The sequence below is a fragment of the Nocardia sp. NPDC057440 genome (genome assembly GCF_042802915.1).
Lineage (GTDB): Bacteria > Actinomycetota > Actinomycetes > Mycobacteriales > Mycobacteriaceae > Nocardia.
Genome location: NZ_JBHVDF010000002.1, coordinates 222,355 through 278,660, shown reverse-complemented (window position 1 = coordinate 278,660; position 56,306 = coordinate 222,355). Strand labels below are relative to the sequence as shown.

At 66.2% G+C, this 56,306-nt stretch carries 56 protein-coding genes and 1 tRNA gene (2 of these 57 only partly in view); 29 read left to right on the top strand and 28 right to left on the bottom strand.

The features are described 5' to 3' along the window. Nucleotides 1-2,116: the 3' portion of a (Fe-S)-binding protein gene (locus tag ACFU4Z_RS04350; RefSeq protein ID WP_379059648.1), read on the top strand. The gene continues 956 nt to the left of window position 1, outside the view; 2,116 of the gene's 3,072 nt are visible here — the last part of the coding sequence; its start codon lies off the left edge, out of view; it ends in the stop codon at nt 2,114-2,116. 223 nt (nt 2,117-2,339) lie between these two features. Here ACFU4Z_RS04350 and ACFU4Z_RS04345 read toward each other — a convergent pair whose 3' ends face one another. The 5 genes from ACFU4Z_RS04345 to ACFU4Z_RS04325 all read right to left on the bottom strand — a co-directional run bounded on the left by ACFU4Z_RS04345 (nt 2,340) and on the right by ACFU4Z_RS04325 (nt 6,976). Further along, nucleotides 2,340-3,164 (bottom strand): enoyl-CoA hydratase-related protein, encoded by an 825-nt coding sequence (locus tag ACFU4Z_RS04345; RefSeq protein ID WP_379059647.1) that lies wholly within the window; start codon nt 3,162-3,164, stop codon nt 2,340-2,342. A gap of 50 nt (nt 3,165-3,214) precedes the next feature. Beyond that, entirely contained in the window at nt 3,215-3,817 is a 603-nt protein-coding gene (locus ACFU4Z_RS04340; RefSeq protein WP_379059646.1) for a QsdR family transcriptional regulator, read from the bottom strand. Nucleotides 3,818-3,843: 26 nt separating this feature from the next. After that, nucleotides 3,844-4,992 carry an acyl-CoA dehydrogenase family protein gene (locus ACFU4Z_RS04335; RefSeq protein ID WP_379059645.1) on the bottom strand — a complete coding sequence of 383 codons (1,149 nt, stop codon included), beginning with the start codon at nt 4,990-4,992 and terminating at the stop codon, nt 3,844-3,846. Then, entirely contained in the window at nt 4,992-6,221 is a 1,230-nt protein-coding gene (locus ACFU4Z_RS04330) for an acyl-CoA dehydrogenase family protein (protein ID WP_379060334.1), read from the bottom strand. Before ACFU4Z_RS04330 ends, ACFU4Z_RS04335 begins: the two co-directional genes overlap by 1 nt. Nucleotides 6,222-6,439: 218 nt before the next feature. Further along, the gene (locus tag ACFU4Z_RS04325; RefSeq protein ID WP_379059644.1) at nt 6,440-6,976 is read right to left on the bottom strand and encodes a YdcF family protein; all 537 of its coding nucleotides are present in this window, start codon (nt 6,974-6,976) and stop codon (nt 6,440-6,442) included. Between the two features lie 150 nt (nt 6,977-7,126). Here ACFU4Z_RS04325 and ACFU4Z_RS04320 point away from each other — a divergent pair, with 150 nt between their 5' ends. Further along, on the top strand, nt 7,127-8,449 hold the full coding sequence (locus tag ACFU4Z_RS04320) for a UDP-glucose dehydrogenase family protein (RefSeq protein ID WP_379059643.1): 1,323 nt from the start codon (nt 7,127-7,129) through the stop codon (nt 8,447-8,449). 152 nt (nt 8,450-8,601) lie between these two features. Further along, entirely contained in the window at nt 8,602-9,924 is a 1,323-nt protein-coding gene (locus ACFU4Z_RS04315; RefSeq protein WP_379059642.1) for an Hsp70 family protein, read from the top strand. A 15-nt stretch (nt 9,925-9,939) separates the two neighbouring features. On the opposite strand, the gene ACFU4Z_RS04310 is transcribed toward ACFU4Z_RS04315, so the two are convergent. The 3 genes from ACFU4Z_RS04310 to ACFU4Z_RS04300 all read right to left on the bottom strand — a co-directional run bounded on the left by ACFU4Z_RS04310 (nt 9,940) and on the right by ACFU4Z_RS04300 (nt 14,032). Beyond that, on the bottom strand, nt 9,940-11,220 hold the full coding sequence (locus ACFU4Z_RS04310) for a YibE/F family protein (RefSeq protein WP_379059640.1): 1,281 nt from the start codon (nt 11,218-11,220) through the stop codon (nt 9,940-9,942). Nucleotides 11,221-11,656: 436 nt separating this feature from the next. Beyond that, entirely contained in the window at nt 11,657-12,913 is a 1,257-nt protein-coding gene (locus ACFU4Z_RS04305) for a pyridoxal phosphate-dependent aminotransferase (RefSeq protein WP_379059639.1), read from the bottom strand. A gap of 108 nt (nt 12,914-13,021) precedes the next feature. Next, the gene (locus ACFU4Z_RS04300) at nt 13,022-14,032 is read right to left on the bottom strand and encodes an XRE family transcriptional regulator (protein WP_379059637.1); all 1,011 of its coding nucleotides are present in this window, start codon (nt 14,030-14,032) and stop codon (nt 13,022-13,024) included. 114 nt (nt 14,033-14,146) lie between these two features. On the opposite strand from ACFU4Z_RS04300, the gene ACFU4Z_RS04295 reads away from it, so the two are divergent. Further along, nucleotides 14,147-14,401, top strand: coding sequence for a hypothetical protein (locus ACFU4Z_RS04295; protein WP_379059635.1), 255 nt, complete (start codon nt 14,147-14,149; stop codon nt 14,399-14,401). 229 nt (nt 14,402-14,630) lie between these two features. Continuing rightward, entirely contained in the window at nt 14,631-15,080 is a 450-nt protein-coding gene (locus ACFU4Z_RS04290; protein WP_379059633.1) for a hypothetical protein, read from the top strand. A 213-nt stretch (nt 15,081-15,293) separates the two neighbouring features. Here ACFU4Z_RS04290 and dcd read toward each other — a convergent pair whose 3' ends face one another. The 3 genes from dcd to ACFU4Z_RS04275 form a co-directional block, all read right to left on the bottom strand. Further along, on the bottom strand, nt 15,294-15,866 hold the full coding sequence (gene dcd / locus ACFU4Z_RS04285; RefSeq protein ID WP_379059631.1) for a dCTP deaminase: 573 nt from the start codon (nt 15,864-15,866) through the stop codon (nt 15,294-15,296). Between the two features lie 65 nt (nt 15,867-15,931). Then, nucleotides 15,932-16,072: a hypothetical protein gene (locus tag ACFU4Z_RS04280; protein ID WP_379059629.1), complete on the bottom strand. Its 141-nt coding sequence runs from the start codon at nt 16,070-16,072 to the stop codon at nt 15,932-15,934. A gap of 157 nt (nt 16,073-16,229) precedes the next feature. Then, nucleotides 16,230-17,792 (bottom strand): glycoside hydrolase family 172 protein, encoded by a 1,563-nt coding sequence (locus tag ACFU4Z_RS04275; protein ID WP_379059628.1) that lies wholly within the window; start codon nt 17,790-17,792, stop codon nt 16,230-16,232. A 269-nt stretch (nt 17,793-18,061) separates the two neighbouring features. On the opposite strand from ACFU4Z_RS04275, the gene ACFU4Z_RS04270 reads away from it, so the two are divergent. Together ACFU4Z_RS04270 and ACFU4Z_RS04265 are read left to right on the top strand one after the other, a co-directional pair. Next, nucleotides 18,062-18,135 (top strand) — tRNA-Gly (locus tag ACFU4Z_RS04270). Nucleotides 18,136-18,218: 83 nt separating this feature from the next. After that, nucleotides 18,219-18,566 carry a putative quinol monooxygenase gene (locus ACFU4Z_RS04265; RefSeq protein ID WP_379059626.1) on the top strand — a complete coding sequence of 116 codons (348 nt, stop codon included), beginning with the start codon at nt 18,219-18,221 and terminating at the stop codon, nt 18,564-18,566. Here the strand turns inward: ACFU4Z_RS04265 and ACFU4Z_RS04260 are convergent, their stop codons facing one another. Then, complete coding sequence (locus ACFU4Z_RS04260; RefSeq protein WP_379059625.1) at nt 18,567-19,775, bottom strand: helix-turn-helix domain-containing protein; 1,209 nt, start codon at nt 19,773-19,775, stop codon at nt 18,567-18,569. 293 nt (nt 19,776-20,068) lie between these two features. Here ACFU4Z_RS04260 and ACFU4Z_RS04255 point away from each other — a divergent pair, with 293 nt between their 5' ends. The 7 genes from ACFU4Z_RS04255 to ACFU4Z_RS04225 all read left to right on the top strand — a co-directional run bounded on the left by ACFU4Z_RS04255 (nt 20,069) and on the right by ACFU4Z_RS04225 (nt 23,813). After that, nucleotides 20,069-20,269 carry a hypothetical protein gene (locus tag ACFU4Z_RS04255; protein WP_379059623.1) on the top strand — a complete coding sequence of 67 codons (201 nt, stop codon included), beginning with the start codon at nt 20,069-20,071 and terminating at the stop codon, nt 20,267-20,269. A gap of 14 nt (nt 20,270-20,283) precedes the next feature. Then, the gene (locus ACFU4Z_RS04250) at nt 20,284-20,580 is read left to right on the top strand and encodes a hypothetical protein (RefSeq protein ID WP_379059622.1); all 297 of its coding nucleotides are present in this window, start codon (nt 20,284-20,286) and stop codon (nt 20,578-20,580) included. Continuing rightward, on the top strand, nt 20,577-20,840 hold the full coding sequence (locus ACFU4Z_RS04245) for a hypothetical protein (protein ID WP_379059621.1): 264 nt from the start codon (nt 20,577-20,579) through the stop codon (nt 20,838-20,840). Before ACFU4Z_RS04250 ends, ACFU4Z_RS04245 begins: the two co-directional genes overlap by 4 nt. A gap of 38 nt (nt 20,841-20,878) precedes the next feature. Further along, complete coding sequence (locus ACFU4Z_RS04240) at nt 20,879-21,181, top strand: hypothetical protein (protein ID WP_379059619.1); 303 nt, start codon at nt 20,879-20,881, stop codon at nt 21,179-21,181. Nucleotides 21,182-21,311: 130 nt separating this feature from the next. Beyond that, nucleotides 21,312-22,691, top strand: a complete 1,380-nt coding sequence (gene murF / locus ACFU4Z_RS04235; RefSeq protein WP_379059617.1) for a UDP-N-acetylmuramoyl-tripeptide--D-alanyl-D-alanine ligase — start codon at nt 21,312-21,314, stop codon at nt 22,689-22,691. Nucleotides 22,692-22,707: 16 nt separating this feature from the next. Beyond that, nucleotides 22,708-23,571: a phosphotransferase enzyme family protein gene (locus ACFU4Z_RS04230; protein ID WP_379059615.1), complete on the top strand. Its 864-nt coding sequence runs from the start codon at nt 22,708-22,710 to the stop codon at nt 23,569-23,571. 110 nt (nt 23,572-23,681) lie between these two features. Beyond that, nucleotides 23,682-23,813 carry a hypothetical protein gene (locus tag ACFU4Z_RS04225; protein ID WP_379059614.1) on the top strand — a complete coding sequence of 44 codons (132 nt, stop codon included), beginning with the start codon at nt 23,682-23,684 and terminating at the stop codon, nt 23,811-23,813. Nucleotides 23,814-23,905: 92 nt separating this feature from the next. On the opposite strand, the gene ACFU4Z_RS04220 is transcribed toward ACFU4Z_RS04225, so the two are convergent. Continuing rightward, a complete protein-coding gene (locus ACFU4Z_RS04220; RefSeq protein WP_379059613.1) occupies nt 23,906-24,529 on the bottom strand; it encodes a hypothetical protein in 624 nt (207 codons plus the stop codon). Nucleotides 24,530-24,945: 416 nt separating this feature from the next. Here ACFU4Z_RS04220 and ACFU4Z_RS04215 point away from each other — a divergent pair, with 416 nt between their 5' ends. From ACFU4Z_RS04215 to ACFU4Z_RS04205, 3 genes are all read left to right on the top strand, one after another. After that, nucleotides 24,946-26,358: an alpha/beta hydrolase gene (locus ACFU4Z_RS04215; RefSeq protein ID WP_379059612.1), complete on the top strand. Its 1,413-nt coding sequence runs from the start codon at nt 24,946-24,948 to the stop codon at nt 26,356-26,358. Nucleotides 26,359-26,812: 454 nt separating this feature from the next. Beyond that, nucleotides 26,813-27,733 (top strand): YncE family protein, encoded by a 921-nt coding sequence (locus tag ACFU4Z_RS04210; RefSeq protein ID WP_379059611.1) that lies wholly within the window; start codon nt 26,813-26,815, stop codon nt 27,731-27,733. A 257-nt stretch (nt 27,734-27,990) separates the two neighbouring features. Then, entirely contained in the window at nt 27,991-28,293 is a 303-nt protein-coding gene (locus ACFU4Z_RS04205) for a DUF1905 domain-containing protein (protein WP_379059609.1), read from the top strand. A 29-nt stretch (nt 28,294-28,322) separates the two neighbouring features. Here ACFU4Z_RS04205 and ACFU4Z_RS04200 read toward each other — a convergent pair whose 3' ends face one another. The 3 genes from ACFU4Z_RS04200 to ACFU4Z_RS04190 all read right to left on the bottom strand — a co-directional run bounded on the left by ACFU4Z_RS04200 (nt 28,323) and on the right by ACFU4Z_RS04190 (nt 29,284). Next, complete coding sequence (locus ACFU4Z_RS04200) at nt 28,323-28,655, bottom strand: hypothetical protein (RefSeq protein ID WP_379059608.1); 333 nt, start codon at nt 28,653-28,655, stop codon at nt 28,323-28,325. A gap of 118 nt (nt 28,656-28,773) precedes the next feature. Next, nucleotides 28,774-29,073 (bottom strand): hypothetical protein, encoded by a 300-nt coding sequence (locus ACFU4Z_RS04195; protein ID WP_379059607.1) that lies wholly within the window; start codon nt 29,071-29,073, stop codon nt 28,774-28,776. Then, nucleotides 29,060-29,284, bottom strand: coding sequence for a hypothetical protein (locus tag ACFU4Z_RS04190; protein WP_379059606.1), 225 nt, complete (start codon nt 29,282-29,284; stop codon nt 29,060-29,062). The genes ACFU4Z_RS04195 and ACFU4Z_RS04190 overlap by 14 nt, the downstream gene beginning before the upstream one ends. A gap of 421 nt (nt 29,285-29,705) precedes the next feature. Here ACFU4Z_RS04190 and ACFU4Z_RS04185 point away from each other — a divergent pair, with 421 nt between their 5' ends. Continuing rightward, nucleotides 29,706-30,494: an alpha/beta fold hydrolase gene (locus ACFU4Z_RS04185; RefSeq protein WP_379059605.1), complete on the top strand. Its 789-nt coding sequence runs from the start codon at nt 29,706-29,708 to the stop codon at nt 30,492-30,494. Between the two features lie 4 nt (nt 30,495-30,498). Here the strand turns inward: ACFU4Z_RS04185 and ACFU4Z_RS04180 are convergent, their stop codons facing one another. The 3 genes from ACFU4Z_RS04180 to ACFU4Z_RS04170 are packed head-to-tail and all read right to left on the bottom strand — an operon-like array spanning nt 30,499 to nt 33,441. After that, a complete protein-coding gene (locus tag ACFU4Z_RS04180) occupies nt 30,499-31,143 on the bottom strand; it encodes a TetR/AcrR family transcriptional regulator (protein WP_379059604.1) in 645 nt (214 codons plus the stop codon). A gap of 4 nt (nt 31,144-31,147) precedes the next feature. Continuing rightward, nucleotides 31,148-31,912, bottom strand: coding sequence for a crotonase/enoyl-CoA hydratase family protein (locus ACFU4Z_RS04175; protein WP_379059603.1), 765 nt, complete (start codon nt 31,910-31,912; stop codon nt 31,148-31,150). After that, nucleotides 31,909-33,441, bottom strand: coding sequence for an acetyl-CoA acetyltransferase (locus tag ACFU4Z_RS04170; RefSeq protein WP_379059601.1), 1,533 nt, complete (start codon nt 33,439-33,441; stop codon nt 31,909-31,911). Before ACFU4Z_RS04170 ends, ACFU4Z_RS04175 begins: the two co-directional genes overlap by 4 nt. A 138-nt stretch (nt 33,442-33,579) precedes the next feature. On the opposite strand from ACFU4Z_RS04170, the gene ACFU4Z_RS04165 reads away from it, so the two are divergent. The 3 genes from ACFU4Z_RS04165 to ACFU4Z_RS04155 all read left to right on the top strand — a co-directional run bounded on the left by ACFU4Z_RS04165 (nt 33,580) and on the right by ACFU4Z_RS04155 (nt 36,404). Beyond that, nucleotides 33,580-34,329 (top strand): crotonase/enoyl-CoA hydratase family protein, encoded by a 750-nt coding sequence (locus ACFU4Z_RS04165; protein ID WP_379060332.1) that lies wholly within the window; start codon nt 33,580-33,582, stop codon nt 34,327-34,329. 162 nt (nt 34,330-34,491) lie between these two features. Beyond that, complete coding sequence (locus tag ACFU4Z_RS04160) at nt 34,492-35,598, top strand: DUF4185 domain-containing protein (protein WP_379059600.1); 1,107 nt, start codon at nt 34,492-34,494, stop codon at nt 35,596-35,598. Nucleotides 35,599-35,696: 98 nt separating this feature from the next. After that, complete coding sequence (locus tag ACFU4Z_RS04155; RefSeq protein WP_379059599.1) at nt 35,697-36,404, top strand: class I SAM-dependent methyltransferase; 708 nt, start codon at nt 35,697-35,699, stop codon at nt 36,402-36,404. Nucleotides 36,405-36,582: 178 nt separating this feature from the next. Here ACFU4Z_RS04155 and ACFU4Z_RS04150 read toward each other — a convergent pair whose 3' ends face one another. After that, nucleotides 36,583-37,191: an alpha/beta family hydrolase gene (locus tag ACFU4Z_RS04150; protein WP_379059597.1), complete on the bottom strand. Its 609-nt coding sequence runs from the start codon at nt 37,189-37,191 to the stop codon at nt 36,583-36,585. A 301-nt stretch (nt 37,192-37,492) separates the two neighbouring features. On the opposite strand from ACFU4Z_RS04150, the gene ACFU4Z_RS04145 reads away from it, so the two are divergent. Continuing rightward, complete coding sequence (locus ACFU4Z_RS04145; RefSeq protein WP_379059595.1) at nt 37,493-39,328, top strand: acyl-CoA dehydrogenase; 1,836 nt, start codon at nt 37,493-37,495, stop codon at nt 39,326-39,328. Nucleotides 39,329-39,412: 84 nt separating this feature from the next. Here ACFU4Z_RS04145 and ACFU4Z_RS04140 read toward each other — a convergent pair whose 3' ends face one another. Further along, on the bottom strand, nt 39,413-39,607 hold the full coding sequence (locus tag ACFU4Z_RS04140) for a winged helix-turn-helix transcriptional regulator (RefSeq protein WP_379059594.1): 195 nt from the start codon (nt 39,605-39,607) through the stop codon (nt 39,413-39,415). A gap of 92 nt (nt 39,608-39,699) precedes the next feature. On the opposite strand from ACFU4Z_RS04140, the gene ACFU4Z_RS04135 reads away from it, so the two are divergent. Next, the gene (locus ACFU4Z_RS04135; protein WP_379059593.1) at nt 39,700-40,788 is read left to right on the top strand and encodes a DUF4185 domain-containing protein; all 1,089 of its coding nucleotides are present in this window, start codon (nt 39,700-39,702) and stop codon (nt 40,786-40,788) included. Nucleotides 40,789-40,861: 73 nt separating this feature from the next. On the opposite strand, the gene ACFU4Z_RS04130 is transcribed toward ACFU4Z_RS04135, so the two are convergent. The 3 genes from ACFU4Z_RS04130 to ACFU4Z_RS04120 form a co-directional block, all read right to left on the bottom strand. Beyond that, nucleotides 40,862-41,062, bottom strand: a complete 201-nt coding sequence (locus ACFU4Z_RS04130) for a hypothetical protein (RefSeq protein WP_379059592.1) — start codon at nt 41,060-41,062, stop codon at nt 40,862-40,864. 349 nt (nt 41,063-41,411) lie between these two features. Next, a complete protein-coding gene (locus ACFU4Z_RS04125; RefSeq protein ID WP_379059591.1) occupies nt 41,412-41,645 on the bottom strand; it encodes a hypothetical protein in 234 nt (77 codons plus the stop codon). A gap of 639 nt (nt 41,646-42,284) precedes the next feature. Then, nucleotides 42,285-44,084 carry a VanW family protein gene (locus tag ACFU4Z_RS04120; RefSeq protein ID WP_379059589.1) on the bottom strand — a complete coding sequence of 600 codons (1,800 nt, stop codon included), beginning with the start codon at nt 44,082-44,084 and terminating at the stop codon, nt 42,285-42,287. Nucleotides 44,085-44,532: 448 nt separating this feature from the next. On the opposite strand from ACFU4Z_RS04120, the gene gnd reads away from it, so the two are divergent. From gnd to ACFU4Z_RS04100, 4 genes are all read left to right on the top strand, one after another. Next, nucleotides 44,533-45,564: a phosphogluconate dehydrogenase (NAD(+)-dependent, decarboxylating) gene (gnd, locus tag ACFU4Z_RS04115; RefSeq protein WP_379060331.1), complete on the top strand. Its 1,032-nt coding sequence runs from the start codon at nt 44,533-44,535 to the stop codon at nt 45,562-45,564. 223 nt (nt 45,565-45,787) lie between these two features. Further along, complete coding sequence (locus tag ACFU4Z_RS04110; RefSeq protein ID WP_379059587.1) at nt 45,788-47,542, top strand: SDR family oxidoreductase; 1,755 nt, start codon at nt 45,788-45,790, stop codon at nt 47,540-47,542. Between the two features lie 249 nt (nt 47,543-47,791). Then, the gene (locus tag ACFU4Z_RS04105) at nt 47,792-47,992 is read left to right on the top strand and encodes a helix-turn-helix transcriptional regulator (protein WP_379059586.1); all 201 of its coding nucleotides are present in this window, start codon (nt 47,792-47,794) and stop codon (nt 47,990-47,992) included. A gap of 38 nt (nt 47,993-48,030) precedes the next feature. Next, nucleotides 48,031-49,182, top strand: coding sequence for a type II toxin-antitoxin system HipA family toxin (locus ACFU4Z_RS04100; protein WP_379059584.1), 1,152 nt, complete (start codon nt 48,031-48,033; stop codon nt 49,180-49,182). A 236-nt stretch (nt 49,183-49,418) separates the two neighbouring features. Here ACFU4Z_RS04100 and ACFU4Z_RS04095 read toward each other — a convergent pair whose 3' ends face one another. Beyond that, on the bottom strand, nt 49,419-50,735 hold the full coding sequence (locus ACFU4Z_RS04095) for an acetyl-CoA C-acetyltransferase (RefSeq protein ID WP_379059583.1): 1,317 nt from the start codon (nt 50,733-50,735) through the stop codon (nt 49,419-49,421). A gap of 242 nt (nt 50,736-50,977) precedes the next feature. Between ACFU4Z_RS04095 and ACFU4Z_RS04090 the strand changes: the two genes are divergently transcribed. Continuing rightward, a complete protein-coding gene (locus tag ACFU4Z_RS04090) occupies nt 50,978-52,336 on the top strand; it encodes a 3-oxoacyl-ACP reductase (RefSeq protein WP_379059582.1) in 1,359 nt (452 codons plus the stop codon). Further along, the gene (locus tag ACFU4Z_RS04085; RefSeq protein WP_379060330.1) at nt 52,336-53,229 is read left to right on the top strand and encodes a MaoC/PaaZ C-terminal domain-containing protein; all 894 of its coding nucleotides are present in this window, start codon (nt 52,336-52,338) and stop codon (nt 53,227-53,229) included. The genes ACFU4Z_RS04090 and ACFU4Z_RS04085 overlap by 1 nt, the downstream gene beginning before the upstream one ends. A 75-nt stretch (nt 53,230-53,304) precedes the next feature. On the opposite strand, the gene ACFU4Z_RS04080 is transcribed toward ACFU4Z_RS04085, so the two are convergent. The 3 genes from ACFU4Z_RS04080 to ACFU4Z_RS04070 form a co-directional block, all read right to left on the bottom strand. Continuing rightward, on the bottom strand, nt 53,305-54,540 hold the full coding sequence (locus ACFU4Z_RS04080) for a DUF5685 family protein (protein WP_379059581.1): 1,236 nt from the start codon (nt 54,538-54,540) through the stop codon (nt 53,305-53,307). 60 nt (nt 54,541-54,600) lie between these two features. Next, entirely contained in the window at nt 54,601-55,200 is a 600-nt protein-coding gene (locus ACFU4Z_RS04075; protein WP_379059580.1) for a TetR/AcrR family transcriptional regulator, read from the bottom strand. Nucleotides 55,201-55,492: 292 nt separating this feature from the next. Continuing rightward, on the bottom strand, nt 55,493-56,306 hold the 3' portion of the coding sequence (locus tag ACFU4Z_RS04070) for a glycoside hydrolase family 3 N-terminal domain-containing protein (RefSeq protein WP_379059579.1). Its footprint extends 368 nt past the window's final position; only the last 814 of its 1,182 coding nucleotides appear in the window; its start codon lies off the right edge, out of view; its stop codon occupies nt 55,493-55,495.

Here is a 56,306-nt window from a genome sequence, read left to right as displayed (position 1 = left end):
GAAGCTGTTGATCATGTCGCTGCGCGACCACGGCTACGCGAAGGCCCCGTACCTGCTGGCCGGCGGCCGCAAGGACATGGGCGGCGACGAGGTCGGTCTCCTCGACGCCGAGGGCAACCCGAACGAGGCCGCGCTGGCGAAGATTTCGGAGGCGGCGAAGGCCGAGGCCGAGCGTCCCCTGGTCGGGGACATCGAAGCGGGCGGCATCATCGATCCGGAGGTGCTGTGGTCGTGCACCACCTGCGGTGCGTGCGTCGAGCAGTGCCCGGTCGATATCGAGCACGTCGATCACATCATCGATATGCGCCGCTACCAGGTGCTGATCGAGTCGGAGTTCCCCTCCGAGCTGGCCGGGCTGTTCAAGAACCTGGAGAACAAGGGCAACCCGTGGGGTCAGAACTCCAAGGACCGGCTCAACTGGATCAACGAGATGGACTTCCAGATCCCGGTCTTCGGTAAAGACGCCGACAGCTTCGACGGCTACGAGTACCTGTTCTGGGTCGGCTGCGCAGGCGCCTACGAGGACCGCGCGAAGAAGACCACCAAGGCCGTGGCCGAGCTGCTCGCCACGGCCGGGGTGAAGTTCATGGTGCTCGGCGCGGAGGAAACCTGCACCGGTGACTCCGCGCGCCGCGCGGGCAACGAATTCCTGTTCCAGCAGTTGGCCGCGCAGAACATCGAGGTGTTGAACTCGGTCTTCGACGGTGTGGAACAGAGCCGCAAGAAGATCGTCGTCACCTGCGCGCACTGCTTCAATGCGCTGAACAACGAATATCCCCAGGTCGGCGGCAACTACGAGGTCGTGCACCACACGCAGCTGCTGAACCGGCTCGTGCGGACCAAGCAGCTGATCCCGGTCGCCTCGGTGTCGCAGAACATCACCTACCACGACCCCTGCTACCTGGGCCGCCACAACAAGGTCTACGACGCACCGCGTGAGCTGATGGAAGCCTCCGGCTCCACCCTCATCGAAATGCCACGCCACGGCGAACGTTCCATGTGCTGTGGAGCGGGTGGCGCCCGCATGTGGATGGAGGAACAGCTCGGCAAGCGCATCAATATCGACCGCGTCGACGAAGCGCTGTCCACCTCGCCCGCCAAGATCGCGACCGGTTGCCCGTTCTGCCGAGTGATGCTCACTGACGGTGTCACGGCCCGGCAGGAGCAAGGCCAGGGCGAAGGCGTCGAGGTCGTCGACGTCGCGCAGCTCATGCTCGACGCCATCGACCGTGTCGACGCGGGCACGTTGACCGAGAACCTGACGGTGGTGCAGGAACCGAAGGCTCCCGTCGTCGAGGAAGTCCCCGAGCCCGAGCCGGAACCTGTCGCGGAGACGCCGGTGGCGGCCAAGGCGGCGCCCGCGGGTGGCGGCTTGGCGATGAAGGGTCCGGCGAAAGCACCGGGCGGACTGGGCATGAAGGGCGCCGCGAAGGCACCCGGCGGTGGCCTGTCGATGAAGGGCGCGGCCAAGGCGCCCGGCGCCAAGGCGTCCGACGAGGCACCGGCCGAGGCGGCCACCACGGCGCCCGCCGCACCCGCCAAGGGCTTGGCCATGAAGGGCCCGGCGAAGGCGCCCGGCGGCAAGGGCTTGGCCATCAAGGGCGCGGCAAAAGCACCCGGCGCCAAGGCCGAATCCGCTCCGGCCGCCGAGGCCGCACCCGCGGCCGAAGCGCCCGCGGCCCCCGCAGCACCGGTGAAGGGCCTGGCCATGAAGGGCGGTGGCAAGGCTCCCGGCCTCGCCATGAAAGGCGCGGCCAAGGCCCCGGGAGCCAAGGCACCCTCGGCACCCGCACCTGCCGAAGCACCGGCTCCCGCCGCGGCTCCGGAAACAGCCGCCGCCGAACCGGTTTCGGAACCCACCGAAACCAAGCCGACGGCACCGGTCAAGGGCCTCGCCATGAAGTCGGGCTTCAAGCGCCCCGGCCCCAAGGCACCGGGCACCACAGCCGCACCGGCCCCTTCGGCGGCACCGACCGCCGAGACACCGGTGGAATCAGCTCCGGAACCCGAGCAGCCGACCAACGGCAACGGGACCCCCGAAGCCACTCCCCCGGCCGCCAAGCCCGGCGGCCTCGGCTTCAAGTCCGGAGCGAAGGCGCCGGGCCGCAAGAACTGACGGCAACCACTCAATACGATCGGCCCAGGTCCACGCGGACCTGGGCCGATCGGCTTCTGGCCGAGTAGGGGCCCGTCGTCAACCGATCCCAGACTTGATCATCGCCGCAACGGCCGAGATTCACGGGGCGTGAATCCTCCACGTGGACAACGACTATCAAACGATCGCGGCGGTGACTGATCAGCCGCATCACCGCTTGAAAACCAGGTGATCAGGCCGGAATCTAGGACAACCAGTCACCGAGGTCGGGGAGTTCGGTCTCGACCTTGCCGGTGAACTGGGGTGTGCGCTTCTGAAGGAAGGACATGACGCCTTCACGGAGATCGGCGCTGGAGAAGGCGTAGGAGATCAGGCGGGCGTCGAGGGTGAACACGTCTTCGGGGGTTTTGTCGCCGGACATGGCGACCAGCCCGCGGCGGATTGCCGCGACCGATACCGGCGCGACCTGCGTGGCGAGTTCGGCGGCCAGGGATCGGGCTGCCTGGAGCAGATCTTCGGGGGCGTGCAGGCTGGTCACCAGGCCCGCGGCCAGTGCTTCTTCGGCGCCGAAGATTCGTCCGGTGAGCATCCATTCCTTGGCGCGAGCCAGGCCGACGATGCGGGGCAGGAACCAGAGGGAGCCGCCCTCGGGGAAGAGGCCGCGGCGGGCGAAGACGAAACCGAAGCGTGAATCCTGTGCGGCGAGACGGAAATCCGCCGCCAGGGTCATGGAAAGGCCGACGCCGACCGCCGCGCCCTGCATCGCGACGATGACAGGTTTGTTCAGGTCGGTCATCGGGCGCACCACCCTGGTGGACCACTCGACCCAACCCGGCGCGGTGACGTCCTCGTCGGACGCGCCCGCGGTCAGGTCCATGCCGACGCAGAAGTCCTTGCCCGCGGCGGCGAAGACGACCACGCGGACCTCGTCGTCACGATCGGCGGCGGTGAAGGCCGCGCCGAGCTCATCGGCCATCTCGGTGGTGAAGCCGTTGCGGGCCTCCGGGCGGTTGAGCGTGATCGTCGCGACGGCATCGGCGACGGTGTAGATGATGGTGTTGTAGGACAATTCGACTCCTGGTCGTTTCGAGCGACCCGCAAGCAGTCGCTAGCGGTGGGTCAGCGCTTGCCGGATGCGGCGGTAACGAGCAGTTCGACCATGGCCGTCGCCTTGTCCGATCGGGGCGGGTCGCCGGTGATGACGTCGCTCCAGACGAAAGCTTCGCCGATGCGGACGATGGCATAGGCGAGATCGCGTATCTCGATGCGCGGATCGAGGTCGGGCAGATCGGTCAATCGGGATGCGGCCCAGTCGATCATCCGGCTCTGCACAACGGTGTAGCCCGAAGTGAGCACCCGCAGACCGTATTCGGGGTCGTCGGCGACGAATCGTGAGAGCGGTTCGAAGGTCCGCACGGTGTCGGCGAGCCGACCGAAATTGCGGACGAAGCGGTCGACGGGGCCGCCGTACCCACGCGCTTCGACCCGGGTGATCGCGTCGGCGATGATCCGCCAGACCACCTCGCCGATCACCACTTCCCTACTGCCCCACCAGCGGTACAGCGTCGCGCGACCGATACCGAGCTCGCGGGCCAGCTGCTGCATATCGATGCGACGACCGTCGAGAAACCACCGATGCGCGAGGTCGATGACCTCCTCGCGCGTGCGCTTCGACCGGGCAGCGGATGGTTGCGCGGCAGCCGGTGACGGCTCGTCGCGCACCGATTCCACCCCGCCGCGGGACACGGTTACGGCCTCGTGAGTGCGGCGTATCGAGCGAGATGCTGCTCGCTGGAGCCGAATTCGCGCTCGATCACGGTCAGCCGCTTGAAGTAGTGGCCGATCGCGAGCTCTTCGGTCATCCCCATGGCGCCGTGCAGCTGCACCGCGTTCTGACCGATGAACCGTGCCGCGCGACCGATGGTGACCTTCGCCGCCGACACCGACCGCGCGCGGTCGGCGGCGGAAGCGCCGAGCGAATAGACAGCGAGGTACACCGCGGCGGCGGCCTGCTCCAGCTCCATATACATGTCGACCATGCGGTGCTGCAATACCTGGAAGCTGCCGATCGGCACGCCGAACTGCTGACGCTGCTTGGCGTATTCGACGGTGTCCGCGAGCACTTTTCGCATACAGCCGACAGCCTCGGAGGCGATGGCCGTCGTCGCTTCGTCCACGGTCGCTTCGATATCGTCCCAGGCCGCGCCTTCGGTGCCGAGCAGCGCGTCGCCCGGCAGCCGGAAACCGGTGAAGGCGAGGTCGGAGCCGACCCGGTCATCGATGGTCCGGTAGGAGTGCACCTCGACACCGGCGGGTGGGTTGGCCGCGTCGAATTCCGTGAGGAACAGCGACACACCGGCTTTGTCGCGCCGGTCACCGGATGTGCGGGCGGTGATCAGCAGATGGGTGGCCAGCGACGCACTGGTCACGACGGTCTTCGCACCGTCGAGCACCCACGCGTCGCCATCCCTGCGCGCGATGGTCGACACGTCGTGGAACGTCGGGCCCGACGTCGGCTCCAGCGCGGCGAAAGCGGTGCGGGCAGCGCCGGAAACTATCTGCCGCAACACTTCCCCGGCAGGCTCGCCGCCGGAGCGCGTCAGCAGACCGCCGCCGATAACGACCGTGTCGACATACGGTTCGACGACCAGCGCGCGGCCGAGCTCCTCGGTGATCACCATCAGCTCGATCGGACCGCCGCCCATACCGTCGGCCCGCTCCGGCAATGTCGCGCCGAGGATGCCCAGCTCGTCGGCGAAGCCGCGCCAGATGGCAGGCTGCCAGCCCGCATCCGATTTGGCGGCGTCGCGGCTCTTCTCCAGTTCGTAGCGGGCGCCGAGGAACCCGGCGACCGCGTCGCGCAGGAGTTCCTGCTCTGTGGTGAGTGTGAAGTCCATCAGAGCCCCAATGCTGCCTTGGCGAGGATGTTTCGCTGAATTTCGTTGCTGCCCGCATAGATCGAGCCCGCGCGGTCGTTGAAGTAGCGCAGTGGGGCGACGGCCTGCCAGTCCTGGCCGCTGCGGTAGCCGTCGGCGGGCGGGGTGAATTCGGCGATCGGCCCGCCGGGCTTGGTGGCGTGCGGCTGATAGACACGGCCGCGCGGCCCCGCCGCTTCCAGCGCGAGTTCGGTGATCCGCTGGCTCAGCTCGGTGCCGAGCACCTTGAGCATCGAGGAAGCGGGGCCGGGGTTCTTGCCCTGCGCCATCGCGGAAAGGGTTCGGTATTCCAGGATCTCGAGCACTTCGGTGCGAATCCGCGCGTCGGCCAGCTTGGCCGCGAACGCCGCGTCGTCGATCAGCGGATTGCCGTCCGGCCCAGGCTGGTTCGCCGCCACGTCGGCCACATCCCGCGCCATCACCTGCAGCCACGGTGACGCCGCGCCGCCGCGTTCGTGCACGAGCAGGTACTTCGCCACGGTCCAGCCGTCATCGATCTGCCCGAGCACGTTGCTCTTGGGCACCCGCACATTGTCGAAGAAGACCTGGTTCTGCACCTCCTCACCGGAGGTCATCACCAGCGGCCGCACCTCGATGCCCGGCGTGGTCATATCGATCAACAGGAATGTGATGCCCTGCTGCTTCTTTCCCGCGCGCGAGGTGCGCACGAGGCAGAAGATCCAATTGGCCTCGGTCGCATGGGTGGTCCAGATCTTGCTGCCGGTGCAGAGGAAGTCCGCGCCGTCCTCGACCGCGGCCATGCTGAGCGAGGCCAGATCGGACCCGGCCTCGGGCTCCGAATACCCTTGGCAGAAGAAGATTTCGCCGGTCAGGATGCGCGGCAGATAGAACGCCTGCTGCTGCGGGGTGCCAAACGCGACGATCGCGGGCGCCACCATCCTGATCCCCATCGGCGACAGCGCCGGCGCGCCCGCCAGCGTCGCCTCCCTGTTGAAGATGTAGTGCCGGGTCAGACTCCAGTCGCACCCGCCGTGCTCGACCGGCCACGCCGGCGCCGCCCACCCGCGCTCGTGCAGGATGCGCTGCCACTCCATGCTCGCCTCATGGTCCGGATAGACACTCGTCGCCAAGCGCCCGGCCTTGCGCAGTTCGGGCGTCAGCTTCGCGTCGAGGAAATCCCGCACCTCGTCGCGAAAGGCCAGATCCGCCGCTGACCAGTCGTATTCCATCTGCCCTCCCAGAGGGGTCTGCGTCATTGCCTCACCACGAGCCCTCAGGCCCACGAGACACAACATACGACTGTCTCACTCGCGAATCAAACTGAAGCCACCCGCCAGCAGTTCTATCTCGGACAGCCCCTCCACGAGCGGTACAGGGCGAAGAGGTCTTCTCGACGTGTGCCGCAGCCAGGTGCCGCACGCCGGCACTTCGAGTGGATCGAGAGGTGTCAGCAGGGTTCGACGGCGGCTTTGAGGTAGCCGGCGGATTGGTAGGCGTAGTTGTAGGCCCAGCGGGCAAGCGAGAGGCCGGGGCGGGGGTCCAGGAAGAGGAGCTCTCCGTCCCAGCATTTTTCGAGGATGTGGCGGGCTCGCGAGATGTGCGGGGTGAAGGTTATGACGATGATTCGGCGCCAGTTCGCGGCTCGGGCCAGCGCGGCCAGTTCGCGGCCCTCACCTCGGGTGGTGCGGGGTGACGGGTCGAAGCAGATGACGTCGAAGCTGTAGCCGCCGTGGCAGATTCGGTTGATCAGTGGGCTGGTTTCGTAGGGGTTGGAGAAAAGGACTCGGGGCGCGTAGCCTTCGCGGGCCAGGCGTAGGGCCAGTTGTTCGCGGCCGTCGTGAGCGCCGCCGAGAACGAGGATGGCGTCGGCTTTTCCCGGCCGATCGGTGCGGGGGTCGACGTACACCGGCCAGAGCGCGGCAGTGCAGACGACGACGGCCGCGACAAGGCCCGACAGGAGCCAAAGTAGTCGACGGCGGCACACCAGGTCGATGGTAGCTGGAGTGTCGCGGACAAGAAGTTCGCAGTTCAACACGGGTATTCGAGATTCATGTCGCCACCTGTACACCTGCTGTTGCCGCGACTCTTGCCTCGGTGACGTGGTGTGGCCATTGGCGGGGCCTATCAATCGATCATGCGATGCACAGTCTTCGGAACCGGATACCTCGGGGCCACGCACGCAGCGTGCATGGCCGAACTCGGGCATGACGTGATCGGGGTGGACGTCGACCCCGGCAAGGTCGCGAAGCTGTCGGACGGGGTCGTGCCGTTCTACGAGCCGGGCCTGGAGGAAGTGCTGCGGCGGAATCTGGATGCGGGCAGGCTGCGGTTCACCACTTCCTACGCGGAAGCGGCGGCGCACGCGGACGTGCATTTCCTCGGCGTCGGGACACCGCAGAAGAAGGGCGAGTACGCCGCGGACCTGAAATACGTTCACGCCGTGGTCGATACGCTCGCGCCGATGCTGGAACGTCCCTCGGTGATCATCGGAAAGTCAACGGTGCCGGTCGGGACCGCGGCGGCATTGGGCGCGCGGGCACGCACGCTCACCGGCGCCGAGGTCGAGGTGGCCTGGAATCCGGAGTTCCTACGGGAGGGCTTCGCGGTGAAGGACACGCTACGCCCGGACCGGCTGGTGCTCGGTGTCGACAACCAGCGCGACGCCGCGGCCTGGGTCGAGGACCTGGTGCGGGAAATCTACGCCGATCCGATCGCGGCCGACGTGCCGTTCCTGCTGACCGATCTGGCCACCGCCGAGCTGGTCAAAGTGTCGGCGAACGCCTTTCTCGCGACAAAGATTTCGTTCATCAACGCGGTCTCGGAAGTCTGCGAGGCGACCGGCGCCGACGTGACCATGCTCGCCGACGCACTCGGCTACGACGCCCGCATCGGCCGCCGATTCCTCAATGCCGGAGTCGGTTTCGGTGGCGGCTGCCTGCCGAAGGACATTCGAGCGTTCATGGCCCGCGCCGGTGAGCTCGGCGCCGATCATGCCGTCGCCTTCCTCCGCGAGGTCGACAACATCAATATGCGCCGCCGCACCAAGATGGTGGACATGGCCGCGCGGGCCTGCGGCGGTTCACTGCTCGGCGCCAACGTGGCGGTGCTCGGCGCGGCGTTCAAACCCGAATCCGACGATGTGCGCGACTCCCCCGCGTTGAATGTGGCGGGCATGATCCAACTGCACGGCGCGGTGGTCACGGTGTATGACCCCAAGGCACTGGAGAATTCGCGACGCGTGTTCCCCACCCTGAACTACGCGACCTCGGTCGCCGAGGCGTGCGAGCGCGCCGATGTGGTGCTCGTCCTCACCGAGTGGGATGAGTTCGTCGCATTGCGACCGCAGGACCTGGACCCGGTGGTCCGCGGCCGCTCGATCATCGACGGCAGAAACTGTCTCAATCGTGCCACCTGGAGAGCCGCCGGATGGGTGTACGCCGGACTCGGCACACCGTAGAGTTGCCTGGCGAGGCGGGAGCGACTGCCGGACAACCAGTCCTGCCTTAGTCATAGCCGATCATCGGCGGTAGGGTCGGCGTGAGCGGCCTATCCACCGGCGGGCGGCACAAGGCTCGCATGTCGTGGAGTGTGAAACGAGATGGGTAGCTGATGAGTTCGGTTCTGGGAGTTTCGGTGGGGGCCGGCGCCGTGCGTATGGCGCGGCCACACGCCGCGAGCTCTCACGGACACGTCGCGCCACACTCGTTCGACCTGCAGACCATCCCCGTCGGCGAACACCAGGTAGAAGAGCTGGCCGCCGAGGCGATCGGCGTGACGCTTGAGGCGACGCCGGGTATCGAGGCCACCGCGATCGCCTACCGCAGCGAACAGCACGCCAGGGCGATCCGCGCATCGATGGCCCGTCAGCAGCTCACCAATTACGAACTCGTGCCCGAAATCATCGCCGCGCTCGAATTCGCCCACTCCACCGGCGATATTCGCGGCATCTCCTCGCTGGTGGTCTACGACCTCGGCAGCTCGGGACTTTCGGTCAGCGTCGTCGATGCCCAGACCCGTGAGGTCCGCCACAGCGAACGCACCAGCGATATCAGCGGTGACTACCTCGACTCCCTGGTCCGCGAGCAGCAGATCGCCTCGGGCCGGATCGCGCACCCCCCGGATCCGGCGGGCTTGGCCGCACTCGACGCGCTCTGCCGCGAAGCCAAGGAACAGCTGTCCTCGAACACCGCTGTCGCGCTGCCGAGCGAACAGGGTCTGGTGCTGCTCGCCCAGGAAAACTTCGAATCGCTGATCATGCTGGCGATCGAATCGTCGGCGCGGATGGCGCGCGATGTGATCGTGCGGTCCGATCGCCCGGTGCACGGTGTGCTGCTGATCGGTGGCTGCGCGCGAATTCCGCTGATCGCCAAGGTACTCGAGCGGTGGATGGGTGTGCCGGTGATCGTTCCGGACAGCCCGGAGACGGTGATCACCCGCGGCGCGGCACTGCTGGCCCGTCCGGTCCGCCCGATCCGGGCTTCCGCTCCCCCCGGCAGAATGCTCGATGACGACGATGAGCTGTCGCCCGCCTGGCTATCCGCGCCGCCCAAGCGTCGTCGCAAGCGTGAGATCAACGGCGCGGTCCTGACCGTCAGCGCGCTGGCGGTTGTCGCCGCCATCGGTCTCGGACTGGGTTACGGACCGCAGGTACTCGAACGCGATTCCCAGAGCAGTGAGCGCTCCACCTCGGTCTCCCCGACCAGCGCGCCGCGCACCACCACGCTCGACCCGCAGATCGCGGTCGCCCCCGGTACGACGACCGAAACCGAGGAATCGGTCGCCGCACCGCCACCGCGACGGCAGACCACGACGACGCCACCGCCGACGACGCCGGGCCCGAATACGATTGTCGTGCCGGGGCTTCCGACGATCGTGCTGCCGACGATTCCGACCGAGGTCTTCCCGTTCCCGCCGCCGCCACCACCGCGGTAGCCGGCGAGCCCACCCTCAGTTCTTCGCGTGCCTCGCGCGCCGCGCAGGCGCGGACGGCGCATGCTGCTTGCCGCCGAACGGGCGCGCGAGCATGACCGCGATTCCGGTCGTCAGCGGAACCGACAGCGCGAGCGCGATGCCGCCGACCGCCGACCGCGCGATCTCGATGGCCACCGCGTCGCCGGTCAGCACATCACGGATGGAGCGGCCCGCGACGCTGAACAGCAGCAGCAACGGCAGCGCACCGCCGGCGTAGGCGAGCACCAGGGTGTAGACAGTGCTGGCGATGTGGTCGCGGCCCACCCGCATGGCGGCGGTGAAAACATCACGACGCGAAGCCGATTCGTCGAGAGCGGCCAGCTCGAACGCGGCGGAGGCCTGGGTGATGGTGACATCGTTGAGCACACCGAGCGAGCCGATGATGAAGCCCGCCAACAACAGCCCGGTAATGCTGACGTGCTGAATGTAGGTGGCGACGTTGGTGTTCTGTTCCTCCGACAGCCCGGTCAGGTGCGTCGTCTCGATCGCGACCCAGGACAGCACCGCGGCGAGCACCATCGAGGTCAGGGTGCCGAGCAGCGCCGAACTGGTCCGCAGGTTCACACCGTGGGCGAGATACAGCACGGCATAGAGAATCAGCGCCCCCGAGACCAGCGCGACGGGGATCGCGGGTTTTCCGTCCAGCAGCGCAGGCAACAGGAACCCCACCAGCACGGCGAAGGCGAATATCAGTCCGAGCAGCGCGCGCAGCCCGCGCCAGCGCGCCACCGCGACGATCACCACCACGAAGACCAGCACGATCAGCAGCAACGGCAGCCCGCGCGAGTAGTCCTCGAAGGAGTACATCGGCGTACCGTTCGGATCGGTCTGCCGGACCAGTCGGATGTGGTCACCGGCGCGCAGGTCGGGTTGTCCTGGGCCCGGCGCGATTTCGAGCAGTGTGTGATTGCCCTTGTGCGGCCCGGAGTCGATGGTGATCAGACTGCGCTGGCAGGTGTAGGCGTTGTTGCGCGGCGCTTCCGGCTTGTCGACGAAGACCTTGCCGATCGAGGTGCTGCCGCACGCGCCGACGTCCTGCAGCACCACCGTCCCGGCCTCGGTCTCCACCGCGCCGCCGCCCGCAGTCTGCATCGGCAGCGGGATGTCGACATGCTGGGCGCTCGGCCACAGGACGATCGCGGCGATCACGACCAGCACACCGATGGCGGTGAGCAGTCCGATCACGACGCGGGCGGCATTGGCGCCGATCGCGATCGGTTCGGAATGGTCGTGGTGGTGATGATGGTGGTCGGTCATGACACCGCCGTGCGCTGTGGCGACGGTGCGCTTGCTGCGCTCACTTACCGGGCTCCTGCCTGTCGGACGTGTGCTTGTCCGGTGCCGAGCTTAAAGGATTTCATTTTCAAGACGGCGCATCGGACCGGAGCGGCGTTCGAGGCGAAATCCGGAACGGGGAAAGTGGGAGGGGGCGGCGGAGAGCAGGGGGATGTCTCCGCCGCCCGCGAGCTGGCGCCCAGGGGGGTAGGCGGCCGAACTCGAGGTCGGATCGTCCAGGGGGGGTAGACAACCCGACCGGGCACTCTAAAGTGCCAAGAGCCACTGTACACAAAAGGTCTTCTTTTGCGCTAGCTAGTCTTGAAAACTCGCCAATATCCATACGGTGAGTCTGTTTTTAGACCGTAAGCGGGGCGGTTTGGTTGCCCCGAACATGCTGGGCCCCTAGTCGGGCCCCTCACTGACGGTAGTTGGACAGGAAATTGCCGAAGCGCTCGATGGCCACCGCGAGATCCCGGGCCCACGGCAGCGTGACGATCCGCAGATGATCGTGATCGGGCCAGTTGAAGCCGGTGCCCTGCACCATCAGGATCTTCTCCTGCAACAACAGATCCAAGATCAGCTTCGAATCATCGTGGATCTCATAGACGTTCGGATCCAGCCGCGGGAACGCGTACAGCGCGCCCTTCGGCTTCACACACGAGACGCCGGGGATCATGTTGAGCCGCTCCCACGCGACATCGCGCTGCTCGAGCAGCCGCCCGCCGGGCAGGATCAAATCCTCGATGCTCTGGTGGCCACCGAGCGCCACCTGAATCGCGTGCTGCGCAGGCACATTCGGGCACAGCCGCGTCGAGGCCAGCAGGTCGATGCCCTCGAGGAAGCCCGCGGCATGCTCCTTCGGCCCGGTGATCGCCAGCCAGCCCGACCGGTAGCCCGCGACCCGGTAGGCCTTGGACAATCCGTTGAACGTCAGGCACAGCAGGTCGGGCGCGAGCGTCGCCAGCGAAATGTGCTTGGCGTCGTCGTAGAGAATTTTGTCGTAGATCTCGTCGGCGAGCAGCAGCAGCCGATGCTTACGCGCGATATCGACGAGCTGCTGCAAAACCTCGGCGGAGTACACCGCGCCGGTCGGGTTGTTCGGGTTGATCACCAACAGGGCCTTGGTCTTGTCGGTGATCTTCGACTCGATATCGGCGATATCGGGCTGCCAGCCGTTGGACTCGTCACACAGGTAGTGCACGGGGGTGCCGCCGGCGAGGCTGGTCATCGCCGTCCACAGCGGATAGTCGGGCGCCGGGATCAGCACCTCGTCGCCATTGTCGAGCAGCGCCTGCATGGTGATGGTGATCAGCTCGGAGACGCCGTTGCCGAGATACACGTCGTCGACATCGAGCTCGGGGAAGCCCGCGACCAGCTCATAGCGGGTGACGATGGCGCGCCGCGCCGACAGGATGCCCTTCGATTCCGAATAGCCCTGGGCATACGGCAGCGCGGCGATGATGTCACGCATGATCACATCGGGAGCCTCGAACCCGAACGGGGCGGGATTGCCGATATTGAGTTTGAGGATCCGGTGACCCTCCGCCTCGAGCCGTGCCGCGTGCGCATGTACCGGACCACGAATTTCGTACAGAACGTCCTGCAGCTTCGTCGACTGTTCCAGCACGCGCGGCGGATGATGCGGTAGATGACTCGGGCTCACCTGTCCCATGGTGCCATCCCGCCGCAAGCGCTTATCGACCTTATCGGCACCGAGGAGACCTGCGCCACTACCAACCCGGCACACGCGGGGATGCGGGAGAAAACCGAGGTCGCGGGCTCAGGCCGACGAATTACCCGGCGGAATGCCTTTGGCGGCGGTGATGCCGCAGAATTCCTCGATGCGTTCGTCGAGGAACCGCGCCTCCACCGCATCGCGGAAGGCGGGACCGGCGATGCGCCGCCGCACACCGGTGAGTCGCTCTTCCAACTGGGCGATGCGCTTGTCCTCGGCCAAACCGAGCACCGGATGCAGGGCCTCGGCCGCACCGTCCAGGCTGCCGTTGATCAGGTGCGCGGCGGCGCTGTCCACCCGGGCCAGGGATTCGGCGCCGTAGGAGCGCTGCTCGGTCGGACCGTTCGCATACAGCTCGATGGTTCGCTCGGTGGCGGCCAATGCGGGGGCCGCCTGGCCTAGGTGGATATAGGTGGCGCCCGCGTAGTAGCTGGCCTTCGCCTCGTTGAAGCCGAATACGCCGCCGATCTCATCGTGCAGCGTGTCGGTCTCACCGGTCGCGCGCGCGTCGTCCGCGGCACGGATGCACCGATCGGTGTCGGCGGCGCTACCGAGCCGAGACCAGATCCTGGCCTCGATATTGAGCAGGCGCACCCGCGCGGTGGCCGACTCCGCGAACTCCTGCCCGCTCTGGGCGAGCAGCACCGCGCGGCGCGGCCGCTCCGACCAGTATTCGATGAGCGCGTGCATGCCGCGGGTCCAGGCACGCAACCCGTTGTGGCCGCACAGTTCCGAATAGGCCCATGCGGCTCTGGCCTGTTCACCCGCCGCGTCGTAGTAGCCGAGGTCGGTGCTCGCGTTGGCGAGCAGACCAGAGAGGGTGCCTGCCAACAGATATAGGTGACTGGTGTCGGCGGGCCGCTGATGGCCCTCCAGCAGCCGGTACACCCGGCGGCGCACCCGCAGCATCTCCACCATCATCGGAACCGGCGGAATGCGCACATAGTCGTTCGCGATGCGCGTGACATCGGCATCGAGCTGTTCCAAAGTGGTCGCACCCACATTGGTGCTCTCGGCCTGGCCGGCGTGCTCGCTGGCCTCATGGGCAGCCGCCATGATCAGATCCCTCTCCGAAATCGCTGCTAACGCATCACCTCTCATCGCACCGGCGTCTATGAGAGCCAGAAGGTCCGCGTCGCTCGAATAATTGGTACGCGCCGCGGCGTCGGCATGCGCATCGAATCCTGGCACGGCATCACGATCAACAAGGGGTTGATCGATCAGCGCCGCAAACCTCGCCCGCACAACTTCGTCGGACCTGGCCAGGGACGTATCGAGAGCGGCTTGATTGATCGGACGTGGGTGTACCCGGGCGCCGCCGGCCTCCCACTTCGACACCAGGCGTTCGTGCACACCCAGATGCGCCGCGAACTCCCGGAGACTCATCCGCTTGGCATCGCGAAGGGCACGGGCCTCTTTACCTGACCATTGCCGGACCACGATGTCATCCCTTCGAACGAACAACTCCTATCCAGGGTACGAGGGGTTTGTGAGTGCGGCCACAGGCAAAAGCATTTCGCTATCAGGCGAGGCGGTGGTCGCGGCGGACAGCCGTGTGAGGGGCAGCGGAATGGCAGTGGAAGGCGGGCGCGCGGGCAATACCGAACCGCCGCCGTTGCCGCGACCCTTGTAACAGGAGGCAAGGAGTATGGCCGTGAACGTGGACAGGATCAGAACAGTCGACGATTGGGTGGCCTACTACCGGCACGAGTTCGGACTACCGGTCAGCGAGCGAGGCGGGTTCGTGATGCTGCCGATCACCGGTCGAGTGTGTGTCGTACATCTGCCGACCGCAAGGGCCGAAAAGGTCATGGCGGCTTTGGAACAGCAGGGGACGAGGGGCCCCATGCTGGCCAGGCAGATCCGATGGAGCTTCCTTGCCGAGCCGGACAGCCGGCCGGGGACACAGGTATTGGAGGTATTGAACCGTCTCGACATAGGCATACCTGCCATCGGCAGCGCCGTGATGTTGCCGACCGGACTCGGCCGCTGGACCCGGGAAGGGTGCTTCTGGGTCAGCCTGCCGAATCGGGGCGACACGCTCCCACCGCTTTCCGTCATCATCACGACGGCACTCGCGGTCGGAGCGGGCGGCGGGGATTGATTTTGCGTCATCACTCCCCGCCGTCGACGGCGCCGACCCGAGCCGGGCCCACCCCTATTTCTGGCAGTCGACAGGGGTGGCCCCGGCCCGGGGCCGTGCGGTCGAAGTACGAGCCGTGACACCCGCGGCGGAATCCGGCTGGAGTCGAAGGCATTCGGCCGCGACTAGGGCGCAATGCTCGGCGACGCATCGAGGAAGGCTCGCCGAGCAGCCCTAGTTCGGCAGCGGGAAGTTCAGGTAGGACTTCGACGGTGTCGGACCGCGCTGACCCTGATACTTCGATCCGGTGCTTGCACTGCCGTAGGGATGCTCGGCCGGGCTTGTCAACCGGAGCAGGCACAGTTGACCGATCTTCATGCCGGGCCACAGCGTGATCGGCAGGTTCGCCACGTTCGACAGTTCGAGGGTGATGTGACCGCTGAACCCGGGGTCGATGAAGCCCGCCGTCGAATGCGTCAACAAGCCGAGCCTGCCGAGGCTCGACTTGCCCTCCAGTCGTCCGGCCAGGTCGTCGGGCAGCGTGCACACCTCGAGCGTGGAGCCGAGCACGAACTCACCTGGGTGCAGCACGAAGGGCTCGCCCTCCCCGGGCTCGACCAGACTGGTCAACTCGTCCTGACGCTGCGCCGGGTCGATGTGGGTGTAGCGGGTGTTATCGAATACCCGGAACATCCGATCCAGTCGCACGTCGATACTCGACGGCTGGATCAGGGATTGCAGGAGCGGCTCGACGCCGAGACGCCCAGCGGCGATCTCCGCACGGATGTCACGATCGGAAAGCAGCACGCGACGAGACTACTGCCTGCTCGATACGGCCCGACGCCGTGGCATCCGGCTTCGGCGTCGTCGAGTTACCGCGACTGGAGGAAATCGCGCACGGCCGCGGCGAATCCGGCCCGGTCGCCTTTGTGCACGAAATGGTCGGCGTCGGGGGTGACCAGCGCCGCATTCGACCTCTTGACGCACATCTCCTCGGCGAGCTCGGGGTCCACGCACGGCTGCTTGTTGCCGACGACGCACATGTACAAGACAAATGTTCAAGTCGTGGCTCGGCCGCCATCGCTCGGCATGAACGCGGCTGCCCGAGCTCGATGAGCGTTGCGCCACAAGGGAGTTCGACAGAGATCACCGATGATGCGGGGTGTCGGCCTAGGTCTGCGTGTAAAGGAATGCGACGGAACCGTATTCGGCCTGCTCGTCGTTCGCCGGTCCGTGTTCGATACCGAAGCGCAAGCTGGATCGGTAGTCCACCGCTTCGGCGAGCATCAGGCGGTAGGCGGTCACGCAGTAGTCCCGGCATCGATCATCGGTGGTGCGGACACTCGGCTGCCCGGTGAGCGGCAGGCTGTAGCGGGTGCCGTGGTCGAAGAACCAGCCGCCCTCGTAGAAGTCCTCCGTGCCGGTGCCGTAGAGCTGCGGTACCGGGGAGCCGTCGATATAGACGCGCTCGTCGCCTTCCAGAAAATGTGGGCGCAGGTCGCCCGGGAACGGTTCGATCCGACGGCCGCTCATCGAATGCGCGACTCCGACGAACTTGCCGTGCCCGACTTCGTCCACGAACGGCCAGTCTTGGCCGGGTGTGGTCGGTCCTGCGAACGATCGCGTGGTGAAGTATCCGGCGACGCCGCTTTCGAGCGCAGGACCCCACTGGGGGTCCGGCGCGATGACCACTTCGGTGCCGACATCGTGGATCGCATCGTCGGTCGTGTTCACCAATGCCACCTCGACACCACGGCCGAACGGCATCGGCCACCACGCCGAGAACCACCCGCCCGGCTCCGCGTCCGCCGCGAACATCAGCGATCGAACAGCCACCGCGGGTCCGAGCCCGACACCGAAGAACTCCGCGAGCGGCGCGTCGACCGACTCCCTTCCGTCGAAACCGATTCGGAGACGCAACGCTGCCACCGATGTTTCCACCGGCAGCCGCAACCGCAGCGCCGTCACGCTGCCCGGCCCCGTCGCCCACGCGATCGGCACCTCCGCGTTCGCGGGCACATCGACGGCGCCCGCCCGCGCGCGAGCACCCGGGACGACCGGTTTCGGATCCCGAGTACCTGCCGCCTGCAAAACCGCCAGGACATCCTCCGCCCGATCGGCCGGATCGAAGGTCGTCACCGCCTCCGCATCGGGGAAGTGCCGGTAGGTGACGTGGTAGTACTGCAAGTCCGGCGCCACGCTGATCCGCATCGACTCCCGATACGGCATCGGCACCTTGATGTACACCCCGCCAGGAGACTGCACGACATTCGCCACCAGCGGAAACACGAATGGAGCGCCGAGCGCACCGTCTACCACCGACTGCAAGGGCGCATCCACAACAGTGCTGCCATCCAGCTCGATCCGGATGTTCCCGAGCGCCGTGACATCTCCCCCGTCCTTGGTGAACCAGATCGAATCGATCTCTCCGGGCCCACGATCCTCCGCCACCACGCACCCGACCCCACCGTCACGCAGACAGCCACCAGCACCGTCGTCATTGCCGCCACCGCGATCGAAACTGGAGTACTGCAACGTCTGCACGCCCACGCCCAGATACGGCAACCGATCCAGCCGCCGATAGCTCTCCCAACCCACCGCGAAGTTCGGCACGTCCGGGATATTCAGGACCTCCGGCTCCGCCTGCGCTGCCCCAGGGCATACCGCGGCTGCGCCGAGCAGGATGGCACCCAACATCCGAACCGGCAGCCGCACCGAAAAGCCATTGGCCACGAAGGAGCCCTACCGCTCGAACACGGAAGTGGTCATCCACCTATTCAATCCGGATCCCCAGCACAGTTCCCGCCGTACCGGCAGCACGGTGGAAATCGGGCGTGTCGGCTCTCGCGCGAGCCCGTCGGGTCGGTCGCCACCCAGGCCGCGCGAGCGCAGCGCCACAGCCTGAAACGGGCCATCACGACCAGGTCAACGCCGTTTTACCAGCGTTTCTACCGTCTGCAAACCGGTCTCTGATAGAGTCGCGAACGCGCACAGCCGCAGTTGCCGATGTAGTTCAATGGTAGAACTTCTGCTTCCCAAGCAGACAGCGCGGGTTCGATTCCCGTCATCGGCTCCACACGAAAAGGGCCTCTGGCCAGTGCATTTCACTTACTACCGCGGCGGGCCGCGGTAGCTGGTGTAATCCGACGCCAACCGAACATGGCAGTCGGGTCGATCAGTTACGGTGGGCCGATGTACGCACTCGTGGTGAAGTTCGACTTGTTCGACGCCGAGAAGGCGGCGGGCTTCGACCAGCTCGTCGCCGAGACCGTTAAGAGCATCACTGAAAACGAGCCCGGCACGCTGGTTTACGCCACCAACATCGTTGAGGGCGAACCTCTCTCGCGGATCTTCTACGAGGTGTACCGCGATCGCGAGGCGTTCGCAGAGCACGAGCGGCAGCCCCACACTCGACGGTTCTTGGACCAGCGCAGCGAATACGTCGCTTCGTTCCGCGTCGAGTTCCTGACACCGCTGGTCGCGAAAGGTCTGCCCGCCGCCGACTGACTACAGGCGGTCGGTGATCCCGCACCACACCGCGAATCCGTGCACGGTGTCGACAGACCGTGCCTCCGCCCGCGCCAACGCGCGCACCGTCTCGTGAACCATCGGGTTGTACCGAGTCTGCGACGGCGCAATCGACTTTGCAGTCACGAGAGCGTCGAACGCGCGACGACGCTCTCCGTGCATCAGGTAGGCGCGGGACAGGTCGATGTAATGGTGTCCCGCGCGCTCTTTCGGTGCGTCGGCCGGGATGACCAGCGCCCGCGCCCGGTTGAGCGCTTCGGTGCCATCCATGGCCTCGACCGCCAGCGCGACAGACCAGATGCCGACATTCGTCGGACCGAACGACAGGACAGGGTCACGGTCGTCACCGAGGCGGGCCGCGGTCTGCCGTGCTTCATCGAGATGCATATCGGCAAGATCGCGTTTCCCGGATCGTGAGGCGGCTAGCCCGGATTGCAGGTGCAGACCTCCCCAAGCGATGAGGTCATGTCGTCGACCGGCAGCGAGGCGCGGTTCGATGCTGGACCGGCAGCGCTCCAGGAAATTGAGTGCTGCACTCCAGTCGCCGCCCGAGGTGAGTAGGGCGGCGCGTTGGAACTGACTCGTTGCAATCCACAGCTCGTTGCTTGATTCGGTGGCTGCCCACGCGAGCCGGTCGATCGCGAGCGCGGCCAGGTCGGTGTACCCAAGCTTGTGAGCGAGGCTGTGAGCCGAGTAGTAAAGCTCGCACAGCATCGTCAGCGCGCGGTCGCGGTCGCTCCCGCTGCTGCGATGCACGGCCGCGCGCACCTCACCCAGGAGGGAGGGCAATGCATAGCCGAGCTTGTGGAACGACGCGGCCCGGCGATATCGGCACACCTTCTCGACATCACCGGCTATCTCCGGCAGCCCACGAATGAATGGCACATACGCGTTGTCAATGTCGTAGGCGGCCAGCTCGGTACGCAGCACCGCTAATGCGGCATGAACCTCGGCGTCCTGTCCGGGCGTTGGGGCGAAGGGCTGCCCAGTCAAATCGGTGACGTTGACCCGCAGCGCTTTGGAAACCGCGCCGAGGAAGGCGGGGGTAGCACCCACTCGCTTTTGCTCGACCGACCGAATCAGGCCGAGCGATATATTCGATCTCTCCGCCAGCGTCTTCTGGGTGAGCCCGGCCAACTTCCGCGCCTGTGCTACCCGGTCCGCAACGCTACGGCGATCTTGGCCCATAAGAGTCACCATTCCATTCAACGCGCACCGTAGTACCCGGAGTACGAAAAACGTTGGTACTTCGCGGACGTGGACTGCGGCACCGTTTTCATCAGGCCCCGACGCCGGGTAGGGGGCGTCCCCTCATCGGCAGACCGACTCGCATCTAGCCGCCCGTTGGTGTGCGCAGCTCCTCAACGTTGGGTGCCTACCAATGAGCCAGCAGGGAGGCGCGGGATGAGTTGGTCCGACAAAGATGACGATGACGACAACGGGACGGCGCGGCAGACCTTCTATCAGCGGGAGGAGCTGCCATGAACGCCGCCGAAATACTACCGAATCGCATTCCGTTCGTCGGCCCACCGGCTATCTATGTCGGAGCACCGGCCGATGTGGTCGAACGCTTCGCCGAGGCCGTCCGAGAGTGGGCAGGACATCCCCCGCCCGCTGAGCCGTCTCGGTGCCGGGGTGTCGAGTCCCTCGGCACCGGGCGCACCACTGACGAGGTGGCGTAATGCGCCGAGATGGGATGCGGACCACTCGAACCGAGGATGGTCGCAAGGTCGCGGTGTGGCAGTTAGCGCAGCGTTCTGCACGCATCCTGCGTGTGCAATTCACTTCCGAGTCGTTTACCGCCTATCGCCTGCCGTCGCGGACACCGCTCCCTGCCGCGCAACCCGGAACGATCATGTTCGACGGGGACGCGGATCTGGCCGCCGCGCGGGAGATGCTTCACACGCACGGTGACCTTTGGGACGCGCTTCGCGATGACTACTGGGCTGCCTTGGTGTCGGCGAAGGATCTGCCGAACATGTTGGGGGCGTGAGTCAGATGTTCGAGATAGTTCCGGCATGTTCGAACGCAGTTGCTCCGTCCGTGCGGGCATTGCTTGCAGCGTTTCATGAGGACACCGCCAGCAAGCTGGAACTTGCTCCGGTTGAGAGCACTCCGATCTATCAGCGCGCAGACGGTTCGCTGAGCCGGGTCGACGAAGACGGCTGGATCTCCGATTCCGACACCGACCTGGACAAAGTCGACGCAATCACGATCATGCCGACCAGCGTCGTCGACACCGAAGCGTCATGACCCGGCAGGAACCAGCAGCGCGATCGAAGGGAAAATGCATGCACCGCAAAGCAATCGGGCTGTTGCTGCTCGACATCACGGGCCCGAACCGGGTCCGTGACGAGCAGGTGATCAGCGACTTGGCCCGCCAGCGCGGTTCCGAGTTCACCGGAATCCTCACGATCCGATCAGACACGTACATGCCCACGACTCTGGTTGTCGAAACCGTTTGCAAGGCAGGGGCTGTCGCGGTTCTGACACCGCATCTCGACCACTTCGGCAGACACGCACGAGCGGTCGCCCTGGCCTGCGATCTAGTGACACCGACCGGGACCGTACCGCGCTCGAGCCGCGAACGGTGACCGCCGACTGCTGGACGGCTCGCCGGCTCGCCCGCCGCCCACAACGACGCGAGTAGATTCGGCAGGCTTTCGATGCCGAACTTGCTCAACCTCAGATACGCCTTTGTCGCTCTACTGAAAGGAACTACCGATGATCTCTATGACACTGGCCGAGGTTGCCCAGACCACCGGAGGCCACCTCGACGGCATCACGGACCCGCTCCGCATGGTCACCGCACCCACCGCGTTCGATTCCCGCAACGTCACGGCGGGCGGTCTGTTCGCCTGCCTGGAGGGTGCCCGAACCGACGGCCACGAGTACGCGGCGGACGCGTTCGCCGCAGGTGCAGTGGCTCTGTTGGCCAGCCGCCCGACCGGATTCCCGGCTGTGATCGTCGACGATGTCGTGACCGCCATGAGCGACCTCGCCCGTGAGGTCGCGGCGCGCTACACAGGAACCGTGCTCGCGATCACCGGCTCGGCGGGCAAGACCAGCACAAAAGACCTCCTTACCCAGATCCTCCAGCGCCACGGCAAGGTGACCGCTACCGAGCGGTCGTTCAATAACGAGCTCGGTTTCCCGCATACAGTCCTTCGCGTCGAGGCTGACACAGATTTCCTGGTCTTGGAGATGGGGGCCAGGGGGAAGGGGCACATCCGCCAACTCGCACAGATCGCCCGGCCCGCGATCGGCGCCGTGCTCGGCGTGGGCTCTGCGCATCTCGGTGAGTTCGGTACCAAAGAGACCATCGCAGAAGCGAAACGCGAACTCGTCGAAGCACTGGACACCACCGGGACGGCCATCCTCAACGCCGATGATCCGCTGGTACGAGCTATGGCTGACCACACCATTGCCGAAGTCCTCTGGTTCGGCACCACTGCTGATGCCGATGTACGAGCTGAAGACGTCACACAGGACGCCCAGGCTCGAGCCAACTTCACGCTGCGCTACAACACCGACGCCGCGCCCGTACAGCTGCGCGTCGTCGGTGAACATCACCTCACCAACGCGTTGGCCGCCGCCGCGCTGGCGTTGAGCGCGGGCGTGCCGTTCTCCGTCGTCGTCGACATTCTCAACGACGCCACATTGTTGTCCGGCAGTCGAATGGAGGTCACCGACTGTGCCGACGGCGTGACGGTCATCAACGACGCTTTCAACGCCAGCCCAGAGAGTGTGGCGGCGGCCCTGCGTTCACTGGCTGCCATCGCCGCCGATGACCGCCCGTCCATCGCGGTTCTCGGCGAGATGCGCGAACTGGGGGATGCTTCCCCCGGGCTGCATCAGGAGATCGGCCGCCAGGTCGCCGATCTCGGTATCGGACAACTGATCACGGTCGGCGGACCCAACGCCGAGTTGATGGCCGCCGCCGCCCGCGAAGCAGGTTCGGCTGACGTCGCCCACGCCACCTCCAAGGACGAGGTACTCGGGTTGCTGACCGATGCGCTCTGCGGTCGGGATGTGGTCCTGATCAAGGGAGCGAACTCCGCCGGGCTGTTCGAGACCGCTGCCGCCCTTTCCACCCAACACTGACCAGAGAAGTACCACCATGACCACTACTGACATCGTGGACCTGGCTCGCCGGGCCTGCGTAGGCGCTCACATTCCAGCACGGCGGATCATCCCGATTCGGTTGCGGGACAACGCGATGTTGCGCACCGACGGTCCGGTTGTCATCCGCGTGCACCAGCGAGGGCAGCTCGACACTGCAGTCCGCGAATTGCGCGCGGCGGACTGGCTTCGCTCCCACCACGTTCGCGCGCCCGAACCTCTGGTGCCCGATCCGATTGTTGTCGGCGGGCGACCCGTGACGTTCTGGGAAGATCTCGGCGGCGGTGGTCCAGCGGATGCCGCCGAGACCGGTGTCATATTGCGGACCTTGCACCAGCTACGTGTCCCCTCACATCTGGGTTTGGCGCGCTTCGTTCTGCCGGATTTCACCTCCCGGATCGCACAGTCGCTCACCGACGACGACGCGAAGTCGTGGCTTACCAACCACGCGGACGAGTTGAAGGCGAGGTGGAACACCCTCGAATGGCCCGCCCCGTGGTGCGTGATCCATGGCGACCCGAGCCCGGCGAACACGATGATGGCCGCGCACGGCGGGCACGTGGTTGATCTCGAGCGGTGCTGTATCGGTCCGCCGCAGTGGGATCAGGCGACCTGCGCGTTCCAATCCGACACCCTGTCGGATCCGCCTTCACGTTGGGAGGCTTTCCGCGATGCCTACGGGGCAGATGTCACAGAGTGGGAGGGCTACACCGTGATTCGTGATGTTCGCTCATTCGAGCTGGCATTGTTCGCGTTGCGGCACGCTGCCGTGAGTGCTCATGCTCGGGCGCAAGCGGACTACCGGCTCGCCTGCCTGCGGGGGCATCGGGGGCCGCGACCGTGGAAGTGGATTGCACCCTGACCAGAGCCCGCTACCTGCGGGGAAATGCGTTCCGGCAGTATCGTCGGAACGCTCTCACCGAAGGTTGACGTAGCGTCTCGAAACTCAATTTCCCTGCAGGACAAGCGGGCGTGCGGCGATGGCCAACGCTCGACGACGCCGGCGACCTGATTGCGCCGATCGCCGGCTCTCGCGCACCGACCAAGGATCTCGCCGATATCGCGGATGGGGATCTCGCGGCGGTGATGACCGCCTGGACTTGACCGACGAGCGATGCACCTCGCGCGGCTGATGCCGGTCGACACCGTCTGGTGCCCGATGCTCGCACCTAGGCATCGAGCTCCAGACCCGCTTCCTACTGCGTCGCTGTTGTCGTCGTAACGGTCGTCGTCGGCGCAGTCGTCGGCGCGACTGTGGTCGTGGCAGGAGGTTCGGCACTGCTTGTCGTCGTGGGGTGAATCGGTTCGGGACACTGGCCGGTGTGTACGCCGATGTTGTTGATCTCGTCGTTGGACCGTGGATCGCCCGCGTAGTTGATCTTGTCGGTGCACTTCACGTAAACGCCGCACGGGGCGTCGCCGCAGTAGTCGGTGCCGCCCGGCGCTGGAGGCGGATAGCTCGTTGTGCCGCAGAAGGTCGCGCCACAGGTGTCCGTACCGCCCGGGGTTTCGGGCTGCTCGGCGGCCGGCTGTCCAGCGCCTGCTCCGCCCTCGCTGCCCGTATTACCCCCGCCTCCCCCCGCGCTTCCCGGATTTCCCTGGGCCGCACCGGGATTGCCCGGTGCCGCGGTGGCGGCCGGGGGCGTCGTCCTCGATGCGCTGATCGAGGTGACCTTCGCACTGCTGGAGCTCGGCGCGGCGGAATTCTCCTGGTCAGCCGTGCACGCGGTGACGATCAGCGCCAGCGCCACGACACCGAGCGCCAGTCCCGTGCCAGTGCGCCATCGACGCCCCTTACCCAACATCTGCATGATCCGCACGATCTCTCCTCCTGTGCCTGCCGCCCTGCCTGAAAAGGACAGACGTGCAATGGGTCTGGTGAATTGGGACGGTTGTTCGATGCCCCTGCGTAGTCGTCGGATGATCCCCTGTTGTTACTGACGCGGAAATCACAATCGTTCCGACCTCCGGCCCCACGTTGACGAGATCACCCGGTACGCCGAAACAGTCGATCAGCAAGCTTCGGCATGACCGACCGCGAACCACGCGGCCTTCGAGATCCCCGAGGGCGATGACCCGTTCGGCGGACGCGGCGTGCGTTCGGGCTGGAGCGATCCGGCTGCTCGCAAATGTGCAGTACCGGAGGGTGAGGCGGGATCGCTCGCTGGAGTGATGTGGTCGGCAGAGGAACACGGCGACGATCATTCGTATGCACTTCCGTCGCAAATTACTCGGTGTGAGCTTGGCCGCCGCACTGATCACGGCGGCATTGGCCGCTTGCGCTTCCACCGCGAGTCCGGCGCGAACACTGAACTGGCTACCGTGTGCCGAGAAGACCGAATTCGACTGTGCGACAGTGACTGTGCCCATCGACTGGTCGGACCGAAACGGTTCGACAATCGATATCGCCGTGGTGCGCGATCGAGCCGACGATGCCGCAGGGAAGATCGGAACGCTGGTTTCCTTGCCCGGCGGGCCCGGCTCTTCGGGGGTGGACGAAATCCTGCGTGGCGGAAAGTTCTCGCCGGAGCTGCGGGCGCGGTTCGACATCGTCAGCATTGATCCGCGTGGGGTCAAGCGCAGCCATTCGGTGCAGTGCGATTCCGGACTCGCGGCGAGCCGCCCGAACATGGTGCCGGACACCGGCGGGCGGATCGACGATATTCATTCGTACGCAAGAGATCTCGCCGACAGCTGCCGTCAGTACACCGGGCCGCTGATCGATCATCTCGACGCGGTGAGCGTCGCACGGGATATCGAGGCACTGCGGTCGGTACTCGGCGAGAATCAGCTCACGCTCTACAGCCGCTCCTACGGCACCATGCCCGCGCAGGCGTACGCGGAGCTGTTCCCGAAGCGATTGCGTGCCTCGCTGATGGACAGCGTGGACGATCACAGCCTGGACGGTCGCGGATTCCTGGCCAGCGAAGCTCGAGCGGGCCAAGACACTTTCGACGAATTCGCATCCTGGTGTACGCGCGACGAGCAGTGCGTCCTATACGGCGCCGACACCCACCGCGTCTATGGCGAACTGTTTTCCAGAGCCGAGCACGGCGAGCTGCGAGACGCGGAAAAGCCCGACACCCCGCTAGGCCCACTCGAATTGAGCCGCACGGTCACCCAGCGGCTCTATGCGCCCGAATGGCAGCGCCTGGCAACCGAACTTCGAACACTGAGCGATCAACCGTCCGTCCTCCCGATGCCGACTGCCCCGATCGAGCGATCCGGTAAGGCGACGCCAATGCCGGAGATCATCCTGTGCTCCGACTGGCGCTTCGACATCGCCGATCAAGACGACTGGCTGCGGCTCTGGCGGGAACAGAATGCCAACACCCCCACACTGCGCGCCCATTTCGCCTGGGCCGCAGGCACTCTCTGCTCCGGCTGGCCGACCCCACCACAGAACCCGCAGCACCGCCCGCAGATCGAAGACGGCCCACCTATCCTGATCTTCAATTCCTTGCACGACCCCGCAACCCCCCACGAATGGGCAACCCAGGTAGCCGACCGAACCCCACGCGCGACCCTCCTGACCTACACCGGCTGGGGCCACGGCGTCTACCACCGCACCCCCTGCACCACCACCGCGGCCGACCAATTCCTGACCACCCTGGCACTGCCGCAGACACCCAACTGCGCGCCGGCCTGACCCAGGCGCGAGCGACAATGCCTACCGACCATCCGTACCCCCGCGTCCTCTGGTTCCGGTTGTAGTCGCCGAAAAACATGACGCAGTCCTTCGGATCAGCGACGAAAACAGCTCACTACAAACGAAATCCAACTGTTAGTCGATGCGGACGCGAGTCCGGAAATATCCACCCGCGCATGCTCTCGAGATTCTATAAAGAAACTCAGACCACGCCGAGCCGACAAAGTCCTACCAGGACTCCGCTAGCAATATCAGTCAGGTTCTGCGTCAACCCGCCATACACTTACACCGCGATGGTTTGGAGCACCTTGGGGTGGGCCGCCGCTTTCCGGCGGAGAACTGTGCACCATCGTGAATACACCGTGTCGCGCTACGGCTTGCTGAGCGCACCCTGACGCTGCTGCACTCGACTAATTCGGCACAAGATCGATCGTTCCCGGCGGACAATGGCGAAATGAGAATCGTCGCAACCATCACCGTCGGAGCGAGGCCGACGTGTCTGGCCGCCTTCAACAGTCGAGTGTGGGTCACGAACAGCGATGACAACAGCGTGTCGGTAATCGACACGGGCACGAACACTGTCGCCGCAACGGTCACCGTCGGCGTACGCCCCACAGGGGTGGTCGCCGACCCCCAGACCGGCGTCTTCGTCGCAAACAGCGGCGAAGGCACCATCACGGTGCTCAACCTCGACAACACGCCGAAGGCCACCATCGAGATCGAGCCCTTCGCGGGGATCCCACTACATCCGGTCGGGGTGGGGAACCTGCATTTCGCGGCCATAGTGGTCGTGTTCAACCGTGACGGTGGAGTGGCACAGATCAACCACGGCCCCGCGCTGCCCGCCGCCACCTCCCTTTTCGACGGCGGCGATCCCTCTGCCTTCACGGGCATCGCACGCAGCCCCCATGGGGTGGCTTTCGGATCGGACCCCCATCGATTCTTGTACGTGAGCAATCCCGGCGCGGACAGCGTTTCCGTGTTCGATATCAGTGCGGGGTTCCCGCGGCACCGTGCGCGCATCCCGGTCGGCCTGCGCCCAGTGGGGGTGGCCGCGCACCCGCAGCAGCCGCTGGTTTATGTCGCCAATTCCAAGTCCGACACCGTGTCGGTAATCCACGAGGAAACGGTGATCAGGACGATCGATGTCGCCGCGCGTCCCTTCGGCGTGGCGGTCGATCAACACGACCGAGTCTGGGTCACTCACGACGCGGGTCTCGTGTCGATGATCGACGCCGTGACCGAGACTGTCACCGCCACCGTGGAGGTCGGCTCCCGGCCGGAAGGCGTCGCCGTCGATGCGCACACCGGCCACACTTATGTGGTCAACAGTGGTGAAGGCACCGTGAGCGTGATCGGTCCGGACGGGGCTTGAAATAACCGCGCTCGTCCCCGGACCCGATCCGCCACCTGCGATCGGAGCCATCCTGTGCACTAACAAGTCGATCGCTGGTTTTGAGACGTTCTCCGCTATCGGTATGGGCGCAGAGTGCAGAACAGGGCTTTTCGAATAATTTCCCGCCCTCGTCGTAAGGACTGGGTTCACTTCTCGGGTCGGCAACAGAACGCGGGCGCGTACCGGGCCCAACCATCGGTCGGCCAGATGTCGGCGCCGCTCGCTACAGTCACGCGGTGGCTGTAGCGCGGTACTCGTTCACGGCGGAGGTGTGGGAACACGGTGGGCAAGGGTCGTGGCATTTCGTGGACCTGCCCGAGAGCATCGCCGATGAGATCGAGGAGAGGTATTCGCACCGGGCCGGTGGGTTCGGAGCGGTGAAGGTGGAGGTGACCATCGGCGGTAGCCGTTGGTCGACCTCGCTGTTCCCGGCTAAGTCCCGGGCCACCTACGTGCTTCCGGTGAAGAAGCCGGTGCGGATCGCCGAGCAGCTCTCGGCCGGATCCCCGACGCGCATCGAACTCGTCGTCATCCTCTGATCCGCGCACCGGCTCGACTCATGATCGGGTCAGTGCTGCGCGAGGCACTCGCTGACGATTTTGCTGGTGGCCTGGCGGGCCTTGTCGGCGTCTTCCTTGCTCATACCGAGGGTTGTCGGGTCGACAACCTTGGTGTCGTATTCGCTGCCTGTCATCTTGCGCAGGCCCTCCTGCGAAATACCCTGCTCCACATAGAGCTTCGCCGCGCATTCGGCGAGCTTCGGGTCCTGCAGTCCCTTGTCCTGCAGCGACTTCGAGAGATCTGCCTGGGTTATCGCGGTCGGCGCCGCGTCCGTGTCGTTACCGCACGCCGCCAGCATCGGCAGCGCGACAGCGGCCGCGGCGATCAGGAAAATCCGCACCTGACTCCTCTTCTCAGTAAGCTTCATTAGGGCGGCCACTTCGTAGGCGCCGCAACGATAATGCCGCACCGAGGCCCCGGTGGCCGCCCGAGCCGAAGTTCCCGGCCCGGGGAAGCAGTCACAGATCCATGGCCGCCCGCAATGCGGTGTCCAGCCGTTCGAGCTCTTCGGTTTCCATTTCATCGACTCGCTCGGCGAGCCAGCCACGGTAGATGCGACCGATATTGCCCGCGTGCACCCACCCGTGCCGTGATACCGGCACCGCGAGGATGTCCTGCGGATCCTGATCGAGTATCTCGGCGGCGATCAGCCACTGCCTCGTCGACTCGTTGATGCCATCACTGCTGATGAGCACGACGGTGCGGCGCCGCGGCGGCGAACCATGGGGATAGTAGGTCCACAGTTCACCCCTGCGCACGCATCGCCTCCTCGGCGGCGGCCAGCTCCGCCTCGTCCGCCGCGGCATCGGCCGTCACATCCAGCATCGGACCGACTCCCGTACGCACGGCCTCGCGGCGCGCTGCCTTCGATATCCACGCCGAGGGCGACATACCGGCTCTGGCCGCGGCCTGTTCGGCGAACGACCAGGCGGCCTCGTCCAGCGAAAGGGTGACCTTACGCGTTGCCATACCTTTTATCGTACCGATCCGAGCCCGTTTCGGCTCGTCATCAAGGGGCGCTGACATGTCGATGCGAGAGGTCTCTGCCTATTCGACCAGTTCGTCGACCTCGACGGCCAGGGACGGGGTGTCGCCTTCGCGGTCAGCGCACGCGAGCACGACTCGGGCTGAGGTCTTTCTTGCCGCGGCCACCGCCAGAGATACCGGCCGCCGTCTAGATGTCATCGGCGGATGCCCGGCGCAGCCCGTACTAGGCCGTCGAGGATCTTTGTCGGTAATCAGCTCGGATGGTCGTGGCCGGTGCTTCGCGTCGCGGTGCAAGGGCGGAGGGTCGGCAGCAGGCGCAGCGATATCGATCCAAACTGATGGCTGGTGACTGCTGTTAGTGTGATCTCATTCGGCCGATCGCGAAGAACTGGGGATCACGAGGATGACGACGCTGAATCACCACCGGGTCGGCGCCGGCGAACCGCTGGTCCTCGTGCACGGGATCGGCAGCAGGTGGCAGGTGTGGGAACCGATCATCGACAGCCTCGCCGAATCTTTCGACGTCATCGCCGTCGACCTGCCCGGGTTCGCCGGTTCCGCGCCGCTGGCGCACACCACCGTCGACACGCTCACCGATGCGCTCGCCGATTTCCTCGCCGCCGAAGCCATCCATCGGCCGCACCTCGCGGGCAACTCGATGGGCGGGCTCATCACGCTGAACCTCGGCGCGCGCGGGCTCGCTCGATCGGTGACCGCCTTCTCACCGATCGGATTCTGGGAGACCGCGGGCCGCGTCTGGTGCCAGCAGTCACTCGGCAAGTCCAAGGCGCTGGCGGGCCCGCTCGGATCCGCGTTGCCGAGGATCCTCGGGACCGCCGCGGGCCGGACCGCCTTTCTCGGCCTCGTCTTCGGCAAGCCGTGGGCGGTCTCCACTCAGATCGCCATCGACACCGCGGGCGGTGCGGTCAACGCCCCCGCCTTCGACGACGCGCTCACCTCGTTCGCCGCGGCGGAGCTACACGAAATCGGCAGTCTCACAGACATTCCCGTCACCATAGCGTGGGGCAATCGCGACATCCTGCTGACCTATGCCACGCAGAGCCGCCGCGCCCGCGCGGCGTTGCCGAACGCCGGGCACGTCACCCTGCACGGCAGCGGGCATACCCCGTTCTACGACGACCCGGCCGCCTGCGCGAAGGTGCTGCGGGACACGATCGCCGGTTGCCCGTAGCGCCCTATCGGTCCGACCGTGGTGCGGTAAGGGTGCTCGGCTCCGCCGTGCCCAGCAGGATGCGCACCGCGTTTCGCCAGCGGTGCTGGATGATTCGGTTCCGATCGAGATCACCGGTCAACAGCGCGCGCAGCGCGAGACCGGTCATGATCTCGATGGTGAATTCGGTGATCGTCGGCACCCGGGGATCGTCGGGGAACTCCGCGCGGAAGAGGTCGCGAATGCTGTTGTGCATCAGATCGAACAGGCGGTGCTCCAGCGGCAGGAAGGCCGCGAGCAGTTCCGGGTCGGTGCGGGCGCCGACCCACATTTCCAGCGCGGCCAGGAAGGTCGGGCCGCTGAGCATCCGCATGGTCAGCTCGACTGCCGTCTCCAGCCGATCGGATTCGGCGGGTATCGCCTCGAATTCCCTTGTCAGCTGGAGGAATCGACGTTCGGCGACATGTTCGACGGCACCCGCGAGCAGATCCGCCCTTGTCGGAAAATAGTGCTGCAGCGTACCGCGCGGGACACCGGCCCGCTTCTGCACTTCGAGTGTGGTCGTGCCCGCGTAGCCGACCGCGACCAGGCTCTCCACCGCCGCGTCCAGGAGGCGGGTGCGCATGCGTGCCCTGCGCTGCGCCTGCGTCTCCCGGACGCGTTCGGTCATGACGTCAGCGTCCCTGCCACTGCGGTTCACGCTTCTGCGCGAAAGCGAGTGCGCCCTCGGCGGCATCCTTGGAAAACAGCGCGGGCAAAGCGATTTCGCCCTGCTTGGCGAAACCCTCCGCGACGCTCCAGTCCGGCGACTCGTCGATGATCCGCTTGCTCGCGGCGACCGAGAGCGGTGCGGCCGCGACAATGTCCGCTGCCAACGCCAGCGCACCTTCCAGCGCGCCACCGGGTTCGGTGACCCGGTTGACCAGCCCGAGCTGGTAGAGCCGCTCGGCGCCGATCCGGCCGCCGGTCAACGCGAGCTCGGCGGCCATCGGCCGCGGCAAGCGCTGTGTCAGGCGCAGCACTCCGCCGCCCGCGGCGACAAGACCGCGCTTCACCTCCGGAATGCCGAACTGCGCGTCGCGCGCCGCGACGATCAGATCACCGGAGAGCGCCAACTCGAAACCACCGGCGAGCGCGAACCCCTCGACCGCCGAAATCATCGGTTTGACAGGTGGTTTCGCGGCGATGCCGAGCGGGCCGCGGCGCTGTGTCATCGGCATCTCGCCCTTGGCGGCCGCGACGAGGTCCATTCCGGCGCTGAACGTTCCGCCCGCACCGGTGAGCACAAGCACGCGGGCGGAGTCGTCGGCCTCGAACTCGTCGACGGCGGCCTCGATGGCCTGTGCGGTGGCCAGGTTGATGGCGTTGCGGGCCTCGGGACGGTTGACGGTCAGCAGCGTGACGGCGTCGCGCCGTTCGACAAGGATCAGGTCGGTCATCGGGCTGTCCTCTCGGTGAGCAGGGTGAGCTGGTGTGCGGCCGCGATGTCGACGGCGACGCCGAGCGGATCGCCGTCGGTGAACGCCGCGATGGTCTCGGTATCGGACACCCGCACCAGTATGCGTGCGCCGTCCGGGTTGAGCGCGCTGATCACCACGGCCTCCGGCTCATCGGCGCGGTCGGGCCCGCTGCCCTTGCGATAAGCGACGGTGTAGGACTCGACGATGGCGGGCCCGGTGTAGCCGGGCACCGTATCACGCCGTGCGACAGGCACTTCCGCCTCGACGGCCCGAAATAGTCGGGCGGGCGGCCGCGCCGAGTACACGCCGACACCGTGTTTGGTGATGTACCAGCCCAGAGCGGTTGCCAGACCATAGGACCCGGAGTCCTCGCGCAGCAGGCCGACCAGCGTCGCGAGGGCATGGGTGGTGTAGTTGTTGCCCGGCCCGCCGCCGAAGGTGAGTCCGCCGGTGACCGAGAGCGGCCGGGCGGGATCGTCGATCGGCAGTCCGAGCGCCTCGGCCGCAACCTGCACGGCGACCGGGAAGCAGGAATACAGGTCGAGGTAGGCCACATCGTCGATGGCGACGCCCGCGGCCGCCAATGCGGCCTGCCCGGCAGCGGCGATGGCCGGCGAGGCGGCCAGATCCGCGCGCTCGGAGACGAACCATTCATCGGTGGCCGTCGCGCCACCGTGCGGGAAGACCCACCGGTCGTGCGGGACACCCGCCGCGTCGGCGGCGGCGGCGCTGCACACGATCAGACCGGCGCCCTGATCCACGGACAGATTCGCGACGAGCAGCTTCGGGTACGGGGTCGACACCAGCCGGTTGGCCGGACTCGGCGTCACCAACTCAGCGATCGAATGCTCGATGGGCTGCCAGGCATACGGGTTTCGCGCCGCCACCCCGGACAGCCGCGACCACAGCCCGCCGATCCGCTCCCGATACTCCTGTTCGCTCAGGCCGAGGCGTCCGCGCAGGGCGGTTTCCATCAGCGCGTAGAAATACACCGGGCCCCACAGCCCTGCCGCGGTCTCCATGTCGGTGTTGGGTCCGCGCTCGGAGCCGATGACGTCGGTCGGTCGCGCCGCTTGCGGCTGCTCGGGCCACTCGAGCGTGCCGCCGCCGCGGGTCGCGGCGTTCCAGGATGCGACCGCCTCCGCTCCGGTGAGCAGCGCGACGTCGGACTTCCCATCGGCGATCGCCTGCGCGACGGTGTTGAGCAGCCGTAGCGGTGCGTCACCGCCGAACCGCGCGGACTGCACCGTCCGCTTCGGGGCCGCGCCGAGTTCGGCGGCGACGAGTGCGCCGAAGTCCGGATAGGGACGACTGACCGGCGCCGCCGTGGCGATCAGGTCGGCCGCGCGGAGCAGTCGGTTGCCGGCGCCGCTGTCGGATCCCGCGCGACGCAGGGATTCGGCGGCGAGTTCGACAGGTCCGGGCAGTCCCGGCTCGCCCGGCCGGTGCACGATCTGCCCGGCGCCGACGAGCACCGGCGTTCGGGGGTCCATTCCCGCTGGCAGCATGTGTTCCTCCGCTTCACGCTCCAGTTACCGTCAGCATTGACGGTAACTACAGTTTCGATTAGAACAGGTGCCGCCCCGACGGGCAATGGCCGAAGGCGCGAACTGACTCACGGGTAAGATTCGGGAATGGGCACTAACATCGCGCTGCGGTTGGACGGCGACCGCGCCTACGTCACGCTGGACCGACCCGACAAGCACAACGGCCTCACCCTCGAGATGCTGCGTGGGCTTGCCGAGACCGCACGCACCATCGCCGACCTCAAAGGCCTGCGGGCGGTCATCCTGTCCGGCAACGGCCCGAGCTTCAGCAGCGGCCTCGACGTCGCCGAGGCCACCAGCGACCCACTGGCCGTCGTGCGCGGCTTCATCCCACTGCCCTGGCGCGGCACCAACACCTTCCAGGAAGCCTGCTGGGCGTGGCGTCGACTCCAGGTCCCGGTGATCGCGGCGGTACATGGTCGCTGCTACGGCGGCGGCCTGCAGATCGCACTGGCCGCGGACTTCCGATTCGCCACGCCGGACGCGGAATTCTCGGTGATGGAAGCCAAGCACGGCCTGGTGCCGGACATGACCGGCGCCGCGACGCTGTCGCGCCTGATCGGCATCGACAAGGCGCTGCTGCTGACCATGACCGCCGACATCGTCGACGCCGCCTATGCCGAGCGCATCGGCCTGATCACCGAGGTCACCACGGACCCGGTCGCGACCGCGGAAAAGCTCGCCGAACGCATCGCGAACCGCTCCCCGCACGCTGTCGCGGGAGCCAAGCGACTGTTCGATCGGTCCTGGGAGGCTTCCGTGCGCCGTACCTTCGCGATCGAGCGGGCCATTCAGCTGCCGCTGATCGTGCGAAAGGCGACGTCCCGGGCCGAAAACCCACCGAAGTAATCGTTGACTGTCACCGATTAGTGACCCAAGCCCACCAATTGCCCGGGATTGGCTGTTAGCATTTCCAACGATTTGCCAGCCAGTCGAAATGTGCCTGGAAACACACGACGGGGGTCGGTGTATCGAGCATGCTTCGGCGAGAGACCGGAGGGCTCAAAGACTTTGACCAAAACCGGATCCATCCTGCTGTCCGCGCTGGCGGGTGCCACGGCCTTGCTCCTCACCGCGACTACCCCAGCCTCGGCGAACCCCAACGCGATCAACCCGTTTCCCGTGCTCAACGGCACAAATGGACTGCCCAATCTGGCCGGTCGGACCAAGGCGGTTTTCCAGGTGACGGGCATGGCCAGCCCGAACAACACCCAGACCTACAACGTGCTCGGCACTGATCTCGGCATCATGTGGGACAACGGAAGCGGCGAAATGCTGACCGCGTTCGGCGACACCGCCGGACTCGGTTTCCCGAATTTGCTCGCCGGTAGCATGTGGGCGTGGCGCAGCAATATTCTTGTGCGAAGCCATACTCAGGACCCGGCCAACGGCATATTCTTCGACAGTGTCGTGCGGGATGTATTCGGGCAGGCGCGCGACCTTATCCCCAGCCCCAAGATTCCGTTCATCGAGATCAGCCGCATCCCCACCGCGGGCATCGCGGTCAATGGTGTCCAGTACATGAGCCTCATGTCGGTGCAGAGCTGGGATGACGTCGGGCAGTGGACGACGAGCTTCTCCGGCCTCGCCGCCTCCGGCGACAATGGCGAGACGTGGGCCGAGCTGCCGCAGACCCGCAGGCCCAACGAAGGGGCCGACGCCAACTTCCAGATGAACGCCTTCCTGAAAGACGGCGGGTACGTCTACGAATACGGCACCCGCTCCGGGCGCAACCGTGCGGCGTTCGTCGCCCGCGTGCGGGACAACGACATCGCCAACCTCGCCGAATACGAGTACTGGGACGGCGAGCGCTGGAAGAAGGACGACGTCAACGCGGCCGCGCCGATCATGTTCGGCGTCGGCGAGCTGTCGGTCATGTACAACCAGTACCTCGGCCAGTACGTCGCGCTGACCACCGATCCGTTCAATTCGGTGGTGATGCGTCGCGCGCCGTCACCGACGGGTCCGTGGAGCGATCCCGAGGTGTTGATCGACACCAGGGAACTGCCGACCGCGTACGCGCCGTCGATTTTCCCGTACCAGACCGGTCGTGACCTGTACTTCCTCACGACGGTCCACAGCCAGTACAACGTGGTTCTGATGCGCACCACGTTGTGACCACGGCCCGCGCGTCGGCCCGGGTGGTCCGATGACTCCATGTCCGGATCGGACGCGGCGCTGCGAGGCGGCCCTGGCCTGTCCATAGACTGACGGGTATGGAGGCGGCCGATTGGGACGCGCGGTATGCGCAAGGTGAATTGGTCTGGGGCGCACCGCCGAACAGCACGGTGGTCGAGCACGTCTACGGGCTGGAGCGGCGCACACCGCTACAGTCCGACACCCCGGACGGCGATGTGCCTGCGCTGCCGCGCGCCCTCGACCTCGCCTGCGGCGAGGGTCGAAACGCATTGTGGCTGGCCACGCACGGCTGGCAGGTGCACGCGGTCGACTATTCACAGGTGGGGGTCGACAAGGGCCGCACCGTCGCGACCCGCTTGTCGCGCTCCGTACGCGGCCGCATCACCTGGCAGTGCGCCGATGTCACCGACCTCGACGCGGCGGGTATCACCGGCCCGTACGAGCTGGTCCTGATGGTCTTCCTGCACCTGCCCGACGAGCAGCGCCGCACCCTGGTCCGTCGCTGCGCGGATCTGCTCGCCCCCGAGGGCACCCTGCTGATCCTCGGGCACGACGCCACCAATGTCACCGACGGCTACGGCGGCCCGCAGGACTCGTCGGTCCTCTTCACCCCCGAAGACATCGTCGCCGACCTCGGCCCGAAATCCGAACACATCCAGGTCCGCATCGCCGAGCGCATCCTGCGCCCCACCGAAGACCGCGATGCCATCGATGCCCTGGTCGTCGCGACCAGATCGGCAGCAGTACCTGACCAGCAAGCACTGGAATCCCAGACCGCCGAGTGACCAGAGACCCGCCTGAGTCGCGCCGAGCATGCCCGTTCCGCTGGTCACCTCGAGCCCCAAGACACGGTCGGTGCGCATGACCCGGATCAGCAGACGACATCGACCCGAGCACTTTTCAGCGTCACCGAGCCAAATCAGAAGTCCAACAGATAGCTCTGCTCAGAACTAGAAGCAGCGGTTATCGGAGTGCGAGTCCGGCCCAGCGCCGCAGCGGCGGCGTCACGATGTCGGCGATCTCGGCGAAGCCGCTGCGGAACGAATGCGGTTGCCCGGCAATGGTTTCCACCTGTGTCGCGTCGGCGGCGGCGGGCACGCCGAACGGGTCGCGCGCGCCGTTGATCACCACCACCTCGATATCACCGGTCGATCGCAGCTCCTCGACGCGGGTGTTCTCCGGCTTTCCCGGGGGATGCAGCGGAAAGGACAGTGCGATCACCCCGCTTGCCTCTGCGGCGATCGCGGTGCGGCAGGCCACCCGGGCGCCATTGCTGCGACCACCCTGGATCAGCGGGACCTTCTTTACCTTTTTACGCAGGCCCGCGACGATCTCGAGCCAGGCTTCGTCCTGCTTCACCGCCGAGCCCGGCGCACGTCGTCCCGCGACCCGATAGGGCTGCACGACTCTGGCCACCGCACCGCCGAGCTCGAGCGCACGATCGCGCACCGCGATCAGGTCTTTCGCGTCGACGCCACCCCCGGAACCGTGCGTGAGCAGCAGCAGGAAGGCAGGCGTTCGCGGCTTGTCGAGCTCGATCTCGGCAGGCCCTGCGCTCGTCTCGATTCGCACACCCAACGGTAGCGCTCCAGCAACCAGGAAATAGTGAGCGCAACAGGGCCTTCGCTCGGCAGTCGAGCCAGGTCGGCAACCTCCCTCTTACTCGAGCCGCGGCGGCGCGGCAACGCCTTCCAGTGTTTTTCGCGTCACATTGCCCGCTCGAGCCTTTGCCTCCCCATTACCGGCCGGTAATATGTTTCATAAGTTACCCGCGAGTAGCATGCGGAAACCCGGATGGCTACCCGGTGGCGACAACGGGCGGGAACGGCAAGCAACCGACCGCACCAACTCAACGGAGAGTGAGTAGACAGACATGGGCCACTACAAGAGCAACGTCCGCGACCTGGAGTTCAACCTCTTCGAGGTACTCGGCCTCGGTGCGCTCCTCGATGGCGAAGCATACGGCGATCTCGACTCCGAGACCGTCAAGGAGATGCTCAACGAGGTGCGTCGCCTGGCTGAGGGTCCGCTGGCCGACTCGTTCGTCGACGGTGACCGCAACCCGCCGACCTTCGACCCCGAAACCCACGCCGTCACTCTCCCCGAGTCCTTCAAGAAGTCCTACCGCGCGCTCGAAGACGCGGGCTGGGCCAAGGTCGGCGTCCGTGAGGAGCTGGGCGGCCTCGGCGCGCCGAGCGCCGTCACCTGGGCGCTGGGCGAAATGATCCTCGGCGCCAACCCGCCTGCCCAGATGTACGCGGCGGGCGCGGGCTTCGCGCAGGTCTTCTACAACAACGGCACCGATGAGCAGAAGAAGTGGGCTCAGATCATCGCCGACCGCAACTGGGGCGCCACCATGGTGCTGACCGAGCCGGATGCCGGCTCCGACGTCGGCGCCGGCCGCACCAAGGCGATCAAGCAGGAAGACGGCACCTGGCACATCGAGGGCGTCAAGCGCTTCATCACCTCGGGTGACTCCGACGACCTGTTCGAGAACATCATGCACCTGGTGCTGGCCCGCCCCGAGGGCGCAGGGCCGGGCACCAAGGGTCTTTCGCTGTTCTACGTGCCGAAGTTCCACTTCGACTTCGAGACCGAGACCATCGGCGACCGCAACGGTGCCTTCGTCACCAATGTCGAGCACAAGATGGGCATCAAGGTCTCGGCCACCTGTGAGGTCACCTTCGGCGGCCACGGCATCCCCGCCAAGGGCTGGCTGGTCGGCGAGGTGCACAACGGCATCGCGCAGATGTTCGACGTCATCGAGAACGCTCGCATGATGGTGGGCACCAAGGCCATCGCGACCCTCTCGACCGGCTACCTGAATGCGCTCGACTACGCCAAGCAGCGCGTCCAGGGCTCCGACCTGACCCAGATGACCGACAAGGCCGCTCCCCGCGTCACCATCACCCACCACCCGGACGTGCGTCGTTCGCTGGCCCTGCAGAAGGCATACGCCGAAGGCCTGCGCGCCATCTACCTCTACACCGCCGCACACCAGGATGCCGATATCGCGCAGCTGGTTTCCGGTGCCGACGAGGACGTGGCCTTCCGCGTCAACGATCTGCTGCTGCCGATCGTCAAGGGTGTCGGTTCCGAGCGGGCCTACCAGTACCTGACCGAATCGCTGCAGACCTTCGGTGGCTCCGGCTTCCTGCAGGACTACCCGATCGAGCAGTACATCCGCGACGCGAAGATCGACTCGCTGTACGAGGGCACCACCGCCATCCAGGCGCAGGACTTCTTCTTCCGCAAGATCGCCCGTGACCGCGGCGTCGCGCTGGCCCATGTGGCGGGCCAGGTGCAGAAGTTCATCGAGTCGGAGGCAGGCAACGGTCGCCTGAAGGCCGAGCGCAAGCTGCTGGCCACCGCGCTGGAGGACGTGCAGGCCATGGCCGCCACGCTCACCGGCCACCTGATGGGCGCGCAGGCCGACCCGAAGGAGCTCTACAAGGTCGGTCTCGGCTCGGTGCGCTTCCTGCTCTCCGTCGGTGACCTGCTCATCGGCTGGCAGCTGCTGCGTCACGCCGAGGTCGCCATCAAGGCTCTCGACAATGGCGCCACCGGCTCCGACGAGGCGTTCTACACCGGCAAGGTCGGCGTCGCGCAGTTCTTCGCCCGCAACGTGCTTCCGGAGCTGACCGCCACCCGCGCCATCCTGTCGAACCTGGACAACGACATCATGGAAATCGACGAAGCGGCGTTCTGATGCGGTAGCTGACTGCTATCACACACTGAACACAGCACAGCGGCCCGGAGACTCTCCGGGCCGCTGTGCTTTTCAGTGCGTGCGCTAGTCGATTCGGTCTGCGTGCTCGGCGTCGAATTCGGCCTGCGAGCGCAGGATTGCGTCGTGGTTATCGCGTGACCATGCGACCAGCCCGAAGATCGGGACCGACAGGCTCTGGCCGCGCTCGGTCAGCGCGTATTCGACCTGTGGCGGATAGGTCGGCAGCACGGTGCGGCTGACAAGACCGTCACGAACCACTCGGCATAACACCGGCCGCCGGACATCGGCCGCGAAAAGCGGTGCACAATGATCGGGCAAGCCGCGCGTGTGCCGACGAAGGGACCGTTTGGATGAACCGCTCGCTGCCCGCCCTTGCCAGAATCGGCGTACTCACCGCCGCATTCGTCGTCGCGTTCGCCGGACCGGCCTGCGCTGATCCGAACAATGTCAATCCGATTCCCGGGCTCAACGGCCAGCCGCGCGGACTACCGCGGCTACCGGGTCCGGCCCAGGCGATCTTCCAGGTGACCGGGATCGACAGCCCCAATCACACCCAGAACGTCAACGTGCTCGGCACCGATCTCGGCATCATGTGGGACGACGGCGGCGGCCGGATGATCACCGCCTTCGGCGACAGCGCCGGGCTCGGCGTGCCCAACCTGCTCGCGGGCAGCGTCTGGGCCTGGAACAGCAACGTCCTGTTCCGCAGCACCACCAAGGACCCGGCGAACGGCATCATCTTCGACAGCGTGGTGCCCAATCCCCTGCCGAGTCCGAAGATTCCCGGCATCGAGATCAGCTTTATCCCGACCGCGGGCATCTCGGTGGGCGGCGTGCAGTTCATGAGCATGATGTCGGTGCGCGAATGGGGCGACCACGGCAAGTGGGCCACCAACTTCACCACCCTCGCGGCCTCCGGTGACGGCGGGCAGACCTGGGCCCAGCTGACCAACACCCGGCGGGCGAATGTGGACGGCCACGAGAAGTTTCAGCAGAACGCCTTCATGAAGGACGCGGGATATATCTACCGCTATGGCACACCCGGAGGCCGCGACAACCCCGGATTCGTCTCCAGGACAAAGGAAGCCGATATCGCGAATATCGACGGCTATGAGTATTGGGACGGCGGCGCATGGCAGCCCGGCGACGCGAAGACCGCGGCGCCGATCGTCGGCGAGGTCGCCGAGCTGTCGGTGATGTGGAACAACTACCTCGGCAAGTTCGTCATGCTCACCACCGACCCGGCCAATTCCGTTGTCATGCGCACCGCGTCGGCTCCACAGGGCCCATGGGGCGAACCGCAGGTTCTCGTCAGCGGGCCGTCATTGCCGACTGCCTACGCACCCATGATCTTTCCGTACCAGACCGGGCCGGACCTCTACTTCATGCTGACCGTGCACAACCAGTACAACGTGATCCTGCTGCGAACTCCATTGTGACGGGTGGCCAGACAACACAAGCGGCCCGGATTTCTCCGGGCCGCTTGTGGATCGACGCGCAATCGAGCGCTTATCAGCCTGCCGTGGCGGCGGTCGGCAGCGGCTTGACGCCACCCGAACCGGTCGCCAGCAGCTTCACGATGCCGGCGGCGAGGTTGCCCGAGCCGGTGGGAGCCGGGACGGGGGCGGGGGTCTCGGCCGCGGCGATACCCGAACCAGCGAGGACGATACCGGCAGCGGCAACGGCGGCACCGAACAGACGAATCTTGCGCATGAAAACTCTTCTTCCTTAAGCCTCATCCGACCGCGTGTGCGATCGACTGCGCATTTCTATCACGGTAGATTTTCGATCGGGGTCGTGATAATGAACACCATGCAAACTGATGGTTACCAGTTCCCCACACGACCTGGAGGTTCGCTGTGCGGCGACGCTACTCGCCGTCGGCACAAATAATCAGTAGTGGCAGAAATACTGGCCTCCCTCTCGCGGCTCGTGATAATGCGAACCGGCCCTCGCCGATTAAGCCACAGGGCGCTCGAGAACCTTTGCACAGCAACAGGTATCGAGGGCAAAAACCAAAATACCCCGCCTCGTGCGAGGCGGGGCAATTCGGTTTCGCTAATTACGGGGTCGTGGGGGGCTTGGTAGCCGCCGAGCCGGACGCCAGCGCCTTGAGAAGTTCCGGAAGCAGCGCCGCCGAGCCGGTGCCACCCGGGGTGGGCTCACCCGGGGCGATGGTGCCGATTTCCTGCAGGACGACGCCCTGGTCGACAGTTGCGGACGCCAGGCCAGAGCCCGCGCCGATCACAGCAGCAGCAGCGATAAAGACCACACCGAACACGCGAAGCTTGCTCATTGAACATCTACCCCTAGAAATATCTCTCGCCGATAACACGTTTGTTATCAACGAAAGATGTTCTATCACAAGGCTTCAACTGCCAGCGAGCAAATGCGCGATCCCTCCACCGGACAGAAGTTGCCGCACCGTTGCGAGTCATTCGAAATGAAATCCACGGATAATCGGGCTCGAACCCAGCGGCCGGGCGGCCCCGCACCGCACCCACCCCCGCGAACTCCGCCGCCGCCAAAACGGCTGGTGACGCTGCAGCTGGCACGATAGGGCGCACAGCATCGGGCACACGCCGAGATCACACCAAAGACCTTGTGCGATGTCCCAATTGGGCGAATCTCGAGGGAACCGGGAGACATGCCCATAGAACTGTGGTGTACCCAGCTACCCACAAGTTATGTTGAGAAGTATTTCACAGAATTTACCTGTAACATTTCCGGGCTCGCGGAGATGATGCGGTGATTCGCTATTATCCGCTCGATCCGAGCACCCAACGCGCTCGGTAATCCAGGCCATTCCCGTACAGCCCGCCTCCGGAACTGTACGGGTAGCGCCGCAGCCCGCAATCTCAGATCGCGTCCGGGAGGGTAGGCGGGATCAAGTCGTCCTCCGCAGGTTCCCCGGCGCCGACGCGCTGAGCCCGGCCTACTCGCACTTGACGATAGGGATCGGGTCGTACTTCACGGTCCGAGTCGCACGCGAGACTTCCCGGCCGGTTTTGCGATCGGTGATGACGCGAGTATCGGACACGGTGAACCCGGGGGCGCCCTCGGAGGCGATGCAGTCCTTGCCCTTCGGCAGGGTGACGGTGTTGGGTTCGGTCGGCTTGGTGCGTTCGCCGGTGGTGGACTCGACATCGACGGTCTTGGTACCCCAGAGCCGGACCGTGACATCGGCGTCGGTGGTGAGGGTCTCGATGTACACGCCGTTGGGGGTGTTGTTGCGGAAGCGCAGGTCGATGGCGCCGTCGAAGACGGTGGCCTCGCGCGCGGCGGGGTAGCGCGAGATGTAGTAGCTGTGCTCGGTGTGGCCCGCGTCCTCGAGGCCCGCGAAGTAGGAGGCGTTGTAGAGGGTGGTCGCGAATTGGCTGATCCCACCGCCGACGGCGGTGCTCGGTCGACCGTGATCGATGATGCCGGATTCGACATAGCCCTCGGCCGTGCCGCGCGGGCCGGTGAAGTCGTTGAGCGAGAACGTATCTCCAGGTTTGACGATGGCGCCGTTCACCTTCCGCGCTACCACCCGGATATTCACCCCCGAGGGACCGCTGAAGCCGTTGGTGGTGAATTGACCCATGACGTCGGTGACGCCGAGGCCCTGCGCGGCCTCGGTGGTGAGCTTGGGCTCGACCTTGTCGTAGATGGCCTGGGCGGTTCGTTCCTGCGGCAGCACAACGAGATTCGGCAGCTGCTCGAGCGTCTTCGGCCAGTTGATCTTGTCGCCGACGATCGCGGGAACAACCTTCGCCGCGCTACCGGCCAGACTGAAGGTCGCGTCCTTCGCCTCCACCTCGGAGGGAGCCAGCTGGGGCGCCAGCAGACCGGTCGCGATCTCCTGGTTGAAGGTGGCGGCGAGTCCGCCATTGCCATCGGGCGTGAACGACACGATGGACGCGATCTGCTCCGGCTCCAGCTTGGCCGCCGCACCCTTGCCCGCGAAGGTGATCGGCGCGCGCACCGCGGGCTCCGCGACCTCGTGCAATGCCCGATCGACCGCTTCCGGACGCACGGTCATGGGGGCGGCCGTCTCCGGCAGATCGATCAGCGCGCCGTAGATCCAATTGTCGATCAGCGCTGCGCGGGCCGCGGGACCGTCGAGCACCCGTCCTGGCACCGGCGGCACAGCTACCGGTCTCCCGCCGTCGAATCTGATGGTGCCTTCCACCGTCGGCCTGTCATGCACCCGCAGGGCGGCGAGCTGACGATCCATCGCCGAGTTGTCGACCACACTGGCGATCGGCACCGCACGGGTGGTGAACAGCGATGCCAGCCGGGTGACCGGATTCAGTGGCTGCGAGCCGACGCGTTCCCAGGTGGTCGCCCAGTCCACTTCCAGCCCCGCGGCGCTCGGCAGCAGCTTGGTCTGCATATCGGCGATCTGCACCGGCAGTTCGTGCCCGGAACGCGGGCCGAGCACCGCGCGCAGCTTGGTGTCCGCCGTGCCGGTCTCGAGGCCGCCGACGCTGACGCCGGCGATCTCGACGCCGCGCGGCACTTCCCCAGCCGACAACAGCAGGTCCGCCACGTACACGAATCCGGTCAGCGCGATGAAGGCGCCGATCCCGATGCCGATCTTCTTGACGAGGGGAGCCTTCGGTGAACCACTCCCCTCGGGGTGCGGCTGCGGTTCCTGCCGCCGAGACCAGCGCTCAGTCGCGGCCTCGCTGACCGGCGGGCCAGGGGACGGCTGCACCCTGGCGGTCGCCCGAAGGGGTTGGGTGGGCATCGAGTCTTGCCCCCCGCCGGTGGGCGGGTCCGGTAACGGAGAACGGGTCGATTCGAGGAGCTGGCGCAGTCCGACTTCGCCGCCTTCGTATCTGCCGTGACCGTCACGCCCGGTGCTCGATTCGCTCGTCACGAACCGTCCTCCCCGCTCGAGATGAAAAGGGACCTCGCACGGTTGCGAGTCTCCGCCCACCATAGTGGCCGCTACCGGCATCGTCCGCAGAGCACAGATCCGCAGCAAACCTTGCGCAAAAATGCCCGCGCGGCACATGGAGAGGCCCCGCGCAGTTGCCGGGTCGGGGGTCTGGCAACTACGCGGAGCCGATTGGAATATCGCCGCCGCGAACAAGGTGTTACACCCGCCGACCGCGACCGCGGCCGACTGGCGCGGGACAATCGACCAGAACTCTCGCTATCAGGGCTCGAATACACGAGGGAGATGGATGAGTATGCAGCTGGGAATGATCGGTCTAGGCCGGATGGGCGGCAATATCGTGCGCCGCATCGTCAGGGACGGGCACACCGCCGTCGGCTACGAACGCAGGCCCAAGCGCATCGACGAACTGACCGCCGAGCTGGGCACTGAGAAATTCCAGGGCGCCACCGAGCTGGCGGACTTCGTCGGCAAGTTGCAGACACCGCGCGTGGTCTGGGTGATGATTCCCGCAGGCGCCACCGGTGCGGTCATCGATCAACTGGCCGAGGCGCTCGAACCGGGCGACATCATCATCGACGGCGGCAACAGCCGCTACCACGAGGACCTCGTCCGCGCCGAGCAGTTGCGGCCCAAAGGAATTCACTACGTGGACATCGGCACCTCGGGCGGCGTCTTCGGGCTCGAGCGCGGCTTCTGCCTGATGATCGGCGGCGAGGCCGAACAGGTGAAGTATCTCGACCCACTCCTGAAATCCATCGCTCCCGGTGTCGAGGCCGCGGAGCGGACACCGGGACGCACCGGGGAACCGTCCGCGGCCGAGCACGGCTACCTGCACTGCGGCCCGGCCGGCGCGGGCCACTTCGTGAAAATGGTGCACAACGGCATCGAGTACGGCGCCATGCAGGCCTATGCCGAGGGGCTGAACATCCTGCACAAGGCGAATATCGGCGCGGACCACGACGCTCGGTTCTCCGCCGAGGAGACGCCGCTCGAGCATCCCGAGTACTACCGGTACGCGATCGACATCCCCGAGGTCACCGAGGTGTGGCGGCGCGGCTCGGTAGTCGCCTCATGGTTGCTGGACCTGACCGCGGGCGCCCTCTACGCCGATCCGAACCTCGATTCGTTCGACGGCCGGGTCTCGGATTCGGGTGAGGGCCGGTGGACCCTCGACGCCGCGATCGACACCGGAGTCCCCGCGCCCGTCCTCGCGGCGTCGCTGTTCGCGCGATTCTCCTCGCGGGGCGAATCGCTGTACGCGGACAAGACGCTTTCGGCCATGCGTCAGGCCTTCGGCGGGCACCACGAGTTGCCGGAGAAATAGCGAGTCCGGTCGGGTCGAGCGTCGAGTCCAGACAGACAATTCGGCACAAAAATCGGACAAAAGCATCGCGGATCAGCGCCGATGACCTAACTCACAAGGCCGTGACACCGGACCGGCGGCAACGTCGCCGACACCGAGGGGCTACCCGAAACTCGCCGTCTCAGACACAATGAATCCGACGGCGACATCCGCTGCCGGCGGTCCGGAAGGGTAGGTCTACTCCATGGTCGAGAAACATGTGGTGCGCAACGACGACGTCGACATCGCCGTCTTCGAGCAGGGCAATCCGGCGGGCCCGACGGTCCTGCTGCTGCACGGCTGGCCCGACACCCACCACCTGTGGAACAACGTCGCGCCGGAACTCACCGACCGATTCCGGGTGCTGAGCGTGGACAACCGCGGGCACGGCGAGTCATCCAACCCGCCGGGCACCAAGGCCATTTCCGTGGCGAATTTCGCGGCGGACTACGTCGCGGTGATCGAGGCGCTCGGCAATGGCGAGCCCGTCCACGTGCTCGCGCACGACTGGGGCAGCATTGCGATGTGGGAGGTGCTCGCGCGGCCCGACGCGCATCGACTTGTCGCGTCGTTCACCTCGGTCTCCGGCCCCAGCCTTGCGCACACCGCGAGCTGGGCACGCAGCAGGCTGGCCAGGCCGACGCCGCGCAATATCGCGCTTCCGCTGGCACAACTCGGCTCGTTCGCCTATTCGGGGGTTTTCTCACTGCCGGTGCTTCCGCAAGCGGTGATCGCGGCGGGGGTGAGCGAAGAGCGTTGGCGGACTTGGCTTTCCCGCGCGGAGGGAGCGGCCCCCGACCAGATCCACCTGGCCCCCACGTTCAAGCAGGACATGGCGAGCGGCCTGCGCATCTACCGATCGACCTGGGCCACCAATCCACTGGGTGCCCGCGCGCAGCACACCTCGGTTCCGGTGCAGATCATTGTCGGCACCCGCGATCCCGCGGTACGGCAGTCGAGTTACTCCGATGAGGACCGCTGGGTCGACGCGGTGTGGTTGCGCGTGCTGCAGGGCGGGCATTGGCTGCCGTTCTCCCATCCGCGACTACTCGCCTCGGCGGCCGTCGAATTGATCGACGCGGTGGCAGGCGGGCCGCAGTCGCGCACCTTGCGACGCACGCGAATGGGTGTACCGCGCAAGCCGTTCGAGGACCAGCTGGTGGTGATCACCGGTGGCGGCAGCGGGATCGGGCGGGAAACCGCACTCGCCTTCGCCGAGGACGGCGCGGAGATCGTGGTGTCGGATATCGACATCACCGCCGCGGAGGCGACCGTCGCGCTGATTTCCCGGTCGGACGGCCGCGGCCACGCCTATGAACTGGATGTCTCCGACGAAGCGGCGGTGCGCAAGCACGCCGAGAGTGTGATCGCCGAGCACGGCGTGCCGGATGTGCTGATCAACAATGCGGGCATCGGCCAGGCCGGACGCTTCCTGGACACCTCCACCGAGGATTTCCAGCGCGTGCTGAATGTGAACCTCAACGGAGTCGTCAACGGCTGCCGCGCTTTCGCCGGTCATATGGTCGAGCGCGGACTCGGCGGACACATCGTGAACCTCTCCAGTATGGCCGGATACATGCCACAGCAGGGGTTCAGCGCCTATTCCACAAGCAAGGCAGCGGTTTTCATGTTCTCCGACTGCTTGCGCGCCGAACTGGCGAAGCACAACATCGGCGTCAGCACCATCTGCCCCGGCATCGTGCACACCAATATCGTGCGCAACACCAGGATGTCGGGCGTCCCGCCCGAAGAGGAGGCACGCAGGCAGCAACGCTACGACCGCCTCTATCAACGGCGCGGCTACGGGCCGGAGAAAGTGGCCAGGCAGATCGTGCGAGCGGTGCGGAAGGACCGGCAAGTCGTACCGGTGACGCCAGAAGCACGGTTGCAGTACATAGTCGGACGACTCGCCCCCGGCCTGGTCCGCTTCGCCGCCGCCCGCATCAGGCTGGTGCGCTGACACCAGCGGGTTCGCATGACACCGACGGACCAACGCCACTGTCGCGGCACCCAAGTCCGGCAGGCAGACGCCGAGAGGCGCCAGCACGCCGACTAAACCGGCATGATTTTGCCGATTCCACTAGCTCCTCACACCAGATCGTCAGTTCGGCTTCCAACCGGCGAGATTCTGCCGAATTCTGTCGACCTCCGGTAGGATCGGCCGCACCACTGACAGAATCGGCAGAATCCTGCCGCCATCGGAGGCTGAATGGCAGCGATCATCAGCATCGGGCGGGCGATCCGAACAGCAAGACGCCGGCACCGTTTGACTCAGGAGCAACTCGCGGAACTCGCAGGCACGTCGACTCGGACGGTCCGCGAGATCGAGCACGGGAGCGGATCGACAAGCATCGCAACCGTTGCCGCAGTGGCGGACGCCGTGGGTCTCACACTGGGGGTCATCAGTTGACCAGCTTCGAAGACTTTCGACATGTCGAAAGCGCAGACGTGTACAAAGCGGGACAGTTGGCCGCAACGCTCGCACGCACTGCGAATGGCGGCACCGAATTCCACTACCGACCCGAGTATCTGGCGGAACATGGTGCACCGATCGCGACGACGCTGCCACAGAGCACGGAGCCCATCTACTGCGCCGCCGGATCCATACCCCCATTCTTCGAAGGGCTTCTCCCAGAAGGTCATCGCCTGACAGCACTTCGACGCGCAGTCAAGACCAGCGCCGATGATGAGCTCAGCCTGCTGCTCGCCGTCGGCGTTGACGCGCCAGGGGACGTGCAAGTTGTCCCGACGAACTGCCCACTTGTCGAAACTGCGGCCCTGATCGAGGGGGATACACCGTCCGACCTCGACTTCGCCCGACTTGTCGACAAGGTCGACCCTCACGCGTTACCCGGGGTGCAGCGAAAAGCCAGCGCATCAATGATCAGCGTGCCGCTTTCAGCTCAGTACGGCCGCTTCATCCTCAAGCTCTCGCCGCTGGAGTATCCACATCTAGTCGAAAATGAGGCGGCACACCTGCAAGCCGCAAAGCTGTTGAAGCTCCCCGTCGCCGTGGCAAGTCTCGTCACCGACCGCACTGGGGAATCGGGTTTGCTGGTGCGTCGCTTCGATCGTGTACCCACCGATGATTCCTGGCTTCGGCTGGCGTTCGAGGACGCGACCCAAATACTCGGGCTGCCGCCAGCGGCTAAATATCGGACCGATGCCGTGTCCCTCGTCAGCGCACTCGCACAATTCACCGACGCGCCACTAGTCGCGACCAGAAATGCATATCTACAGTTTCTCTTCGCATGGCTGACCGGAAACGGCGACCTGCACGCGAAGAACATCGGCCTTCTCGAAGATCGCGGTGGAAGGTGGCATGTCGCACCGATCTACGACATCCCCAGCACACTGATTTACGAGGACGATTCGATGGCGCTACCGATCGCGGGACGCACACGAAAGCTCCGTGGGCGAGACTGGATCGCGTTCGCCGCGGAGATCGGTCTGCCAGACCGTGCGGCCGCCTCGGCGCGCCAGCTCGCCCTTCGTGCCGCCACGGCAATCTCGTACACAGAACTACCATTCGCAGGATCGCCACTGCACCGCGTCGAACGCGAACTCCGCTGGCGGCGAAGGGAACTCGAGAGCAAGTGAGGCCGCGGCCGGACAGTCCGGCATGGATGCAGCAACAAGGGGTATCCGATCGAGAAACCGACCGAATACCCCTCGTCGTGTGCTCACTTTCGGCCGTCTCTACAGGACAACTGATTTCGTCAGCACATGGGTAACTCGCCGGGTACCGGCGAACTCACCCATCACCTCTCCGCCGCTAGCCAACGCGACGGTCGCGGCACCTGAGTCCGGCCTGAATACGCGGAGAGGCGGAACAGCTAGCGCTCCAGGATGGCTACGACGCCCTGGCCGCCTGCCGCGCAGATGGAGATCAGCGCGCGGCCGGATCCCCTCTCCGCCAACATCTTCGCGGTGGAGGCGACGATGCGGCCGCCGGTGGCGGCGAACGGGTGGCCCGCGGCGAGCGAGGAGCCGTTGACATTGAGCTTGCTGCGGTCGATCGCGCCGAGCGCGCCGTCGAGGCCGAGGCGCTCCTTGCAGTAGGCGTCGGACTCCCATGCCTGCATGGTCGCGAGCACCACGGAGGCGAAGGCCTCGTGGATTTCGTAGTAGTCGAAGTCCTGCAGGGTCAGGCCGTTGCGGGCCAGCATGCGGGGCACCGCGTAGGTCGGGGCCATCAGCAGGCCGTCGGGGCCGTGGATGTAGTCGACGGCGGCGACCTCGCTGTCCACCAGGTGCGCGAGCACCAGCAGGTTGCGCTCGGCGGCCCATTCGTCGCTGGACAACAGCACCGCGGAGGCGCCGTCGGTCAACGGGGTGGAGTTGCCCGCGGTCATGGTGGCCTCGCCCGCCTTCACACCGAAGACCGGCTTCAGGGTGGCCAGCTTCTCGACGGTCGAGCCGGGACGCAGGTTGTCGTCGCGGGTCAGGCCGAGGAACGGGGTGATCAGGTCGTCGAAGAAGCCACGGTCGTAGGCGGCCGCCATGTTCTTGTGCGACAGGTAGGCCAGCTCGTCCTGCGCCTCGCGGGCGACGCCGAATTCCTTGGCGGTGATGGCGGCGTGCTCACCCATGGACAGCCCGGTGCGCGGCTCGGCATTGCGCGGGATCTCGATGCCGAGCATGCCGGGGCGCAGCTGGCCGACCAGCTTGAGCCGGTCCTTGTTGCTCTTGGCGCGGTTGGCGTCGAGCATCCACTCGCGCATGCCTTCGCTGACGCCGATCGGAGCATCGGAGGTGGTGTCGGTGCCACCGCCGACCCCGGCCTCGATCCGACCGGCCGCGATCGCGTCACCGACGGTGACGATCGCCTGCAGGCCGGTGCCGCAGGCGAGCTGCAGGTCGTGGGCCGGGGTGTAGGGGCTGAGCTTGCTGCCGAGCACGCTCTCGCGGATCATGCCGTGCTCGCCGACGCGCTTGAGTACCGCGCCGCCGACGACCATGCCGAGGCGCTCGCCCTGCAGGTTGAACCGGCTGACAAGGCCGTCGAGCGCGGCCGTGAACATGTCCTGGTTGGAGGCGTGGGCGTAGGCCTTGTCGGAGCGGGCGAACGGAATCCGGTTGCCGCCCACAATCGCAACCGGGCGGGGAGCCTTCTTGGCCGTGCTCTTCGCCGAACGGGCTTTGGTTGTCACTCGAGTCTCCAGGTCTCGTCGGGGGTTGGCCGGCGCCCCGGTGCTCGCACGGAAATTCTGTGCGGATCGGCGCCCCGTCGTGTTGGTTTACTTTAAACTTACTCTGGAGTAAGTTTGTTGTCGACACCGCACCCCGTGCACGTGCGTAATTTCGCCTGGGGACGCGCAGTGAACGAGCAGCACCCGGTTGGCCGGCAGCCACCGGCGAGTCGAGTACACACGACACAGAAAAGGGAGAAACAGTGGCAGCGAACAAGAGCAAGGGTGCTCCCAACCTCTACGGATCGTTCGTACACTCCGCCCCCGGACAGTTCCTGGCGAGCAAGCTGGGCCTGCCGCAGCCGCAGACCCTGCGCCGCTACAGCAAGGGCGAGCCGCCGCTGCCCGGCCCGGTGCTGCTCGGCGGCAAGGGCCGCGTCGCAGAGCCGGTGCGCACCCTGCTGTCGGACTACACCTTCGCCGACGCGCCGAGCCAGGGCGCGAAGTACGGCGCGCTGGTCTTCGACGCGACCGGCATCGGCTCGGTCGAGGACCTTTCGCAGCTGTTCGAGTTCTTCCAGCCCGCCATGCGCAATGTTGCCGCGTCGGGCCGCATCGTGGTGATCGGCACCACCCCCGAGCTCACCGCGAGCGTGGACGAGCAGATCGCCCAGCGCGCGCTGGAGGGCTTCACCCGCAGCGTCGCCAAGGAGCTGCTGCGCGGCGCCACCGCCCAGCTGGTGTACCTGCACCCGGAGGCGGCCCCGACCGCGACCGGTCTGGAATCCACGCTGCGCTTCCTGCTTTCGGCCAAGTCGGCGTTCGTCGACGGCCAGGTCATCCGGGTCGGCAAGGACGACGCGGTCGCACCCGCCAGCTGGGATCGCCCGCTCGAGGGCAAGGTCGCCGTTGTCACCGGCGCGGCCCGCGGCATCGGCGCGACCATCGCCGAGGTGTTCGCCCGTGACGGCGCCACCGTGATCGTCGCCGACATCCCGGCCGCGGGCGAGGCGCTCTCGGCCACCGCCAACAAGGTCGGCGGCACCGCGCTCGCGCTGGACGTGACCGCGCCCGACGCCGCGGAAAAGCTGGCCGAATTCGCCACCGAGCGTTTCGGCGGCATCGACATCGTCGTGCACAACGCGGGCATCACCCGCGACAAGCTGCTCGCCAACATGGACGAGGGCCGCTGGAACTCGGTCATCAACGTGAACCTCGCCGCGCCGCACCGCATTACCGAGGGCCTGGTCGCCCGTGGCGCGCTCAAGGAAGGCGGCCGCGTGATCGACGTGTCCTCCATCGCGGGCATCGCGGGCAACCGCGGCCAGACCAACTACGGCGCCTCCAAGGCCGGTGTCATCGGCATGGTCAACGCCGAGGCGCCGAAGCTGGCCGAGAAGGGCATCACCATCAACGCGGTCGCGCCCGGCTTCATCGAGACCGCGATGACCGCGGCCATCCCGCTCGCGACCCGTGAGGCGGGCCGCCTGATGAGCTCGCTGCTGCAGGGCGGCGAGACCGTCGACGTGGCCGAGACCATCGCCTACTTCGCGAGCCCGGCGTCGAACGCGGTGAGCGGCAACGTGGTTCGGGTCTGCGGACAGAGCCTGATCGGAGCATGATGGCACGGGCGGGAACAGGGCGGGAGAAGACGCAGTTGATCACACTTACCGAACCTCCGAAGAACAGCAGCCTGTTCGTCAAGGCCGCGCTCGGCGCGGTCCCGGTGCCGCTGATCTCGGCACGCAAGTCCGCCCTGCCGGATCGGACCGTCCGGCTCGAGGGCTTCAAGGTAGACCCGGACCATCTCGCCGCGTACTGCCGGGCGACCGGACTGCGGTTCAACGACTCGTTGCCGCTGACCTACCCGTTCATCCTGAGCTTCCCGCTTGCCATGCAGCTGGTGGTGGCGCGCGACTTTCCGTTCGTCGCGGTGGGTGCGGTGCACGCGCAGAACCGGATCGAGCGCATCCGCGAGATCTCGGTGAGCGAGCCGCTGGACTTCACGACGCACATCGAGAACCTGCGCGAGCACCCGAAGGGTCTGCTCGTCGACGCGGTGACCGAGGTCAACGTCGGCAGGGAGCTGGTGTGGCGTCAGGTCACCACCTTCCTGCACCAGCAGCGCACCTCGCTGTCGGGCGGACCCAAGCCGGAGCCGAAGCCGGACGAGGTTCCGCCGCCCCCGCTGCGCACGCTGCGGGTGGATCAGAAGACGATCACCCGGTACGCGTCCGCATCCGGTGATCACAATCCGATCCACACTTCGGCGTTGGGCGCCAAGGCTTTCGGCTTCCCGAAGGCGATCGCGCACGGCATGTGGTCGGCGGCGAACATCCTCGGCAATATCGAGGGCCGCATCCCGGAGCAGACGACCTACACGGTCAAGTTCGGGAAGCCGATTCTGCTGCCGTCCACGGTGAACGTGTACGCGGATCAGGTCGACGGTGGCTGGGATCTGGCGTTGCTCAACCCGAAGAAGGGTTACCCGCACCTGACTGCCACACTGCGCTGAACAAAGCTGGAGCGAGAGCCGCACCTCGAATAGGGGTGCGGCTCTTGCGTTTCCGGCACGCCGCCGACGAAGTGTTCAGCAGTCGCAGCCGCAATCACAGCAATTGCCACAGTCACAGCAATTGCCACAGCTGTCACCGCAATCGCAGCAGCTACAGCAGTCGCAATTCTTGATCCAGGCGTCTTTGCGCTGACCGGAGCACGGGCTGGTGTGGTCGGCGCAGCAGGCGTAGCCGGTGCAGTAGACACCGAGGACCAAGGCGAGAGCTTCGCCTACCCCAGGGCGGCGCGTCGGCGGTCGATGCCCGGTGTTGGGCGGACCGGGGTACCGCAGGGTCACCTTGTCGTGGGATGCGTTGCAGGCGTGGATGGTTGCGCCGACGCCGCGGCCCACCTTGCGCACCAGGGTGTGCAACGGGTCCAGCAGCATCCAGCGAATGGTCGGCACCTGGTCCAGCCCGGCCGCGGTGACAGCCGCGCGGACCTGCGAGTCCGATTGCCGCAGTAGGTCATAGGCCTCCGGCATGGTCGTTCCGGTGGCCGCGAGCGGGTTGAAGCGACCGCGCGTGCTGTCGGCCTCGAAATCCTCGACAGCGTCGGCGAGATGCGCGATACGGCCGAAATGTCTGCCCGCCTCGCGCAATGCGGCGATGTTCTCCGGACGGTCGGCCAGTACCGCGGTATGCCCGAACAATTCCGAGGCACAGATCTGGGTCGGCGCGGTCAACTGTTCCAGAGTCGGCCGTTCGCGCATCGACTGTGCGCCGCCCGCACGTCGTTCGAGTTCGGACTGCGAATCTATCGCGACGACAAGAGGTTCCACGTTCAGCCCGATCCGGCCCGCCTGCGAACGCGCCCGCTCGGCCCAGCGGTCGGAAACCTTGGTCATCGGCCGTCTGGTCAGCGCCGAACTGTCACCGTCCTCGACATGATCGCGAATCTTGGCCGCGCCCAGCAACAGTGACGCCGTCGATGCCAATAGCACGCCCGGCGAGTCGGCGGCGGCAACCGTGGCCCGCTGCATCCCGCGCAACGCGCACGGCCCCGCGACGGTCCGCGCCATCGGCCCGGCGAGCTGGGCCTCGGTCAGCACGCTCAGCACGATCGCATCGGTATTGGTCGCCGTCCGCGCCAACTGCCCGTGCCCGTCGCGTAATCCCAGACATAGCCCACACATATGGGTGCGCCACTCCGTCGCGTCGATGCCGTATTTCTCCGCGCCATGCGAACATGGCCGCAACATCCCGAACAATTCCGCCCCGTCCCTCCCCGGCTGCCACCGAATCAGCCGGTCCTTACTCGATGAACTCACGCACTCTGTCAGCCCGTCGACGACGTGGCAAGCCGAGCGGCGATCATCGCGCCAATGGGGCTACTCGGCCTTCTTGCGGCCCGCCAGGCCGCGCCAGGCGAGGTCGTCGAGGAGATCGACGGCTTCGCCGACTTCGATCCGTCCGGTGGCAACGCGGTCGGCGATCGCTTCGCCCGCGCCGATGACCGCTACGGCCACCACGTCGAAGTTGGTGCCCGGCTCGGCATGCTTGGCGCTGGACTCGAGCAGTTTGGCGGTGAGCTCGATGACGCGCTCGCGGGCGTTCTCGATCTCCGAGGCGAAGGCTTGCTGCCCGATCGCCTGGCGGTAGAGGACCTGCCAGGAGCGACGGTTGCTGTCGACGAAACCGAGGAAGCCCTCCAGCGCCGTACGGACCTGCTCGTGCGGGGACAACTGCGGATTGCCCGCCGGTGCCACCGACTCGATGAATCGCAGCCCCTCGCGCTGGATGCAGGCGCGGAACAGCTCGTCCTTGGAGCCGTAGTAGAGATACAGCATCGGCTTGGAGATCTTCGCCTCGGCGGCGATCGCATCCATCGAGGTGTCGTGGAAGCCTTTGCGCGAGAACACCTCGACCGCGGCGTCGAGCATCTGCTGCTCACGAACCGCCCGAGGAAGTCGCTTCGTCCCGCCAGCCATCCACTCTCCTACCACATGGTGAAGTTCCTATATTACTCCAAGGTAAGTTCCGTGGGTTGGATTTGCTCACCAGTCGCCCGATATCGCGGTGATGAGATGTCACAACGCCGGGGCGATCCGCCGACCCGGAGTTGATCGGCCCGGTGATCATGCCGGACTCGGCGCGTCCCGTCACCTGACTCTGTACATCTCCGGGAACTCCGGGGCGTGGCGGATCGAGCTCGCGCTCCACGCACACGCGCCGACGGATCACTGCGCAGGCGGCGGCGGACAACACAGGTTGAGCGTCAGCTCAACAGGTCAGCGCACCCTTGTAGCGGGCAACACGCAGCACAGAGGCATCGACGCGGGCGGCGGGCAGGCGACCGCTCGACACCGCCTCCTCGAGCCGGTCGAGCACCTGCGGTACCGCGTCGGTGGTTATCCACAGGGCGTTGTCGGCGCCCGCGACCAGCGCCGCCTCGACCGCCTCTTCGATACTCATCCGGCTGGTGATCGCGGCCATGCCGCCGAGATCGTCGGTGAAGATGACGCCCTGGAAAGGCGCGGCGCCGTATCCGGTGCCGTTCCGCAGCAGCGACATGACCTCGGGACTGATGCTGGCGGGGATACCGGGGGTGGTGAGGCCTGGCACGTCGAGGTGACCGACCATGACCCCCGAGCCGGAGTTGATCAGGGCGCGGAACGGAGCGAGGTCGACGGTCTGCAGTTGGTCCAGCGGCGGGGTGCGAACCGCGCCGGTGTGGGAGTCACCGGAGCCGGAGCCGTGGCCCGGGAAGTGCTTGATCACCGTGCCGACGCCGACCTCGCGCATGGCGCGGATGTAGGCGTCCGCGTAGCGGGTCACCACGGCGGGATCGTCGGAGAACGAACGGTCACCGATGACGGAATCATCGGGCTGGCTGCTCACGTCGACGTCGGGGGCGAAATCCACCGTCACACCGAGGTCCTTGAGCGCCTTGCCCCTGGTCAGCGTGGCGTCGTGGAACTGTTCGGGCGTCATGGTCTGCGCGGTCACCCGCGCCGACGGCACGGCGCCGATCAAGTCCTTGACTCGGGAGACGCGGCCGCCCTCCTCATCGATGGTCACCATCAACGGGACCTTG

Excerpts from the sequence above, each read along its gene's own strand:
- gnd (WP_379060331.1), top strand. The coding sequence starts at position 44,533 with ATGCAGCTGGGAATGATCGGTCTAGGCCGGATGGGCGGCAATATCGTG.
- ACFU4Z_RS04310 (WP_379059640.1), bottom strand. The coding sequence starts at position 11,220 with ATGACCGACCACCATCATCACCACCACGACCATTCCGAACCGATCGCG.
- ACFU4Z_RS04190 (WP_379059606.1), bottom strand. The coding sequence starts at position 29,284 with ATGGCAACGCGTAAGGTCACCCTTTCGCTGGACGAGGCCGCCTGGTCG.
- ACFU4Z_RS04130 (WP_379059592.1), bottom strand. The coding sequence starts at position 41,062 with ATGCGCAAGATTCGTCTGTTCGGTGCCGCCGTTGCCGCTGCCGGTATC.
- ACFU4Z_RS04305 (WP_379059639.1), bottom strand. The coding sequence starts at position 12,913 with ATGGGACAGGTGAGCCCGAGTCATCTACCGCATCATCCGCCGCGCGTG.
- ACFU4Z_RS04145 (WP_379059595.1), top strand. The coding sequence starts at position 37,493 with ATGGGCCACTACAAGAGCAACGTCCGCGACCTGGAGTTCAACCTCTTC.
- ACFU4Z_RS04085 (WP_379060330.1), top strand. The coding sequence starts at position 52,336 with ATGGCACGGGCGGGAACAGGGCGGGAGAAGACGCAGTTGATCACACTT.
- ACFU4Z_RS04295 (WP_379059635.1), top strand. The coding sequence starts at position 14,147 with ATGCGCATCGAATCCTGGCACGGCATCACGATCAACAAGGGGTTGATC.
- ACFU4Z_RS04105 (WP_379059586.1), top strand. The coding sequence starts at position 47,792 with ATGGCAGCGATCATCAGCATCGGGCGGGCGATCCGAACAGCAAGACGC.
- ACFU4Z_RS04170 (WP_379059601.1), bottom strand. The coding sequence starts at position 33,441 with ATGCTGCCAGCGGGAATGGACCCCCGAACGCCGGTGCTCGTCGGCGCC.
- ACFU4Z_RS04125 (WP_379059591.1), bottom strand. The coding sequence starts at position 41,645 with ATGAGCAAGCTTCGCGTGTTCGGTGTGGTCTTTATCGCTGCTGCTGCT.
- ACFU4Z_RS04075 (WP_379059580.1), bottom strand. The coding sequence starts at position 55,200 with ATGGCTGGCGGGACGAAGCGACTTCCTCGGGCGGTTCGTGAGCAGCAG.
- ACFU4Z_RS04135 (WP_379059593.1), top strand. The coding sequence starts at position 39,700 with ATGAACCGCTCGCTGCCCGCCCTTGCCAGAATCGGCGTACTCACCGCC.
- ACFU4Z_RS04260 (WP_379059625.1), bottom strand. The coding sequence starts at position 19,775 with ATGGGCCAAGATCGCCGTAGCGTTGCGGACCGGGTAGCACAGGCGCGG.
- ACFU4Z_RS04210 (WP_379059611.1), top strand. The coding sequence starts at position 26,813 with ATGAGAATCGTCGCAACCATCACCGTCGGAGCGAGGCCGACGTGTCTG.
- ACFU4Z_RS04250 (WP_379059622.1), top strand. The coding sequence starts at position 20,284 with ATGCGGACCACTCGAACCGAGGATGGTCGCAAGGTCGCGGTGTGGCAG.
- ACFU4Z_RS04155 (WP_379059599.1), top strand. The coding sequence starts at position 35,697 with ATGGAGGCGGCCGATTGGGACGCGCGGTATGCGCAAGGTGAATTGGTC.
- ACFU4Z_RS04255 (WP_379059623.1), top strand. The coding sequence starts at position 20,069 with ATGAACGCCGCCGAAATACTACCGAATCGCATTCCGTTCGTCGGCCCA.
- ACFU4Z_RS04185 (WP_379059605.1), top strand. The coding sequence starts at position 29,706 with ATGACGACGCTGAATCACCACCGGGTCGGCGCCGGCGAACCGCTGGTC.
- ACFU4Z_RS04320 (WP_379059643.1), top strand. The coding sequence starts at position 7,127 with ATGCGATGCACAGTCTTCGGAACCGGATACCTCGGGGCCACGCACGCA.
- ACFU4Z_RS04330 (WP_379060334.1), bottom strand. The coding sequence starts at position 6,221 with ATGGAATACGACTGGTCAGCGGCGGATCTGGCCTTTCGCGACGAGGTG.
- ACFU4Z_RS04265 (WP_379059626.1), top strand. The coding sequence starts at position 18,219 with ATGGCAGTCGGGTCGATCAGTTACGGTGGGCCGATGTACGCACTCGTG.
- ACFU4Z_RS04175 (WP_379059603.1), bottom strand. The coding sequence starts at position 31,912 with ATGACCGACCTGATCCTTGTCGAACGGCGCGACGCCGTCACGCTGCTG.
- ACFU4Z_RS04240 (WP_379059619.1), top strand. The coding sequence starts at position 20,879 with ATGCACCGCAAAGCAATCGGGCTGTTGCTGCTCGACATCACGGGCCCG.
- ACFU4Z_RS04110 (WP_379059587.1), top strand. The coding sequence starts at position 45,788 with ATGGTCGAGAAACATGTGGTGCGCAACGACGACGTCGACATCGCCGTC.
- ACFU4Z_RS04230 (WP_379059615.1), top strand. The coding sequence starts at position 22,708 with ATGACCACTACTGACATCGTGGACCTGGCTCGCCGGGCCTGCGTAGGC.
- murF (WP_379059617.1), top strand. The coding sequence starts at position 21,312 with ATGATCTCTATGACACTGGCCGAGGTTGCCCAGACCACCGGAGGCCAC.
- ACFU4Z_RS04335 (WP_379059645.1), bottom strand. The coding sequence starts at position 4,992 with ATGGACTTCACACTCACCACAGAGCAGGAACTCCTGCGCGACGCGGTC.
- ACFU4Z_RS04180 (WP_379059604.1), bottom strand. The coding sequence starts at position 31,143 with ATGACCGAACGCGTCCGGGAGACGCAGGCGCAGCGCAGGGCACGCATG.
- ACFU4Z_RS04300 (WP_379059637.1), bottom strand. The coding sequence starts at position 14,032 with ATGGCGGCTGCCCATGAGGCCAGCGAGCACGCCGGCCAGGCCGAGAGC.
- ACFU4Z_RS04315 (WP_379059642.1), top strand. The coding sequence starts at position 8,602 with ATGAGTTCGGTTCTGGGAGTTTCGGTGGGGGCCGGCGCCGTGCGTATG.
- ACFU4Z_RS04120 (WP_379059589.1), bottom strand. The coding sequence starts at position 44,084 with ATGCCCACCCAACCCCTTCGGGCGACCGCCAGGGTGCAGCCGTCCCCT.